A 55,858-nucleotide genomic window follows, 5' to 3' on the forward strand; every position below is an offset into this window, starting at 1 on the left:
GCGCACCTGGACGAAGTGTTGAGCGTCTGCGGCGACGCCGACGTCGCCGTGCTCGCGCCCGACGCGGTGCCGGCGCCGGGCTGGCTGTCGCGCCTGAGCGCCTGCCTGGCCGCCGACGGCGCCATCGCCTCGGCCACGCCCTGGTGCAACGCCGGCGAAGCCGCGGCCTGGCCGCGGATCGGCGAAATCGCCCCCATGCCCGACGCCGAAGACGCCGAGCGCCTGTCGCGGGCCTTGCAGCAAATGCCGGCCCTGCATCCGGAACTGCCGGCCGCTGTCGGCCACGCCGTGCTGTTGCGCGGCAGCGCCCGCCGCCGCGCCGGCGGCCTCGACGCGGCGAGCTACGGTTCCTGGTATGCGGCCCTGACCGATCTGTCCCTGCGCCTGTCCGGACTGGGCTGGCGCAACGTGTTGTGCGATACCGCCTATGTCGCGCGCGGCGGCGAAGGCCGGCCCAGCGACGGCGACATGGACGCGCTGGCCGCGCGCTGGCCGGACTGGCATGCGCGCCTGGCGAACTTCCTCATGGACGACCCTCTGCGCGAGCTGCGCCAACAACTCGCCGAACGCCTCGAGCGCGTCGGCCCACCGGAACCGCAACGTGATCTCTTCCTCTGACCCCGGCCAGGCGCGCACCCACGCTGGCCAGCGCGCGCCGGCTGTCAACGAGTCTGCTCTCAACGAGCCTGCTCTCAAGGCGATCGTGGTCACTTACCGCAGCGCGGCGACGATCGACGAATGCCTGAGCCGGCTGCGCAACAGTCTCGGCGTCCAGGCGATCCGCGTCGTCGACAACCAGTCCGACGACGGCACCCTCGACATCGTCCAGCGCCACGCCTCGGCCGACCCGCGCCTGCGCTTCATCGCCAACCCGGACAACCCCGGCTTTTCGGTCGGTTGCAACCAGGGCGCGGCCGACCTGGAGCCGTCGGCGGACGAGGACGACTGGCTGGTGTTCGTCAATCCCGACTGCATGGTCGAACGCGACACCCTGCTGCAACTGCAGGCCCTGGCGGCGTCGCTCGGCGAGGCCCTGGTCAGCGCCGACCTGATCAACGAACAGGGCGAGCGCGATGTCGCCGTGCGCCGCCGCGACCCCGATTTCGGCGCGATGCTGGCCGGCCTGCTGCGTCCGTGGGCGGCGCCGAAGATGGCGGTCGCGCCCGACGATGCGCAGCCTTTGCAGCAGGTCGAGGCGACCTCGGGCGCACTGATGCTGATGCCCAGGCAACTGTTCGCGCGCATCGGCGGCTTCGACGAAGGCTATCGCCTGCATGCCGAAGACCTCGACCTGTGCCGGCGCGTGCGCGAAGCCGGTGCGATCGTGGCGGTGGCCAATCGCGTTCGCGTCGTGCACGTGCGCGGCGTGTCGAGCCGTTCGCGGCCGTTCTTCGTCGAGTGGCACAAGCATCGCGGTCTGTGGCGCTATTTTCGCAAGTTCGAGGCCTCGCGCCGCAGCGCGCTGGTGCGTGCCGGCGTGTTCGCGGCGATCTGGGGGCGTTTCCCGATTGCGGCCTTGCGGGCGTGGTGGCGTTGAGCCGCAGCGCCGAGCCTCGTCGTCGCCTACGTTCTGCTTAGCCTTCGCGCGCGTGCTGAAGAGGAATGGGGGCGAGGGGCCGTGTCTGCGAGCCACTGGCTCGCACGGCTGCGAACGCTATGCGTCCGGGCCGGGAGCGCAATATTCACTGTCTGCGATGCAACCGCGCCCTCATCCGCACTGCGCACCTTCTTCGACAAGCGGGAGAAGGGAAGGCTGCACCCTCACAGCTCCATCAAATCGCGCCCGATCACCAAACGCCCGGCGAAATGCGGCGCGACGGCTGCGCGCCAGACTTCGTCGGTGAGCGAGGCATCGCCGCCCGGCACGAAGTGGCTCAACACCAGGGTTGTCACCCCGGCTTCGGTTGCGAGGCGGCCTACCTGTTCGGTGATGGTGTGGCTGTCGAGCAGATGCTGGCGCAGGCGCCCGGCCTGGGCTTCGCTGGCGATCAGGCGTTCCAGTGCGGGCAGGTACATGACCTCGTGCACCAGCACGTCGGCGCCGCGTGCCAGCTCGACCAGGGCCGGCGACGGCCGGGTATCGCCGGAGAAGATGATCGAGCGGTCCGGGCAGTCGAAGCGGTAGGCGAAGGCCGGCGCCATCGGCGGGTGATCGACCAGGGCCGCGGTCACTTTGACCCGCTCGTCGCGCATCACCACGCCGCCGCGGCGCAGTTCGTGCGGACGGATCAGCGGCGCCAGCGGCGGGCGGCCTTCGTCGGCGATGCGGGTGCGGATGTCTTCGGCGTTGAGCTGCAGGAAGCGCCGGGTCATGCGCGCGAGCGGCGGCGGGCCCCAGGTGCCGACCGGCCGGCGCAGGTCGGCGGCCCACGCCAGCAACAACAGATTGCCGTAGTCGGCGTTGTGGTCGGAATGGTGATGGGTGAGGAAGACCTCGCGGATCGCGCCGAGTGTTAGCCCGGCCAGGGCCATCTGGCGGGCGACGCCGTTGCCGCAGTCGACGATGTAGACCGCGTCGTCGACGACCACCGCCTGCGCTGGCGCTGCGCGTAGCGCCTTCGGGGTGGGGCCGCCGGCGGTGCCGAGCAGGATCAGGCGCGAGCGCCCCGGCGCGCCGGCAGGCGGCGCGAGCGGCTGATCGGGTGCGGTAAGGGCGGCGTGCAGGCTCGGCGCGACAAGCGCGGCGTGCAAGTTCGGCGCGACAAACGCGCCGAGACCCAAGGCGCCGGCTGCGGCAAGAAAGCGTCTGCGGGAGAGGGTGTCGATGGCGGCCATGGCGACAGCCTAATGCCTGCGGCCCGGGTCCGATCACATCGGCCGGGACGTATCTGGAGCGGCGCTCGCTAGCGGCCTGTGCCGCCAGTCGGAAAATGCGGCGCCGCGCCGCTGCGGGCTCGAACCCGGCCGTATAGTCGGTCGGGCGACCACAGGGGGTCGGTCAATCGACAGGGAGTCGGTGATGTCTATCTTCAGCAGATGGTTCGGCACTAAGCCAGACGTTTCGGAACATGCGGCGCCGATGGACCTGGTGACCTTCGCCGAGCGCTATGCCGCGGCGGTGCGCGCGGCTTGGCCCGAGGCCCGGGTCGAGATCGGGCACGGCGCGGCGACCGCCGATACCCGGGTCGACTGGAGCCTGCCGGACGGCTTCAAGGCCACCCACTTCCTCGGCAACAGTTATCTGCGTTACCTCGGCGCGCCGCAGGAGCTCGAAGCGATCTTCGCCGAGCAACTGGCGGGCGCGCGCGCGATCCAACGCGATTTCGTCAGCGCGCCCGAGGCCGCGAATGCGGTGATCCTGCCGGTGCTGAAGACGCGCGGCTGGCACGAGACCGCGCTGCAACAGGCGCGCTCGTTCGGCACCGAGTCGATGCTGCCCTTCATCGTCGAGCCCTTGGCCGGCGATCTGGTTCTGACCTATGTCGAGGACACGCCGGATTCGATGAGTTTTCTTTCGCCGTCGGAGGCCGAGCGGCGCGGTTTCGACCGCGAGACCTTGTACACCCAGGCGCTCGACAACCTGACCCGTTTCCTGCCGGAACTCGACGTGCAGGGCGGCGGCGGGCGTTATGTCGCCCGACTCGATCGCAACTACGACGCCAGCATGGTGCTGCTGTTCGATCACTGGCGCGACCGCATCGAGATCAAGGGCGATCCGGTGTTCGCGATCGCCGCGCGCGACGAGCTGATGCTGTGCGGCAGCGAGGACGACGACAGCGTCGCCTCGTTGCGCGACATCGCCGACGAGATCGCGCTGTCGTCGAGCTACAACCTGTCGCGCGCCTTGTTCATCCACCGCGACGGCGGCCTGCAAGTGTTCGCCAGCTAAGCTCGGTGGCGTAGACGCAGGTTCGGCGGCGGCTCAGCGGTAGCGGTTGATTTCGTCGCGCAGGGATTTCGCCGCCGCGGCCGAGGCGGCGGCATAGTCGTCGCCGTTGGAGGCGTAGAGGATCGCGCGCGAGCTGCTGACCATCAGGCCGGTGCCGTCTGCGGTCTTGGCGTTGCTCACCACCGCCTCGACGTCGCCGCCTTGCGCGCCGACGCCGGGCACCAGGAACGGCACCTCGCCGACGATCGCGCGTACTTCGCGCAGCTGCGACGGCCAGGTTGCGCCGACCACGAGCGCGCAATTGCCGTGGCCGTTCCATTCGCGCGCGACCTTCTCGGCGACGTGCTGGTAGAGCGGGCGGCCGGCGACCTCGAGGTCCTGCAGGTCGCCGGCGCCGGGATTGGAGGTGCGGCACAGCACGACCACGCCGCGGTCGGCGCGGTCGAGGAAGGGCTGGACCGAATCGCGGCCGAGGTAGGGGTTGGCGGTGACCGCATCGGCGCCGTAGCGGTCGAAGGCTTCGGTGACGTAGTGCTGGGCGGTGCTGCCGATGTCGCCGCGCTTGCTGTCGAGGATTACCGGGATGCCGGGATGGTTCGCGTGCGCGTAGGCGACCAGGCGGGCGAGCGCGTCTTCGGCGCCCAGCGCGGCGAAATGCGCGATCTGCGGCTTGAACGCGCAGGCGTATTCGGCGGTGGCGTCGATGATGTCGCGGTTGAAGGCGAAGACTGCATCGGCATCGCCGGCGAAACGCGCCGGAAACTTCGCCGGCTCGGGGTCGAGACCGACGCAGACGAGAGTGCCGGCCTGTTGCCAGCGTTGACGCAATGCCTGCATGAAGCTCATCGATGCCCTTCCTCGTGGTGATGCCGTGCTTGCTGCAAACGCGGCTGTTTCGTTTCTATGTCGGCGCCGGGATTAGCGTCCCGACGCCGCTGTACGCTTATCGATTCCCGATTCCCGATTCCCGATTCCCGGCCTCAAGTCACGATGATCGGCGCGCCGTGGGTGACCACGACGGTGTGTTCGAACTGCGCGGCATAACCGCGGCGGCAACGCATCGCCCAGCCGTCGTCGCCTTCGTCGACCTGGGTGCAGTGGGTGGCCAGGAAGGGTTCGATCGTGATCACCATGCCGTCGTGCAGCCGGCGGGTATCGCGCGGGTCGTAGTAGCCGGGAATGCTGCCGGGCGCCTCGTGCAGCGAACGGCCCACGCCGTGGCTGCCGAGGTTGCGGATTACCCGGAAACCGCGCCGTGCGGCGATGCCTTCGACGGTGCGGCCGATGCTGTTGATCAGGTTGCCGGCGCGCAACTGCGCGATCGCCGCGTCGCGGGCCTCGCGCGTGGCATCGAGCAGGCGCTGTTGCGCTTCGCTGGCGGTACCGACCACGAAGCTGCCGCCGGTGTCGGCGAAGTAGCCGTCGAGCTCGGCCGAAACGTCGATGTTGACCAGGTCGCCGTCGCGCAGCACGCTGCCGTCGGGAATGCCGTGGGCGGCGACCGCGTTGATGCTGATGCAGGTCGCGCCGGGGAAATCGTAGGTCAGCGCAGGCGCCGAGCGCGCGCCGGCCGCGCGCATCATCTGCGCGCCGATCGCATCGAGGTCGCGCGACACCGCGCCGGCCACCGCGGCTTCGCGCATGGTCGCCAGAATGCCCGACACCAGCGCGCCCGCGCGGCGCAGCCCTTCGAGTTCGTAAGCTTGTTCGACGGTCATGATGCGCTCCTCGGTCGGTGGGGGAGGCAGGGCGGCGGCGATCGGTCGGTGCGCATCGTTCGGATCGGGCCTCGGCCTCAGGCCAGCGCGCGGACCAGCATCGCCATCGCCGCGCTGGCGACGGTGGTGATCGAGGCGATGATCGCACTGTCCTTGAGGCTGGTGTGCAAAGCCAGCATGAAGGCGGCGACGAACGAGCCCGACAACATGACGAGGATCGCGATCGCAGCGAGACCTTCGAACTGGGTGATGCCGGTGGACAGGCCGAAACTGAGCAGGCCGAAGATCGCCAGCAGCGGCAGCGCTGCGGCCCAGATCACCGCTTTAGCCGCCTCGCCCCAACATGTTTCCAGGCCGACGGCCTTGTCGGCCGCGACCCGCACCACCGCGGTGGTGACCAGGAACCAGGTCGCGAATTTCATCGCCGCCTCGGGCGCGAAGGCGAGAAAGGCGATGAAGCACAGCAGTGGAAGCAGGACGGCGGGCATGTGCGGACCGGTGGGCGTTGTGGCGATGACGGGCGCGGCCCGGGTTCGCGTCGGGCGATAGGTGGGCAAGGTCGGGTCGTTCCTGCGAACGCCGGCCCCGACCCGATCTCGATCTGCATTGCGCGGGTTTTGCCGCGCAGGCTCGGGACGGGCGAAAACGACGGACGCCCCGTCGTCGGGATCGATGCGGCGAAGCCGCCCGCGCGCTGAGCGCGGGCGGCCCGGAGCCTTACTTCAGCGCCTTGAAGCGCAGGCGGTGCGGACGTGCGCCTTCTTCGCCGAGGCGACGCTTCTTGTCGTCCTCGTATTCGCGGTAATTGCCCTGGAAGAACTCCACGTGCGAATCGCCTTCGAAGGCGAGGATGTGGGTGGCGATGCGGTCGAGGAACCAACGGTCGTGCGAGATGACCACCGCGCAACCCGGGAACTCCAGCAAGGCGTCTTCGAGCGCGCGCAGGGTTTCCACGTCGAGGTCGTTGGACGGTTCGTCGAGCAGCAGCACGTTGCCGCCCTGCAGCAGGGTCTTGGCCAGGTGCAGACGGCCGCGTTCGCCGCCCGACAGCGCGCCGACCATCTTCTGCTGGTCCTGGCCCTTGAAGTTGAAGCGGCCGATGTAGGCGCGCGACTGGATCTCCACGCCGTTGATGTTGAGGATGTCGGCGCCGCCGGAGACTTCCTGGAAGACGTTATGGTTGCCTTCGAGCTTGTCGCGGCTCTGGTCGACGTAGGCGATCTTGGTGCTCGGGCCCTTGACGATCTCGCCGGTGTCCGGGGTTTCCTGGCCGGTGATCATTTTGAACAGGGTCGACTTGCCGGCGCCGTTGGGGCCGATGATGCCGACGATCGCGCCCGGCGGAATGATGAAGCTCAGGTCGTCGATGAGCAGGCGGTCGCCGAACGACTTGGAGACGTTCTTGAACTCGATCACCGAATTGCCCAGGCGCTCGCCCGGCGGGATGAAGATTTCGTTGGTCTCGTTGCGGCGCTGGTACTCGACCGAGTTGAGTTCTTCGAAGCGGGCCAGACGGGCCTTGCCCTTGCTGCGGCCGCCCTTGGCGTTGCTGCGCACCCACTCGAGTTCCTTGGCCAGCGCCTTCTGGCGCGCCTTCTCGGTGTTTTCTTCCTGCTTCAGGCGCTCGGACTTCTGCTCCAGCCACGCGGTGTAGTTGCCCTTCCACGGAATGCCGCGGCCGCGGTCGAGTTCGAGAATCCACTCGGCGGCGTTTTCGAGGAAGTAGCGATCGTGGGTCACCGCCACCACGGTGCCGGTGTAGCGCGCCAGGAACTGCTCCAGCCATTCGACCGATTCGGCGTCGAGGTGGTTGGTCGGTTCGTCGAGCAGCAGCATGTCGGGCTTCTGCAGCAGCAGCTGGCACAGCGCGACGCGGCGCTTCTCGCCGCCCGACAGCTTGCCGATGATCGCGTCCCACGGCGGCAGGCGCAGCGCGTCGGCGGCGACTTCCAACTGGTGTTCGAGCGTGTGCGCGTCGCCGGAGGCGAGGATCGCTTCCAGGCGCTGCTGCTCGGCGGCGAGCTTGTCGAAGTCGGCGCCTTCTTCGGCGTAGGCCTCGTAGATCTTGTCGAGCGCGGCCTGCGCGCTGAGCACGTCGCCGACGCCCACTTCGACCGCTTCGCGCACGGTCTGGGTCGGATCGAGCTGCGGTTCCTGGGCCAGGTAACCGACCTTGATGCCGGTGGCCGGGCGCGCTTCGCCGCTGAAATCGGTATCGACGCCGGCCATGATCTTCAGCACCGTCGACTTGCCCGCGCCGTTGAGGCCGAGCAGACCGATCTTGGCGCCGGGGAAGAACGACAGCGAGATGTCCTTGATGATCTGACGCTTCGGCGGCACGGTCTTGCTGACGCCGTTCATGGTGTAGATGTATTGCATGCGGGCTCCGAAGCATGGACGCGCCGAGCCGGGCCGAGGGATGGCCTGGGGCGGGGCGGGAAACCGCGATTATCCCGCAGGCGCTGGCTGCGTTCCAGCGCGAGGGCCGGCGGGATAGAGCGGGTGTAGCGGGACGGGGAGCCGCCGAGAGCCCGCTGACGAGGCCCGGAAAGGGCCGCTGGGGCTGTACGGCGGCCGGATAGGCGCCTCAGACGGCCGGCGCCTCGTTGCGGACAGGGCTGGAGAGATCGAAAGCCTTGCCGTGCCTGGGTTCAGCTTCGCCGACGGGGTTACAGCCAGACGATCAGCGCGATGACGCCGGCGACCAGGGCGTACTTGAGCGCGTAATACGTGCCTTTGCTGCGCGCCCGCAAGGCCTTGGTCTTCAGGCGCAGGGCATAGAAATACTTGAACAGGCGGTTGATGCCGCCGGTCTTGTCGCCTTCCATGTTCGGCGATGCGCCCGCGGCGATCAGGTTCTTGGCGATGAACCGGTTCAGGCCGCGCGCCCAGCCCCAGCGCATCGGCCGTTCGATGTCGCAGAACAGGATGATGCGGTTCTGCTCGGAACCGTTCTGGGCCCAGTGGATATAGGTCTCGTCGAACATGGTCCATTCGCCGTCGCGCCAGCTGTAGCGGGTGCCGTCGACGTCGATGAAACAGGCGTCGTCGTTGGGCGTGTCCAGGCCCAGGTGCAGGCGCAGCGAGCCGGCATAGGGGTCGCGGTGCGGGCGCAGCTCGCCGCCTGGCGGCAGCTCGGTGAACATCGCCGCCTTGACCCCGGGGATCTGCCGCAGCAGCTCGGTGGTGACCGGGCACAGCTCGGCCGCCGAAGGGTGGGCGTCGTCGTACCACTTCAGGTAAAAGCGCTTCCAGCCGCGGCGGAAGAACGAGTTGAAGCCGACGTCGTTGTAGCCGTCGGCGGCCTTGATCTGCTGGATCGCGCGCAGATGCAGGGCTTCGGCGCGAATGTCGCGCCAGCGCGCGCGCAGCGGTTCGAGCTCGGGGAAATGCTCGTCGGGGCTGAGGAAGGCGGTGGTCGGCACGCGCGAACAGGCGTACATCAGCACGTTGACCGGCGCCATGAAGGTCGAGTGGTCGAGCAATTGGCGGCCAAGACGGTGGCGTACGCGGCCGCGCAGGTGCACGTATACCGCGCTGGCGAGGAACAGGAAAACGAAGACCCATTTCACGATCGGGACATCCAGAAGCAAGGCAGGGGAGGCGACGAAGCGCGCAGGCTGTATTGTCCGTCGGCGCCGGGGCCGGCGGCAGCCCCGCTTTGGCGGTTGGCCGCCATACGCCCCTAGGCTAACATTTCAAGTCTTACGTCAAGCCCGCCCGCGGATCCACACGGCCCGGCCTGATGCGAGGTTCCCCCTCCCTCCCGTCCGTACTCTCCCCTCCCGAGGCCGCGTAATGTTCCCGAGCCACACCCGTATTGCCGGATTTGACGATGAACTCGCCCAGGCCATCGCCGCCGAGGTCCGTCGCCAGGAAGACCATGTCGAGCTGATCGCCTCGGAAAACTACGCCAGCCCGCGCGTCCTCGAAGCCCAGGGCAGCGTCCTGACCAACAAGTACGCCGAGGGCTATCCGGGCAAGCGCTATTACGGCGGTTGCGAATTCGTCGACATCGCCGAACAGCTGGCGATCGACCGCGTCAAGGAACTGTTCGGCGCCGACTACGCCAACGTCCAGCCGCATTCGGGCTCGCAGGCCAACCAGGCCGTGTATTTCGCCCTGCTCAACCCGGGCGACACCATCCTCGGCATGAGCCTGGCCCACGGCGGCCACCTCACCCACGGCGCCAAGGTCAACGCCAGCGGCAAGCTGTTCAACGCCGTGCAGTACGGCGTCAACGACCAGGGCCTGATCGATTACGACGAAGTCGAGCGCCTGGCGGTCGAGCACAAGCCGAAGATGGTCGTGGCCGGCTTCAGCGCCTACTCGCAGGTCGTCGACTGGGCGCGCTTCCGCGCCATCGCCGACAAGATCGGCGCCATCCTGTTCGTCGACATGGCCCACGTCGCCGGCCTGATCGCCGCGGGCGTCTACCCGAGCCCGGTGCCGCACGCCCACGTCGTCACCTCGACCACCCACAAGACCCTGCGCGGCCCGCGCGGCGGCATCATCGTCGCCAAGGACCCGTCCGAGGACCTGGTCAAGAAGCTGCAGAGCATCGTCTTCCCGGGCATCCAGGGCGGTCCGCTGATGCACGTGATCGCGGCCAAGGCGGTCGCCTTCAAGGAAGCGCTGGAGCCGGAATTCAAGGAATACCAGGCGCAGGTGGTCAAGAACGCCCAGGCCATGGCCAAGACCATCACCGCGCGCGGCTACAAGATCGTCTCCGGCGGCACCCAGAACCACCTGATGCTGGTCGACATGATCGGCAAGGGCATCACCGGCAAGGACGCGGAAGCCGCGCTCGGCCTGGCCCACATCACGGTCAACAAGAACGCCGTGCCGAACGACCCGCAGAAGCCCTTCGTGACCTCGGGCCTGCGCATCGGCACCCCGGCGGTCACCACCCGCGGCTACAAGGAAGCCGATTGCGTCGCCCTGGCCGAATGGATCTGCGACGTGCTCGACAACCCGAAGGACGAAAAGGTCATTGCCGGGGTGCGCGAGAACGTGACCAAGCAGTGCGCCCAGTTCCCGGTGTACGGCTGAAGGGCCGGGATTCGGGATTAGGGATTCGGGATTGAAAAACGCGCGCACTGGTGGGCTTGGCACTATGCTGGCCGCCAGCGCACGCGGCTTTTGATCCAACGAATCCCGACTCCCGAATCCCCTATCCCGGCCTCCCATGCATTGCCCCTTCTGCCAGCACCAGGACACCCGCGTCATCGATTCGCGGGTGTCCGACGACGGCGCGACGATCCGCCGCCGTCGCGTCTGCGAGGCTTGCGGGGAGCGTTTCAGCACGATCGAGACGATCGAACTCAAGCTGCCGGTCATCATCAAGGGCGACGGCCGCCGCGAGGCCTTCGACGCGCGCAAGCTGCGCGCCGGTTTCGACCGCGCCCTGCAGAAGCGGCCGGTCTCGGAAGAACAGATCGAATCGGCGGTGCGCGCGGTGGTCCACCAATTGCGCATGACCGCCGAGCGCGAACTCGCCTCGCGCCGGGTCGGCGAGTTCGTCATGGCCGAGCTGCGCAAGCTCGACCACGTCGGCTACGTGCGTTTCGCCTCGGTGTATCGCTCGTTCGAGGACGTCGCCGATTTCCGCGAAGAGCTCGACCGGCTCGAACGCGATATCCCGGGCGAGGGGCAACTGCCCTTGCTCGGCGAGGATGAGCCGCGTCCGGACAAGAAGAGGCGCTGAGCGCATCGGCCGACGCGGGCCACTGTTACGCGGCGAAGGGAGTTCGCGCATGATGAAGGCATACCGATCCGCACTGCCGAGGCTCGCCTTGTTGATGCTGGCCCTGCAGCCGTGCTGGGCCTTGGCGACCGATCCGACCGATCCGATCGAGGAGCGGCAGCGCGCGGCGCTGGCCGGCCACTATTACCTGGAAGGCGCCGACGACGCCGGTTCGGAGCTGGTGCTCGCACCCGACGGTCGTTTCCAATGGAGCCTCAGCTACGGCTTGATGGCCGAGTCGGCCAGCGGCCAGTGGAACGTCGGCGGCAACGGCATCGTGTTGACCGTGCAAGCGCCGCCGGGCGACCAGTCTGTGTTCTCGCTCGACGAGGTCGTCGCCTGGACGCCGGACGCGCAAAAGCGCCTGGACGAGTTCGCGGTAGAACGGCAAGACGCTTTGATCGAGGAAGCCTGCGGTTACTTGAAGACCTACCGGTCCGGTTCGGAATATGCCGAGTTGCTTGCGGCCAGCTTGCCCGAGGCCGATCCGGCCGATCGCGCAGGCCGCAGCGCCGCCGAAGCCTCGCTGGCGCCGGCGCTGGCGGCGCTCGAACAATCGCGGCTGGCGCTGGAAGCGACGGCTGCGCAGACGAAGCCGAAAGCCTGGCAAGCGCGGCCGCCGGGCAATGCGGCCTCGGCCGCGGCGGCTGCGGCGGGCGCTGAAGAAGACGGCGCAGAGCAAGACGGTGCGCTTGAAGACGGCGTGCTCGAAGACGGTCAGGTGGCGGCGGATATCGCGGTGCGCACCTATCTGCAGCGGCTGGAGCAAGTCGGCGCACTGCACGCGAAGGCGGGCCGCGCCATGCCGAAGCAGCCCGCTCCACGATTCGACCGCGAACGCTGCCTCGACCCGGCGGCCAAGGCCGATGGGCGCGGCGGCTATGCGGTCGTGATCGGCGACCCGCAGCGCGGCTATCGGGCCCAGGGGATCGGCGTCGAGTTCGTGTATTCCGACGGCCGCAGCGAGCGCACCGAAACCAGTCCGGGCGGTTGGGCGCTGGCGGTGCAGCGTCCCGGCGTGCGACTCGTCCAGGCGATCCTGCAACCCGCCGACCGTCCGCGCGAAACCCTGGCGCTGGACGAACGCAAAGGCCGCATTTTCGCGATACGCCTGGACACCGCCGCGGCGATGCCCGCCTCGTTCGAACAACTCATCCTGACCCAGGACGGCGGCGATCTGATCGCGCCCCGAATACCCGGCCGTTATGTACGGCATTGATGGCCAGGAGGGTGCGATGAACGATGAGACCGCCATGCGAGATCGCATCAGGGCCGTGGTGGTGCCGACCGGCGCCGATCGATCCACGCGACGCCGAAGCCCTGCGGTTTACGCCAGCGCGCTCGCCGCTGTCGCGTGCTTCGCGCTTCCGGCGACGTCCGCCGTCGCCGCTTGCGAGCCGGCCGACGCGGCGCTGGCGGGGGCTTATGCCGGTATCGAAGCGAAGACGGCGCCGCGCCTGCAGTTGAACCAGGACGGCAGCTTCCGCATGCGCGAGGTGCCGATGCCCGGCATGGACGTGGCCGGCTGCTGGCAACGCAGCGAGCAGACCGTCGTGCTGATGGAACGCGCGCCCGACAGCGAGAACGGACTCCGGCGCAAGCTGCCGCCGCCGTTGACCGAAACCGATCTGAACGAGGTGCGCGGCGACGGCATCGGCACCCTGCAGCAGGCCGTCGACGCCGGTCTGCTGCCGCCGGGGGCTTGGTGGGCGCATCGGCCGCGTCGGCCCGGCGAAACGGTGCGGCTGAAGGTCTACGAGCCGCGCTACGGTCTGGCGGTGGGCGATGCCAAGGCCCTGCTGCGGCTGGCCGACGGCCGGGTGGTCGAGCAAAGCGCGGTGCAGGGCGCCGATGGCGAGTTCGAGTTCGACGCCTTGCCCGCCGACGCCGTGGTGAAGGCGATCGGCGTACGCTTCCCCGAGCAGCCCGATATGCCACGTTGGCTGACGGTGGACGACCCGACCAAGCTGCTGTACCTGATCGAGTTCGACGCGCAGGCCACCGGCGCGGCCGAAGGCGGCGTCATGACGCTGACCGTGCAGGCCGACCGCAGCCTGATCTCCGATTTCCCCGACGCCACCCACTTCAAGCGCGCACCATGACCCCAGCATTCACCGCCACCGATCACCTCCACATGGCCCGCGCGCTGCGCCTGGCCGAGAAAGGCGCCTATACCACCAAGCCCAACCCCATGGTCGGTTGCGTCATCGCGCATGGCGACGAGGTGGTCGGCGAAGGTTGGCACGAGCGCGCCGGCGAGCCGCATGCGGAAGTGCATGCGCTGCGCGCGGCCGGCGAGCGCGCCCGCGGCGCGACTGCTTACGTGACCTTGGAACCCTGCGCCCATACCGGGCGCACCGGGCCGTGCAGCGAGGCCTTGATCGGCGCCGGTGTCGCCCGTGTGGTCGCGGCGATGCGCGACCCGTTCCCGCAAGTCGACGGCGCCGGTTTCGCGAAACTGCAGGCGGCCGGCATCGAAGTCGCAAGCGGTTTGATGGAAGCGCAGGCGCGTGCGCTCAATCGCGGTTTCCTGTCGCGCATCGAGCGCGGCCGGCCGTGGCTGCGGGTCAAGCTGGCGACCAGCCTGGACGGGCGCAGCGCGCTCGCCAACGGCGAATCCAAGTGGATCAGCGGCGAGGCCTCGCGCTTGGACGTGCAGCATTGGCGTGCGCGTGCCGGTGCGATCGTGACCGGCGCCGGCACCGTGCTCGCCGACGACCCCTCGCTGACCGTGCGCCTCGGCGACGACACCGCTTTCGTCGCGCCGCTGCGGGTGGTGCTCGACCCGGGCCTGGCCACGGTCGCGCGCGGCCGCGTGCGCGAAGGCGATGCGCCGACCCTGTACCTGCATGCGCCCGACGCCAAGCCGCCGCGCGGTTTCGCCGCCCAGCACGCGGCGGTGCCGATGCACGAAGGCCTGATCGATCTGGAAGCGGTGCTCAAGCTGCTCGCCGAACGCGGCGTCAACGAGATCCAGCTCGAAGCCGGCGCGACTCTGGCCGGCGCTTTCCTGGCCGGTGGTTGGGTCGACGAGGTCTTGCTGTACGTCGCTCCTGTGCTCCTCGGCGAAAGCGCGCGTCCCTTGTTCGATGGGCTCGGCATCGAGGCGATGAAGGACAAACTGCGCCTCGACCTGGTCGATGTGCGCCGCATCGGCGGGGACACCCGCGTGCTGTTGCAGCCGCGGCCACCGCAATGAAGCCGGGCGGGGCCGAACCTCATTTCCGGAGCGAGCCACGATGAGCGGCAATGCGTTCAAGGATCATTTCTCCGCGCTCGCCGGCACCTATGCGGCGGCGCGGCCCGAGTATCCCGAGGCCTTGTTCGACCTGATCGCGGCCCAGGTGCCGGCGACGGCGCGGGTCTGGGAAGCCGGTTGCGGCAGCGGCCAGGCGACGCGCGGCCTGGCCGCGCGCTTCGCCCAGGTCCACGCGACCGAGCCGAGCGCGCAACAGATCGAACAACATTGGGCGCACGACGCGTCGCTGCGCGGCAGCGGCAACGTCAGCCTGGCGATCGAACCGGCCGAGCGCACCGACCAGGCCGATGCCAGCGTGCAGCTGGTCGCGGTCGCGCAGGCGTTGCACTGGTTCGAGCGCGAACGCTTCTTCGCCGAATGCGAACGCGTGTTGGCGCCGGGCGGCGTGCTCGCGGCCTGGGGCTACTGCGACTTCCTGGCGCCGGAAGGCATGGTCGGTGCGGTCGCCGACTTCCGCGAGCAGATCGAGGAGTACTGGCCACCCGAGCGGGTCCAGATCGAACAGCGTTATGCCGGCTACGACTGGCCGTTCCCGGCCTTGCCGGCGCCGGCGCTGTGGCTGGAGGCGGAGTGGGGCTTGCGGCGCTTTCTCGGTTATTTGAACAGCATGTCGGCGACGGCGCGCTGCCGCGCGGCCACCCGCGAGGACCCGGTCGCGCGTCACGGGCCGGCGCTGTCGGCGGCCTGGGGCGCTTCGGGCGATATACGGACGCTGCAATGGCCGCTGTTCCTGCATTTGCGCCGCAAGCCGGGCTGAACGCCGGGGCGGGAGCGAGGCGGGGAGGCGTGGCGGGCTGCCGAGGCCGGCGCGGTCTGGCGGATGCCGCGGGCAGGGCCGGAAATCCGAGCGTTTCTTACGAGTATGCCTGAAGCCCATGTCGCCCAGGTCCGGTCAGGCCCGGCATGGCCGCAGCGCCATGGGCGGAACACTGCATCCGCAGCCGACCGCGGCGGACAACCGGCCCGGCGCGACCCGGGTGCTAAACTGCGCCCGCCGGTTCGCCGGCGCTTCATTACGTAACGTCTTCAGGGCGGGGCGAAACTCCCCACCGGCGGTAGGCGCGGTCACGCGCGAGCCCGCGAGCGCCTTCGGGCCGCGGTTCCGATTCGGGACCCGGTGCGCAGGGTCAGCAGATCCGGTCCGATGCCGGAGCCGACGGTCACAGTCCGGATGAAAGAAGACGGCTACGCGCGACTCCTCTCGCAAGAGCAGGGGGACCGAACCCGCGGCGGTGCCGCGGGTCGTGCGTTGGCCCATGCCTTGAGGCGTTTTTCGCTCACCATCATGCGGGAAACGTTTCATGACCCATTTCCATCGCGACACCGCAGCGGCGCTCCGCCAGGAGATCCGCTGATGTTCACCGGCATCATCGAAGGCGTCGGCTCGCTCGCCGCCAGCCAAGACCTCGGTGGCGACGTGCGCCTGCGCATCGCCACCGGCACGCTCGATTTCAGCGCGCCCAAGCTCGGCGAGAGCATCGCCGTCAACGGCGTCTGCCTGACCGTGATCTCGTTCGACGAAAACTCGTTCGAGGCCGATGCCTCCACCGAGACCTTGTCGCTGACTACTCTCGGCGCGCTCAAACACGGCGCCATCGTCAACCTCGAGCGGGCGATGCGCCCGACCGACCGCCTCGGCGGGCACATGGTCAGCGGCCACGTCGACGGCGTCGGCGCGGTGCTGAGCGTGCACGAAGACGCGCGCGCCCAGCGCTGGCGTTTCCGCGCGCCGGCATCGCTGCTGCGCTACATCGCCAAGAAGGGTTCGATCTGCGTCGACGGCGTCAGCCTGACCGTCAACGAAGTCGACGACGAAGGCTTCGAGGTCGCGCTGATCCCGCACACCGTCGAGCACACCGCGTTCGCGCAGACCGCGGTCGGCGATGCGGTCAACCTGGAAATCGACCTGGTCGCGCGTTACGTCGAGCGCCTGCTCGGCGCCCGCGTCGATACCTCTGCCGCAGGAGCCGCTGCATGAATTTCGCGACCGTCCCCGAATTGCTCGAGGAAATCCGCGCCGGCCGCATGGTCGTCATCGTCGACGACGAAGACCGCGAGAACGAAGGCGACCTGATCATGGCCGCCGAACTGGTGCGCCCGGCCGACATCAACTTCATGGTCACGCATGCGCGCGGCCTGGTCTGTCTGTCGCTGATGCGCGAGCGCTGCCTGCAACTCGGCCTCGGGCCGATGGTGCGCGACAACACCTCCTCGCACCACACCAACTTCACCGTCAGCATCGAGGCCGCCGAGGGCGTGACCACCGGCATCTCGGCCTACGACCGCGCCCACACCGTGCGCACCGCGGTGCGCCCGGACGCCAAGCCCTCCGACCTGGCCCAGCCCGGCCACATCTTCCCGCTGATGTCGCAGCCCGGCGGCGTGCTCAGCCGCGCCGGCCACACCGAGGCGGCGAGCGATCTGGCCCTGCTCGCGGGCCTGGAACCGGCCGGCGTGCTGGTCGAGGTGCTCAACGCCGACGGCAGCATGGCGCGTCGCCCGCAGTTGGAGGCGTTCGCCGCCGAGCACGGGCTCAAGATCGGTTCGATCGAAGAGTTGATTCGCTATCGCCTCGCCACCGAGCACACGGTCGAGCGCGTCGATGCGCGCACCATCGAGACCGAGCACGGGCCGTTCCGCCTGCTGAGCTATCGCGACCGCCTGACCCATGCCTTGCACTTCGCCTTGCAGCGCGGCGAGCCCGATGCGAGCGTGCCGACCCTGGTGCGCGTGCACATCCAGAACCCGCTCGCCGATGCGCTGCATTGGCGCCGGCCGGACTTCGGTCCGGCGGTCGGCGACGTGCTGGCGGCGATCGCGCGCGAGGGCAGCGGCGCGCTGGTGGTGCTGGCCGATCACGCCGAGGCCGACAGCCTGCTGGCGCGGGTGCGCGAGGCGGCACCCGAAGCCGCGCACGATGGCGCCGGCGGTGACGAGGCGGCCCACACCGTCGTGCCGGTGCCGACCCGCGGCCATGCATTGGCCGAGTGGCGCCGTAACGGCGCCGGCGGGCAGATCCTGGCCGACCTCGGCCTGGGCAAGCTGCGTGTGCTCGGCACCCCGCGCCGGCAGATCGGCCTGGCCGGCTTCGGCCTGGAAGTCGTCGAGTACGTCGACATCGCCAAGCTGGGCTGAGGGCTTCAGGCCTGGGGCCGGCGGCCGCTCACGGCGGCCGGCCCATCGCAGGCGTGGATTCCGTGCCGCGCCGGCCCGAGGCAACGGACTTCAGCGTTGCGCGCTCCGGCACCGGCGGCCCCCAGCCGTTAAACTACCCCTTTCGTCCAGCCGATTCCCCCTCATGCCCCATTACGAAGGCGACCTGCGCAGCCCCGAGGGCGCGCGCTACGCCATCATCGCCAGCCGCTGGAACCCGCGCATCACCGACACCCTGGTCGCCGGCGCCCGCAAGACCTTCGCCGAGCACGGCGTCGCCGAGGACGCCATCGACGTGGTCCGCGTCCCCGGCGCCTGGGAATTGCCGGTGGTCGCCGCCCGCTTGGCCGTCGCCGGCCGGCACGCCGCCGTGGTCGCGCTCGGCTGCGTCGTGCGCGGCGATACCCGACACTACGAACAAGTCGCCGACGGTTGTTCCGACGGCCTGATGCGCGTGTCGCTCGACTACGGCCTGCCGATCGCCAACGGCGTGCTGGCGGTCGAACGTCACGAGGATGCCGAGGCCCGCGCCGGCGGCAATCACGGCAACAAGGGCGAGGAAGCGGCGCTGGCCGCCCTCGAAATGAGCCATCTGCTGGGGCAATTGCCATGAACCGCCGTCGTCAGGATGGAATAGATCCGGTCGCGCGTTCGCGCGCCCGCCGCCGCGCCTTGCAGGCCGTGTACGCCTGGCAGCTCTCGGGTTCCCGGGTCAACGACGTGATCGGCCAGTTCGCCCACGAACAGGCCCACGAAGTCGCCGACCTCGATTATTTCGAAGACCTGGTGCGCGGCGTCGACAAGCATCAGGAGGAGTTGGACGTCGCCCTGGCGCCGTTCCTCGACCGCGATGTCGAACAGGTCGACCCGATCGAGCGCGCCGCGCTGCGCATCGCCGCTTACGAGCTGCGCCATCGTCTCGACGTGCCGTACCGCGTGGTGATCAACGAGGCGATCGAAACGGTCAAGCGCTTCGGCGCCGAGCACGGCCACACCTACGTCAACGGCGTACTCGACCATGCCGCCGCCGACTGGCGCGCGACCGAGTTCGGGGCGTCGAAGAAGCGCTGATTCCGCCCCATCCGGGCGTCGCCCAGGCGACGCCCGCGCCCGGACGAGAGCGCGATGAGACCGCGATGAGCGCAGCCGAGTTCGACCTGATCGCCCGCATCCGCGCCCGCATCGGCGCCGGCCCGGCGCCGCGCGACGATGTGGTGCTGGGCATCGGCGACGATGCCGCGCTGCTGCAACCGCCCGTCGGCCAACAACTGGTCGTCGCCACCGATACTCTCAACCGCGGCGTGCATTTCGCCGACGATGCGGCGCCGGCCGACATCGGCTGGAAGTCGCTGGCGGTGAATCTGTCCGACCTCGCCGCGATGGGCGCGAGCCCGGCCTGGTGCACCTTGTCGCTGTCCTTGCCGGCCGAACCGGGCTTCGCCACGGAGGCCTTCGTCGATGGCTTCCTCGACGGTTTCCTCGAACTCGCGGCCCGACATCGTGTCGTCCTGGTCGGTGGCGACACCACCCGCGGCCCCTTGTCGGTGTGCGTGACCGTGATCGGTTTCGTCGAGCCCGGCGCGGCCTTGCGCCGCGATGGCGCGCAGGCCGGCGATGAGGTCTGGGTCACCGGCACGCTCGGCGATGCCGCCGCGGCGCTGGCCTTGGCCGGCATCGCGCCGTATTGCGACACGGCGCTGCGGCATTGCGCCGGCGACCCCGCCACCGACAATCAGCGCCTGTACGAGCGCCTGCAGCGGCCGACGCCGCGGGTGAGCGCGGGCCGTGCCTTGCGCGGCCTGGCCCATGCCGGCATCGATATTTCCGATGGCTTGTTGGCCGATCTGGGGCATGTTTGCGACGCATCGGGACTCGGCGCGCGCATCGACGCCGGCGCACTGCCGACCTCGCCCGCGCTCGCCGCCGCTTGCGAGGGGCCGGCGCGTTGGGGCCTGCAGCTCGGCGGCGGCGACGACTACGAGCTGTGCTTCACCGCGATGGCGGCGCAACGCGCCGCGATCGTGCAGGCCTTGGCCGAGGCGAACACGCCGGCGCAGGTGATCGGCGTCATCGAAGCCGAACCGGGCCTGCGCGTGCGCACGCCCGACGGCTCGGCCTGGCAGCCGAACCGACGCGGCTACCAGCATTTCGATGCCTGATCGGCCCGCGATGCGCCGTGCAGGCGCGATCGAAGCTCGGTTCTCGCGAAACTCAGGCCTCCGGCAGCAGCTTGCCCGGGTTGAGGATGCCGTCGGGATCGAACACCTGCTTCAACTGACGCATCAGCGCCAACGTGGCCGCATCGACGGCCTGCGGCATGAACTCGCGTTTGGCCAGGCCGATGCCGTGCTCGCCGGACAAGGTGCCGCCGAGCGCTAGGGCGAGCGCGAACACCCGCGACATCGCCGCATGGGCGCGTTCGCTTTGCGCATCGTCGGCCGGGTCGTAGAGCAGGTTGACGTGCAGATTGCCGTTGCCGGCATGGCCGAAGCAGACGATCGGCAGATCGAACTCGCGTGCCAGCGCCTGCACGCCGTCGACCAACTCGGGGATGCGCGACACCGGCACGACCACGTCTTCGTTGATCTTGCCCGGCGCCAACGTGCGCAGCGACGGCGACAGCGCCTTGCGCGCGGCCCAGAGTTTTTCGCGCGCGGCTTCGTCGCTGGCGTCGTCGAGCGAGATCAGGCCCTCGCCCTGCGCGGTGCGTTTCAAGGCCGCGATGGAATGCGGCAGGGTCTGCGCGTCGCCGTCGGCCTCGATCATCAGCAAGGCGCCGGCCTGTGCGGGCAGATCGGCGCCGCCGACGTCGCGCGCCAGCTGCACCGCACGCGCGTCCATGAATTCGAGCATCGACGGAGTGACCGGTTGCGCCATCAGCCGCGCCACCGCTTGCGCCGCCGCCGAGACGTCGCGATAGATCGCACGCAAGGCCGCGCGCGCCGGCGCCGCGGGTGTCAGACGCAGGCTCGCCTCGACGATCAAGGCCAGGGTGCCTTCGCTGCCGACCAGCAGGCGATGCAGGTCGTAGCCGGTGGAGCCCTTGGTGGTCGCAGTGCCGCAGACGATCAGTTCGCCGGCGCCGGTCACCGCGGTCACTGCGAGCACGTTGTCGCGGCTGGCGCCGTACTTCACCGCGCGCGGGCCGCCGGCGTTGCAGGCCAGGTTGCCGCCGACCGTGCTGAAGGCGGCGCTGGTCGGGTCCGGCGGCCAGAACAGGCCGTGCGACTTCAGCGCGGTCTGCAGGTCGCCGTTGAGCACGCCGGGCTCGACGATCGCGCAACGGTCGCCCGGGCGGATCTCGAGGATGCGGTTCATGCGTTCGAACGAAACCACCACGCCGCCGGCGACCGGCACCGAGGCCCCGGTGGTGTTGGTGCCGCGCCCGCGTGCGATCACCGGCACGCGATGGCGCCGGCAGGCGCGCACCAGCGCGAGCACCTGTTCGCGCGTGCGCGGCAGCGCCACCGCATCGGGCATCGCGTGGCGGCGCGAGTTGTCGTAGGCGTAAGCGAGGCGTTCGCCGGGATCGGTCAACCAGGCTTCGCCGAGCAGGCCCGACAACTCGCGTTGCAGTTCGTCGGGCAGGGCGGTCATTGCGCGCGTTCCGAACGCGGCAGCCACTGCCGCATCGTCGCGCCGAGCAGGCCGACCGCGAGCGCGGGCAGGGCGATCCAGCGCGCTTCCGACCACAGCACTTCCAGGCCGCGCGCGCTGAAGAAGCGCGCGCCGATCGGCGAGACCTCGATCGGCCGCCACGGCGCGAAGATGCGCTGGTCCGACCACGGCCAGTACAGGGCGACGCCGAGGCCGCCGTCGGTCAGCGCATCCAACAACGGATGCGAGACGGTGCAGACGAACAACCACGCGGCCGCGGTCCACGGCGGCGCACGCAACCAACGCGCGGCGAGCGCACCGAACGCGGCGATCAGCATGGCGAACGCGAACGAATGACTGGCGCCGCGATGGCCGAAGTCGTCGGCATAGGCGATACCGAGCTTGAATGCGACCACGTCGGCGTCCGGCAACATCGCCGCGAGCGCGCCGGCGACCAGCAGGCGGCGGTCGATCACCCGCGACCCGAGCGCCCAACCCAGGGCGAGCGGTACCACGGCATGGGTCATCACGGTCGGCATCGGGCAGTCGTCTCAGAGATCGTCGGCGCGGAAGGCGTCGCGCAACCAGTTCAGGCGCGGCGCGGCGGGATCGCCGTCGGCCTCGACCACGTCGAAGCGGCAGGCGCCGTCGGCGAGGCGGGGATGGGCGGCGAGGAAACTCTGCGCCGCGAGCACCAGCTTGCGGCGCTTGCGTGCGTCGACCGAGGCCGCGCCGCCGCCGTAGCGGTCGTCGCGGCGGTAACGCACTTCGACGAACACCAGCACGGCGCCGTCGAGCATCACCAGGTCGAGTTCGCCGAAACGGTAGTTGGCGTTCGCCGCGACTTCGCGCAGGCCGGCGGCGAGCAGATGCGCACGCGCGGCGGCTTCGACCGCGGCGCCGCGCGCGCGCCGGTCCGACGCCGGCGGCGTCGGGCCTGGGTCGCGATCAGCGGCGCGAGGCATCCGCCAGCGGCACCGCGACGCCGCTGCTGAAGGTCGACCACGCCGGCGTGCGCAGCACGGTGCCGAAGCCATCGATGCGCAGCACGCCGGTGGCGCCGGAAACAAAAGCGTCCGAACGGGTGGCGAGGCGTTCGAGGTAGGCCGACAGCAACCAGGCGTCGTAACCGAAAGCGAACAGGCGTGCGCCGGGACCGCGCGCGGTCGGCAGGGTCGCGGCGGCGCCGACGGCGGGCGGCAGGCCGCGCACGCCGCCGCTGGTCCAGGACTCGGAAGGGAAGGCGATGCCGTCGAGGACGCGGTCCTGATCCGGCTTGCCGGTGCCCGACAGCAACTGCGAGGTCGCCACGCGCGGCTTGTCGGCCAGGCCGACCAGGGCGAGCTTCGGAATCAGGGTGCGTGCGGCGCTGCCCTTGGTCGCCAGGAACACGGCGTCGACGCCGCCTTCCTTGGCCACGAACGGCGCCAGGTCGGCGGTGCCTTCGCCGACGGTATCGGTGACCTGGGCGCCGCGTGCGGCCAGGCGTTCCTTAAGGGCGGCGATCGCGCGGCGCTGGCCTTCGTCGCCGCCGCCGATGGCGAGCACGCGCACGACTTTGCGTTCGAGCAGGTAGTCGGCCGCGGCGATGCCTTCGTCCTCGGGCGTCAGCGAGAAGCTGACGTTGCCGCTGGGCGGAGCGACGTTGCCGCGGTTGAGCGCGAGCACCGGCACCGGCAGGGCGGTCTTGCCGAACAGGGCGCTGACTTCGTCGCGGCCGAGCGGGCCGATCACGAAGTCGTGGCCCGCAGCGGCGGCCTTGTCGTAGGCGGCCAGAGTGCCGCCGGCGGTGCCGGAGGTGTCGTAGAAGACGATTTCGGGGCGACGACGGCTTTCGCCGTAATAGCCGGCGAGCAGGCCGTCGCGCACCGGCGCCGAAGCGGTCGCGAGCGCACCGGTCAGCGGCAGCAACACCGCGAGCTTGACCGGCGGGCGGTAACCGTCGCTTTCGGCCGGCGGACGCTGCCCGGCGCCGCTGAAGCTCCAGTTCGAGGTCTGGTCGAACGGGCGCGGCAACGGCAGGCCGCGCTGCATCAGCAGGCGACCGAGGTAGTTGTAGAGCGGATCGCCGACCGGCACGGCATCGGCTTCGCGCGCCAGGGCGGCGTTGTCGAGTTGCGATAGCAGGCGTTCGATCTGTTGTTCGTTCTCGGTTCGCGCCGCGCCGCTGAGGCTGGCGTTATTGCGGGCGAGGTGGGCCGCCTGGGCGATCAGCGGATTGGCCGCGTTGATCGCCGCGACCGGACGGGTTTCGACCGTGGCGCAGCCGCCGAGCAGGGCGGTTGCGGCCAGGAGGCTGAACATCCATGTCATCGCGGGCCGGTTTTTCTTTTGATTCATCGGCTTGCATCCGCCGTCCAGCGGCGTTCCTGTGGGACCGGTTAGGATTCTACCCGCCCTTACCGTAACCGTACGATGCAGACCTCCGGCACCCTTCATATTGTGGCAACCCCGATCGGCAACCTCGGCGATCTGTCGCCGCGTGCGCTCGACACCTTGCGCACGGTCGCGGCGATCTGCGCCGAGGACACGCGCCACACCCGTCAGTTGTTGGCGCATTTCGGCCTGGAACGGCCGTTATTGGCGCTGCATCAGCACAACGAGGAACAGCAGGCGGCGCAGTTGGTGGCGCGCTTGCAGGCCGGCGATTCGCTGGCCCTGGTGTCCGATGCAGGCACCCCACTGGTCAGCGATCCAGGCTTCCGCTTGGTGCGCGCGGCGCGCGCGGCCGGCATCCGCGTCTCGCCGGTGCCCGGCGCCTGCGCCGCCATCGCCGCGCTCAGCGTCGCCGGCCTGGCCTCGGATCGGTTCAGTTTCGAGGGGTTCCTGCCGGCCAAGGGTGCGGCCCGGCGCGAACGCCTGACCCGGCTCGCCGCCGAACCGCAGACTTTGTTGTTCTACGAATCCTCGCATCGCATCGAGGAAACGCTCGACGACATGGTCAATGTGTTCGGCTTCGAGCGGCCGGCGGTGCTGGCGCGCGAGCTGACCAAGTTGTTCGAGACCGTGCTCGACGGCTCGCTCGGCGAACTGGCCGCGCGGGTCAAGGCCGACCCGAACCAGCGCAAGGGCGAGTTCGTGGTGATGGTCGAGGGCGCCGGCGACGATGCCGACGCCAAGGTGGTCGAAGGTTTGCGCCTGTACGCCAAACTGAAAGAGCACCTGCCGCCGTCGACCGCGGCGAAGCTGGCGGCGGAACTCAGCGGGGCGCCGCGCAAGGCCTTGTACGGCAGCGGCGACTAAGGCGCCGCTGTGTCTGGCGACGCCGCGCGCTGACGTTCGAGCGCGGCGACCAGCGCGGCCATCAGCTCGGCGCCGGCCAGCACCTGGAAGTTCCAGATGTCTTCCGAGACGAAGATCGGCTGGCCGTTGAGCTGCAGGACGCGTTCGCCGCCGTCGATGCCGCAGCTGCGCTCCAGTTCGGTCTCGGTTTCACGAATCGAGCGATAGGCCGGCCAGAAGGCCGAGCGCAGTTCGCTTTCGCTCCACGAGGGCAGGCGCTCGGCCAAGTCCTGAGCGCCGACCAGCCCATGTCGGCGCAGCATGCCCAATGGGTACAGCGGGTAATGATCTTCGGGGTCGTCGTTTGGCATGAGCTTGGCCGATCCTTGCCGTGGATGAGATCGTTTCCGTCGATTCAGGCGCGCGCCGGCGATTCGGCTCGGCGCGTGCGACAATGCCGGCGCGGAGTCGGCCAGGCAGTCGCGTCATCGGATCGCAAGATCCGGTGCCGAGGAAAGTCCGGGCTCCACAGGGCACGGTGCCAGGTAACGCCTGGGCGGCGCAAGCCGACGGAAAGTGCAACAGAGAGTAGACCGCCGAACGGCCCGCAAGGGTGCGTGGTAAGGGTGAAACGGTGCGGTAAGAGCGCACCGCGAGTCTGGCAACAGACCGGCACGGCAAACCCCACCGGGAGCAAAACCAAATAGGGAGACTATGTCGCGGCCCGCGATGTCTCCGGGTAGGTTGCTTGAGCGTAACGGCGACGTTGCGCCTAGAGGAATGACTGTCCACGACAGAACCCGGCTTATCGGCCGGCTTCGCGCTTCTTGGCTACGCCAAGAAGCCCCAAAATTTGCGTTGCAAATTTCGGGCCCCGCTATGTGCGTCCAAATCCCCGCCCCTTCGGGGCGGCGTTCTTCGGGCTGCGCCCTGTGAACCCCAAAGTTTGCTGCGCAAACTTCGGGCCCCGCTATGTGCACCCAAATCCCCGCCCCGTTGGGGCGCCCCCTTTACTAAAGGGGGCTCTCGACATCGGGGCTTTGAATGGGGCTGGTTGCTTTGTGCGGCTATTGCAGCCGCAACGATCACTGCGGCTAGGTTCCCTCTCCCGCTGGCGGGAGAGGGCTGGGGTGGGGGCGGGCGCTCTTGGGGTGTCCCTGGCGCTTCCGAGTTCCGGCCCCTTCAGCGTCCGATGCGGGCGGGTGGGGCGCTCGAGCGCGGTCGGGATTTGGTTTGGGCGCCACGCCGATCCGCGGCGCTGGCCGGGTGCCGGATCGCGGCAGTCATCGGCGATCCATTCGCTTGCGCATGTTCCGATAGTTGCCGCCGATCGTGCGGGCAAATCCGACCTTCTGCGCTGATCGACACAGGTTGCTGCTTCGCAACAGGACTTTAACAACTGTGACGGCCATCGCGTGAGGGTCACTTTGTGACGTGCTGAGTCTCAAAATGTGAGACGAAACAAAGGTTAGTGGATAAGTCTTGAATAAGACTCTGAAGTCCGCCGCAAGCCATTGATGTGCTTGGTGAAATTTGCCCCGGAAAGTTGTTGACAACCTTGTGCACCCTGCTAATGTGGACATCCGAGGGAAAACCTGGGTTTTTGTGGGTTTTCGAGGCCAGCCGTCCAGCCGGACGAATGAACGAGGTGACCCGTCCGGTAGAGACGGGAACCGCAAAGGTGCGCAATGTTCCAGGGCGAAACCGCCATCACGATCGATGACAAGGGACGGCTGGCGGTACCTACCGCCTACCGCGACGTCGTCGCGCGTGAATGCGACAACCGCCTGGTCATCACCTACAACCCGTTCGAGTCGGGCTCTCTCTATCTGTATCCGCTGTCGATCTGGGAACGCGTCCGCGACCAGGTCAACAAGCTGCCCAAGGCCAAGAAGGTCAATCGCAACATGCAGCTCAAGCTGGTCGGCGCGGCCGCGTTCGTCGAACTCGACGGCAACGGCCGTATCACCCTGCCAGGCAGCCATCGCGCCGCGGTCGGCATCGAGAAGAAAGCCGTCTTGCTGGGCATGGGCGACAAATTCGAGTTATGGAGCGAGCAGGCGCATCACGCGCAGATCCGTCAGACGATCACCGACGACGATCTGAGCGACGAGCTGCTCGACCTGCAGCTATGACGGGCGGTGGCATGGAACGCACGCACGCGCGATCCGGCCACCTTCCCGTGATGTACCGGCAGGCGCTGGATGGCCTGCGGGTGCTCGGGAACGGTGCCTATCTCGACGGCACGTTCGGACGCGGCGGGCATGCCCGCGGCGTACTTGAACTTTTGCAACCGCGAGGCCGGCTGCTGGTGATGGACAAGGACCCGGAAGCGATCGCCGTGGCCGAACGCGAGTTCGGTGGCGATCCGCGCGTGTCGATCTATCGCGGCAGCTTCGCCGACCTGGCCCACTGGGACGAAACCGCCGCCGGCCTCGACGGCGTGCTGCTGGACCTGGGCGTGTCTTCGCCGCAGCTCGACGTCGCCGAGCGCGGCTTCAGCTTCGGCAAGGACGGCCCGCTCGACATGCGCATGGACCCGGACAGCGGCCAGAGCGCGGCGCAGTGGCTGGCCTCGGCGTCGGAGAAAGAGATCGCCGACGTGCTGTGGACCTACGGCGAAGAGCGTCAGAGCCGCAAGATCGCCCGCACCATCGTCGCCCGCCGCGGCGAGCAGCCCTTGCTGCGCACCGCCCAGTTGGCCGACCTGATCGCCTCGGTGATGCCGCGCGGCGACAACAAGATCCATCCGGCGACCCGCAGCTTCCAGGCGATCCGCATCTTCATCAACCGCGAACTGGCCGATCTCGAAGCCGGCCTCGACGCCGCGCTGGCCCGCCTCAAGCCCGGCGGCCGCCTCGCGGTGATCAGCTTCCATTCGCTTGAGGATCGCATCGTCAAGCAGTTCATCGCCCGCCATTCGAAGGCGCCGCCGGCCAACCGGCGCATGCCGATCGAACTGGCGTTCACCCCGACCCTGTTGGCGATCGGCGGTGCCCAGAAGGCCTTCGACGAAGAAACCGCGAGCAACCCGCGCGCACGCAGCGCGGTGCTGCGGGTGGCCGAGAAGCTGGGAGTGGGGATTCGAGATTCGGGATTCGATGAAGCCCAGGCAGGCTCGGACTCGCTCGAACAAATCCCCAATCCCCAATCCCGATTCCCGGCGCCTCCGTCAGGAGGCGCAGCATGATGCGCCTGCTGCTCGCCCTGCTGATCGTCGCCAACGTGGTCTCGGCCTTGCTGGTGGTGTTCGCGCGCCACGAGCATCGCCAGTTGTTCGTGCAACTCAACAAGCTCCAGCGCGAGCGCGACGAACTCAACATCGAGTTCGGCCGCCTGCAACTGGAACAGGCGACCTGGGCGGAGAGCAACCGCATCGACCAGGTCGCGCGCGAGCGCATCGGGATGAAATTCCCGGAAGGCGCCGAAACCGTGGTGATCCGGCCATGAACGGTCGCAAGCCGCAGCGCCCCACCCGCAGCGGGCCGCTCGATCGCGTGCTCGGCGACCGCGGCCGCGGCGGCGGTTTCGATCGTCTGGTCGAAGGCATCGGCGAACGCTTCGCACGCGCCCGAGAAGACCGCGGCTCGCGCGGCAACAAGCCGCGCGGTCGCGTCGCCCAGTTCAACCTGCGCAACCGCCTGATCCTGGTCGGCGGCTCGCTCGGCCTGTGCGCGGTCGCCCTGGTCGGGCGCGCACTGGACCTGCAAGTCATCAGCAACGACTTCTATCGCCAGCAGGGCGACGCGCGTTCGCTGCGCGAGATTCCGATCCCGACCTCGCGCGGCATGATCACCGACCGCAACGGCGAGCCGCTGGCGGTGTCGACGCCGGTCGAGTCGATCTGGGGCAACCCCAAGGAGCTCGCCAAGAACCCCGAGCGCCTGCCGGAACTGGCCAAGGCGCTGGGCGTGTCGCGCGACGAGTTGACCCGCAAGCTGGCCCAGCGCGCCGGCAAGGAATTCATGTACCTCAAGCGCCGGATCAATCCGGACGAGGCGCGCAAGATCCTCGCGCACAAGGTGCCGGGCGTGTTCTCGCAGCGCGAGTTCCGCCGCTTCTACCCGCAGGGCGAGGCGATGGCGCACGTGTTGGGCTTCACCAACATCGACGACCGCGGCCAGGAAGGCCTGGAGCTGGCGTTCGACCACGAGCTGCGCGGCAAGCCCGGCACCAAGCGGGTGATCCGCGACGGCGCCGGCCGCATCGTCGAGAACGTCGATCTGGTGCAGTCGGCCGAGCCGGGCAAGGACCTGACCCTGACCCTCGACCGCCGCATCCAGTACCTGACCTACCGCGAGCTGCGTCGCGCCCTGGTCGATACCGGCGCGAGCAGCGCCTCGGCGGTGGTGCTCGACATCGAGACCGGCGAAGTGCTGGCGATGGCGAATCTGCCGACTTACAACCCGAACCTGCTCAGCGCCGGCAACCGCGACACCCACCGCAACCGCGCGGTCACCGACGTGGTCGAGCCGGGTTCGACGATGAAGCCGATCACGGTCGCCGCCGCGCTCAACGCCGGTGCGGTCAAGCCCACGACGCTGGTCAACACCACGCCGGGCTGGATGCCGAATGGCCGCTATCGCATCACCGACACCCACAACAACGGCGTGCTGACCGTCACCGGTGTGATCACCAAGAGCTCCAACGTCGGCGCGGCCAAGCTCGCCCTGCCGTTGCCGAACGACTATTACTACAACTTCATTCGCGGCTTCGGTTACGGGCAGAAGCCCAACAGCGGCTTCCCGGGCGAGTCCTCGGGCCTGCTCGCACCGCCGTCGCGCTGGAGCGGCACCACCAAGGCGACCATGTCCTACGGCTATGGCCTGTCGGCCACGCCGATGCAGATCGCCATGGCCTATGCGGCGATGGCCAACGGTGGGCGCCTGATCCAGCCGACCTTCGTCAAGGGCCAACGCAACGAAGCGCGGCAGGTGCTGGAGCCGGCGGTGGCCGGCGAGATCATGCGCATGATGCAGACCGTGACCGAGCCGGGCGGCACCGCCAAGCAAGCGGCGATTCTCGGTTATCACGTCGCCGGCAAGACCGGCACCACCCGCAAGTTCAGCGCCACCGGCGGTTATTCGCGCAAGTACGTGTCCTTGTTCGCCGGCGTGGTGCCGGTGGAGAAGCCGCGCTTCTCGATGGTGGTGGTGGTCAGCGAGCCCGACCCGACCAAGCGCGGTTACTACGGCGGTTCGGTGTCGGGCCCGGTGTTCCGCAACGTCATGGACGGCGCCCTGCGCCTGATGGACGTCGCGCCCGACGACATCGAAACCTGGCTGGCGGTGCAGGCCGCGGCCGAAGCCAAGCGCCTCAAGCAGAACGGCGGCAAGCCGAGCGGCCCGGTGGTTCCGGTGGCGACGCAGGCCGTCGCTTCGCCACCGCCGATCGCAGCGAGTGCGTTGGTCCATGGGGGCGCGCGATGAGCCGCTTGATGCCCTTGGCCGAACTGTTGCCCGACATCGCCGGCATCCCCGGCGATCTGCGTATCACCGGCCTGGTGATGGACAGTCGCGCGGTGCGTCCCGGCAATGCCTTCGTCGCGATCGCCGGCTTCGGCGCGCACGGCCTGGGTTTCGTCGAGCAGGCGCGCGCCAACGGCGCCAGCGCGATCCTGTTCGAGCCGCCCGCGCCCGACGAGCTGCCGGCCCCGGCCGATGCGATCGCCGTGCCCGGACTGCGTGCGCGCCTGGGGGAGATGGGCGACCGCTTCCACGGGCGCGCCACCGAAGCGATGACCGTGGTCGGCGTGACCGGCACCAACGGCAAGACCTCGACCGTGCAGTTGATCGCGCAGGCCTGGGCTCTGCGCGGCATCCGCTGCGGCACCGTCGGTACCCTCGGCGCCGGCCTGTACGGCGAGATCGTCCCGACCGGTTTCACCACTCCGCTGGTGCTGCAGTTGCACGAACTGCTCGCCGACATGCACGAGGCCGGCGCCAGCGCGATCGCGATGGAAGTCAGCTCGCACGCGCTCGACCAGGGCCGCGTCGCCGGCGTGCATTTCGACGTCGGCGTATTCACCAATCTGACCCGCGATCATCTCGACTATCACGGCGACATGGCGAGCTACGGCGCAGCCAAGGCGCGCTTGTTCGCCTGGCCCGGACTCAAGGCCGCGGCGATCAATCTCGACGACGAGTTCGGCCGCGAGCTGATCGCCAAGTTGCCCAAGTCGGTGCGCGCGGTGGGCCTGAGCTCGCGCGATCGCGACAACGCCGTCGTCCGCGCCGAAACCCTGAGCTTCGACAACCGCGGCATCGGCTTCGACCTGGTCGTCGACGGCCAGACCCACGCGGTGGTGTCGCCGCTGCTGGGCCGGTTCAACGTCGACAACCTGCTGGCGGTGGCCGGCACCTTGTACGCGCTGGGCGACAAGCCGGCGCAGATCGCCGAAACCCTGTCGCAGTTGCAGCCCATCCACGGCCGCATGAACCGCCTCGGCGGCGACGGCGTCGCGCCGTTGGTGGTGATCGACTACGCGCATACGCCCGACGCGTTGGAACAGGCGCTGGCCTCGCTGCGCTCGCATGCTGGCGCGCGCCTGATCTGCGTGTTCGGCTGCGGCGGCGAGCGCGATCGCGGCAAGCGCCCGCAGATGGCGGCGATCGCCGAATACGGCGCCGACCTGGTCATCGTCACCGACGACAATCCGCGCGGCGAAGACGGCGACGTCATCGTCGCCGACATCATGGCCGGTTTGCGCGATCCGCAGCGCGCCGTGGTCCTGCGCGACCGTCGCGCGGCGATCGACCACGCCATCGCCCAGGCCGATGCCGACGACATCGTGTTGATCGCCGGCAAGGGTCACGAGCCTTATCAGGAGATCCAGGGCGTGCGCCATGCCTTCGACGACACCGAAGTAGCCCGAGCGGCGCTGGAGGCTCGCGCGCCGCACATGGATGCGCAAGTGCCGCGGGCCCGGGATGGGCAGGAGCGACCATGAAGAGCCTGCGGCTGTCCGAGATCGCGCGCATGACCGGCGGCCGCCTGCACGGCGCCGATGCGGCCATCGAACTGGTCGTCACCGATACCCGCGCGCTGCCCGAGACGGGCGCGGCGCTGTTCGTCGCGCTCAAGGGCGAGCGTTTCGACGGCCACGACCATGTCGCCAAGCTGGCCGGCAGCGCCGTCGTCGGTGCTCTGGTCGCGCGCGAGATCGATGCCCCGATCGCCCAGGTGGTGGTCGCCGACAGCGAGCGCGCGCTCGCCGACCTCGCCGCCGCGGTACAGGCGCAGCGCAGCGGCAACATCGTCGTCGCCATCACCGGCAGCAACGGCAAGACCAGCGTCAAGACCCTGACCGCGGCGATCCTCGAACGCGCCGGCCGCACCTATGCGACGCCGGGCAACCGCAACAACGAGATCGGCCTGCCGCTGGCGGTGCTCGACGCACCGGAAGACGCGCAGTTCGCGATCTACGAGATGGGCGCCGGCAAGCCCGGCGACATCGCCTATCTGGTGCGGGTGGCGCGCCCGCAGGTGGCCCTGGTCAACAACATCGCGCCGGCGCATCTGGAACGCATGGGCAGCCTGCTCGGCATCGCCGACACCAAGGCGGCGATCTACGACGCCCTGCCGGAGGACGGCGTGGCGGTGATCAACGCCGACGACGCTTTCGCCCCGTACTTCGGCGAGCGTGCGGCCGGGCGCCGGGCGATCCGCTTCGGCCTGGACGCCAGCGCCGAGGTCACCGCGCTCGACGTCCGCCTCGGCACCGAAGGCTCGACCTTCGTGCTCGTCGCGCCGCAGGGGCGGGCCGAGATCGCGCTGCAGTTGGTCGGCCGGCACAACGTGCGCAACGCGCTCGCCGCGGCCTCGCTGGCGCTCGCCGCCGGCGCCGGCTTCGACGCTGTCGTCGCCGGCCTGAACGCTGCGCGCCCGGTCGAGGGGCGCCTGATCACCCATCGCCTCGACAACGGCGCGGTGCTGATCGACGACAGCTACAACGCCAACCCCGGCTCGACCGCGGCGGCGATCGACGCGCTGGCCGAGATCGGCGGCGAGAACTGGCTGGTGCTCGGCGACATGCGCGAGATCGGCCACGACGAGATCGCGATGCATGTCGAGATCGGCCGCCGCGCCAAGGCCTCCGGCATCCGCCGCCTGTACGCGCTCGGCGCGCTCAGCAGCGCAGCGGCGAAGGCTTTCGGCGAAGGCGGCAGCGTGCACGAGAGCCACGCCGCGCTCGCGCAGACGCTGGCCGCCGATTTGCGCGACGGCGTGCGGGTGTTGGTCAAAGGTTCGCACAGCAGTGCGATGGATCGGATCGTGACGGCGTTGCTGTCCGCGCAGAAGCCCGAACAGGGGAAGGGGACGTCGCATGTTGCTTGAATTGACTCGCTGGCTCGAACAACTGCAGAGCCTGTTCGGCTTGTTCGGTTATCTCACCTTCCGCGGCATCCTCAGCGCGCTGACCGCGCTGGCGCTGTCGTTGTGGTGGGGGCCGGCGGTGATCCGCAAGCTCGCCCAGTACAAGGGCGGCCAGCCGATCCGCCAGGACGGCCCGCAGACGCATTTCTCCAAGGCCGGTACGCCGACCATGGGCGGCGCGCTGATCCTGGTCACGGTGCTGGCCTCGGTGCTGCTGTGGGGCGACCTGCGCAACCGTTATGTCTGGCTGGTGCTGGCGGTGATGCTGGCGTTCGGCGCGATCGGCTGGTACGACGACTGGATCAAGATCGTCCACCGCGACCCCAACGGTTTGAAGTCGCGCTGGAAGTACCTGCTGCAATCGATCTTCGGCCTGGCCGCGGGCATGTTCCTGTACTTCACCGCCGATCCGGCCACCGCTGCCAGTACGACCTTCTACGTACCGCTGATCAAGGCCATCGCGATTCCGCTCGGTGCCGGCCTGATCGTGGTCGCCTATTTCTGGATCGTCGGTTTCTCCAACGCGGTCAACCTGACCGACGGCCTCGACGGCCTGGCGATCATGCCGACCGTGCTGGTCGCCTGCGCGCTGGGCGTGTTCGCCTATGCCTCCGGCCACGCCGAGTTCTCCAAGTACCTGCAGATTCCGCAGGTGCCCGGGGCCGGCGAGCTGGTGATCATCTGTGCGGCTATCGCCGGCGCCGGGCTCGGCTTCCTGTGGTTCAACACCTATCCGGCCATGGTGTTCATGGGCGACATCGGCGCGCTCGCGCTCGGCGCGGTGCTCGGCACCATCGCCGTGATCGTCCGTCAGGAACTGGTGCTGGTGATCATGGGCGGCGTGTTCGTCATCGAAACCCTGTCGGTGATGATCCAGGTCGCTTCGTTCAAGCTCACCGGCAAGCGCGTGTTCCGCATGGCGCCGATCCATCACCACTTCGAACTCAAGGGCTGGCCCGAGCCGCGCGTGATCGTGCGCTTCTGGATCATCTCGGTGGTGTTGGTGTTGGTCGGTCTGGCAACGCTCAAGGTCCGTTGATGGAAAACTCCGCACGCCAGGCAACGCGACTCGACGCCATCCACGGGCGCTACGACCCGTGGTTGCTCGCCGTGTCCGCGGCGCTGGCCTGCGCGGGCGTGATCATGGTCGGCTCGGCGTCGCTCGGCGTCGCCGCGACCCATGCCGTCGATCCGTTCTACTTCCTGACCCGCCACCTGATCTTCCTGTCGGTCGGCCTGGGTCTGGGCTTCTGGCTGATGCGTACCGAGCTCAAGACCATCGAGCAGCACAACCAGTGGCTGCTGCTGGTCTGCGTGGTGTTGCTGTTGCTGGTATTCGTGCCGGTGATCGGCAAGCAGGTCAACGGCGCCAAGCGCTGGATCAACCTCGGCCCGGCCAGCTTCCAGGCAGTCGAGGCGGTCAAGCTGCTCTACATCGTCTGGCTGGCGAGCTATCTCAAGCGTTTCAGCGAAGACATCTCGGCGACCTGGGGCGCGATGCTCAAGCCGATCGGCGTGGCCGTGGTGCTGGTCGCACTGTTGCTGATGCAGCCCGACTTCGGTTCGTCCTCGCTGCTGCTGGCGATCACCGCCGGCATGCTGGTGCTCGGCGGCGTCAACATGCCGCGCATGTTCGGGCCGGTGCTGATCGGCCTGCCGGTGCTGGCGATCATCGCCATCGCCGAGCCCTACCGCGTTACCCGCCTGACCTCGTTCTTGAACCCCTGGGTCGACCCGTTCGGCACCGGCTATCAGCTGACCAACGCCCTGATGGCGGTCGGCCGCGGCGAGTGGACCGGGGTCGGCCTCGGCGCGTCGGTGCAAAAGCTGTCCTACCTGCCCGAAGCGCACACCGACTTCATCATGGCGGTGATCGGCGAGGAATTCGGTTTCGCCGGCGTCTGCACAGTGGTCGGTCTGTACGTGCTGCTGGCCGGGCGCGCGCTGTGGATCGGCCTGAAGTGCGTCGAGATGCGCCGCCATTTCTCCGGCTACGTCGCCTTCGGCATCGCCCTGTGGATGGGGCTGCAAAGCTTCGTTTCGATCGGCGTCAACCTGGGGCTGCTGCCGACCAAGGGCCTGACCCTGCCGATGATTTCCTACGGCGGCTCCAGCGTGCTGATGAGCTGCGCCGCTCTGGGTGTGCTGTTGCGCGTGTCCTACGAACTCGACCGCGCCCAGCGCCAGGTCGCGCGCCTGCGCGGCGAAGCCGGCCAAGGGCAGGGCGCGGCGTCGCCGGCAGCGGCTGCGTCGAATACCGGCCCGGCAGCGTCGTCCAATACGCGCAACGACAACGCGCGCGGCACCAGCCGCCTGCGCCAGCGCGTCGAGCCTTCGCTCGGGAGGTCCGCATGAGCGAGCTTCGTACGAGCGAACGCCCGGTGATGATTCTTGCCGGCGGCACCGGCGGGCATATCTTCCCGGGGCTTGCGGTGGCCAAGGCTTTGCGGGGCCGCAATGTTCCGGTGTGCTGGCTCGGCGCCGACGGCGGCATGGAAACGCGCCTGGTGCCGCAGCACGACGTCGCTATCGACACCATCGCGATCAGCGCCGTGCGCGGCAAGGGCCTGGCCACATTGCTGCGCGCACCGTTCCGCCTGCTGTCCTCGGTGCGCGCGGCGCAGCGCGTGCTGCGCCAGCGCCAGCCGCGCGCCGTGGTGAGTTTCGGCGGTTACGCGGCCGGCCCCGGCGGCCTGGCCGCGCGTCTGGCCGGCGTGCCGTTGATCGTGCACGAACAGAACCGCGCGCCGGGCATGACCAATCGCGTGCTGTCGCGTTTCGCGCGCCATGTGCTGACCGGCTTCCCGGATACCTTCCCGGGCGGCCGCGAAGAAGTGGTCGGCAACCCGGTGCGCGCCGAGATCGCGGCCATCGAGGTGCCGGCGCAACGTTTCGCCGAACGCAGCGGTCCGTTGCGCCTGCTCGTGCTCGGCGGCAGCCAGGGTGCGCGCGCGCTCAATACTGGTGTGCCGGCGGCGATCGCCGGCCTGCGCGGTCGCGTGCCGTGCCAGGTGCGGCACCAGTGCGGCGAGAAGCTGCGCGAGGAGGCCGAGCGCGCCTATGCCGCGGCCGGCGTGGTCGCATCGGTCGAACCTTTCATCGCCGACATGGCCGCGGCTTACGCCTGGGCCGACCTGGTGGTCTGCCGCGCCGGTGCGCTGACCCTGGCCGAGCTGTGCGCGGCCGGCGTCGGCAGCGTGCTGGTGCCGTTCCCGCAAGCGGTCGACGACCACCAGACCAAAAACGCGCGTTTCCTGGTCGATCGCGGCGCGGCGCAGTTGCTGCCGCAGGCCGGCGACCTCGCCGAACGCTTGTCGGCGACCATCGAAATCCTGGCCGAGCGCGGCGTGCTGTTGCAGATGGCCAACGCCGCGCGCGCCCTGGCCAAACCCGACGCCGCCGAACGCGTCGCCGATGCGGTGCTGGGGGTGGGGCGATGAGCCGCTTACGCGCCGCGATTCGGGATTCGAGATTCGGGATTCGCACCCGCGGGCCGAAGCATCGCCCGGTTGTCGTCCATCCCAATCCCGAATCCCTAATCCCGAATCACGGAGTTACCGCATGAGCACCGCACTTCGCCGCCGCCTGCAACACACCGGCGATCTGGCCAAGGCCTTTCCGCGCGTGCATTTCGTCGGCATCGGCGGCACCGGCATGAGCGGGATAGCGGAAGTCATGTGCACGCTCGGCTATCAGGTGTCCGGCTCGGACATGGCCGACAACGCGGTGACCCGCCGGCTCGAGGCGATGGGCGTCAGCGTCCATCGCGGCCACGCCGCGGCCAACGTGCTGGGCACCGATTGCGTGGTGGTGTCGAGCGCGATCAAGCGCGACAACCCAGAACTGATGGAAGCGCGCGCCCAGCGCATTCCGGTGGTGCCGCGCGCAGAAATGCTGGCCGAGCTGATGCGCTTCCGCCGCGGCATCGCCGTGGCCGGTACCCACGGCAAGACCACCACCACCTCGCTGACCGCCAGCGTGCTGGCCGAAGGCGGGATCGACCCGACCTTCGTGATCGGCGGCAAGCTGCTCGCCGCCGGCGCCAACGCCGGGCTCGGCGGGGGACAGTGGCTGGTCGCCGAAGCCGACGAAAGCGACGGCAGTTTCCTGCGCCTGAACCCGCAGATCGCCATCGTCACCAACATCGATGCCGACCACCTGGAAAACTACGGCGGCGATTTCGCCAAGGTCCAGGCCGCGTTCGAGGAATTCCTGCACCGCCTGCCGTTCTACGGTCTGGCCGTGTTGTGCATCGACGACGCCAACGTCGCCCGGCTCGCTGCCGAGACGCCGCGTCACGTGATGACCTACGGTTTCGACGAAACCGCCGACGTGCGCGCCGAGGACGTCACTCAACGCGGCGGCGCGATGTATTTCACCCTGTGCCTGCCGGACGCCTCGCGCACCGCGGTGACCCTGGCGTTGCCGGGCCGTCACAACGTGCTCAACTCGCTCGCCGCCGCTTCGGTGGCCTGGCAGCTCGGTGTTCAGCCCGACGCGATCGCGCGCGCGCTGGAGAAATTCGAAGGCATCGGCCGCCGCTTCAACCTGCTCGCCGAACTGCGCACCGACAAGGGCGCTGTGGTGCAATTGGTCGACGACTACGGCCATCACCCGAAAGAGCTCGAAGCGGTGTTCGCCGCGGCGCGCGGCGGCTGGCCGGACAAGCGCCTGGTGGTGGCCTTCCAGCCGCACCGTTACAGCCGCACCCGCGACCTGTTCGACGACTTCGCCGCGGTGCTGTCCTCGGTGGATGCGCTGGTGCTGACCGAGGTCTATCCGGCCGGCGAAGCGCCGATCGCCGGCGCCGACGCCAAGTCGCTGGCGCGCGCGATCCGCGCGCGCGGCCGTATCGATCCGGTCGTGGTCAGCGGTGCCGGCGATCTCGCCGGCGTGCTGCCCGACGTACTCAACGACGGCGATCTGTTGTTGCTGATGGGCGCCGGCGACATCGGCGCGGCCGCGCAGCAGCTCGCCAGCCATGGTTTCCAGGGAGAATCGAAGTGAGCGTGGTGAGTCTGCAGTTCGCGCCGCTGCGCGTCACCGACCCGGCCGTGTTCGGCCGCGTTGCCGTGCTCATGGGCGGCACCAGCGCCGAGCGCGAAGTGTCGCTGGATTCCGGGCGCGGCGTGCTGGAAGCGCTGCGTTCGCGCGGGGTCGACGCGTTCGCGGTCGACGGCATCCCGGCGTTGATGGACACCATCCGCGCCGGCGGCGTCGACCGCGTCTTCAACATCCTCCACGGCAACAAGGGCGGCGGCGAAGACGGCGTGCTGCAGGGAGTGCTGGAAGCGCTCGGCGTGCCGTACACCGGTTCGGACGTACTCGGCTCGGCGCTGGCGATGGACAAGATCCGCACCAAGCAGGTGTGGATGTCGACCGGCCTGCCGACGCCGCGCTACAAGCGCATCGCCAAGGGCGACGATGTCCACGCGGCGGCGCGCGAGATCGGTCTGCCGGTGATCATCAAGCCCTCCAGCGAAGGCTCCAGTGTCGGCGTGTCGCGCGTGCTCAAGGACGCCGACATCGACGAGGCGGTGGCCTTGGCTGCGCGCTATCCGGGCGAGATGCTGATGGAGCAGATGGTGATCGGCGACGAGCTGACCGTGGCCGTGCTGGTCAACGGCGAGGGCTATACCGCGCTGCCGTCGATCCGCATCGTGCCCAAGGGCGAGTGGTACGACTACCACGCCAAGTACATCGCCGACGACACTCAGTACCTGTGCCCGGGCCTGGACGGCGCCGACGAAGCCGAGATCCGCCGGCTCGCCATGGAAGCCTTCGTCGCCGCGGGTTGCAAGGGCTGGGGCCGGGTCGACGTGATGCGCGACCGCAACAGCGGCCAGCTTTACCTGATCGAGGTCAACACCGCGCCGGGCATGACCAGCCACTCGCTGGTGCCGAAGGCCGCGCGCCAGGTCGGCATCGAGTACGACGAGCTGTGCTGGCGCGTGCTCGAGGCGACCGTGGTCGCGTCGCCCGCCGTAGGAGGTGACGCGGCGTGAACGCCATGCTCCGCCTCGTCGGTTGGTTACTTGCGCTGGCCTTGGTCGCGCTGCCGGTCGTAGCCGTGCTCAACGGCTGGGTCGGCGCGAACCAGTGGCCGCTCAAGCGCCTGCGCGTGACCGGCGAGTTCGAGCGGGTGGATGCGGCGTCGTTGCGCAAGACCTTGTTGCCGTATGCGCAGCGCGGTTTCTTCGCGGTGGATCTGGCGGCCGCGCAGGATTCGGTGGCCAAGCTGCCGTGGGTCGAGCATGCCGAAGTGCGCAAGCGCTGGCCCGACGTGCTGGAAGTCAGCGTGATCGAACACAAGCCGTTCGCGCGCTGGGGCAAGGACCAGTTGCTGTCGGAGCAGGGACGCTTGTTCCCGGTCGACGGCATCCAGGTGCCGGACGGTCTGCCGCAGTTCGGCGGGCCCGATGCGCGGGTCGCCGACGTGGTGGCGCTCTACAACGAATCGCGCGAGCTGTTCGCCCCGGTCGGCATGGACGTAAGGCAGGTCGAGGTGGACCAGCGCGGCAGTTGGACGCTCGGTCTGGGCAACGGCGCGCAGATCGTGGTCGGGCGCAGCGAAGCGCGCGCCCGCCTGGGCCGCTTCGTCAGGTTGTTGCCGCAGTTGTTGGCCCAGCGCGTGCAAGTGCTCGCGCGCGCCGATCTTCGTTACACCAATGGTTTTTCGCTGTCCTGGGCGCCCGTGCAGGCACCCGAGGCGGCACCGAAACAGCAGCAAGGACAGTCATGAACCGCAAAGGCGACAAGTCGCTGATCGTAGGCCTCGACATCGGCACCTCCAAGGTGGTGGCGCTGGTGGGCGAGTACACGCCTTCCGACGGCCGGCCGGGCACTCCGATCGAAGTCATCGGCATCGGCTCGCACGAATCGCGCGGTCTCAAGCGCGGCGTCGTGGTCGACATCGAATCGACGGTGCAATCGATCCAGCGCGCGATCGAGGAAGCCGAGCTGATGGCCGGCTGCGAGATCCGCTCGGTCTACGCCTCGATCTCCGGTAACCACATCCAGTGCCGCAACTCGCAGGGCATCGCGCCGATCCGTGACGGCGAGGTCACTTACGGCGATCTCGACCGCGTGCTGGAAGCGGCCAAGGCGGTGGCGATCCCGGCCGACCAGAAGATCCTGCATGCGATCCCGCGCGACTACGTGCTCGACGATTCGCAGGAAGGCATCCGCAACCCGGTCGGCATGACCGGCGTGCGCCTGGAGGTGCACGCGCACCTGGTCGTGTGCGCGCAGTCGGCCGCGGCCAACATCAGCAAGTGCGTGCAGCGCTGCGGCCTGCAGGTCGACGACCTGATCCTCGGCGTGCTCGCCTCGAGCAACGCCGTGCTGACCAGCGACGAGCGCGAGCTCGGCGTGGTCCTGGTCGACATCGGCGCCGGCACCACCGACATCGCGGTGTTCGTGCAGGGCGCGATCGCCCACAGCGCGAGCCTGCCGATCGCCGGCGACAAGGTCACCGAAGACATCGCCCATATGCTGCGCACGCCGACCCCGGAAGCCGAGCAGATCAAGGTCCGCTACGCCTGCGCGTTGGCGCAGATGGCGACGGCCGAGGAATCGATCCAGGTGCCGAGCGTCGGCGACCGTCCGCCGCGGCGCATGCCGCGTCACTCGCTGGCGCAGGCGGTGCAGGCGCGCTACGAGGAAATCTTCGAAATGATCCAGGCCGAACTGCGCCGCTCGGGGTTCGAGCACCACGTGCGCGCCGGCATGGTCCTGACCGGCGGCGCCTCGAAGATGGAAGGCGTGGTCGAGCTGGCCGAGGAAATGCTGCAGATGCCGGTGCGCGTGGGCATTCCGCAGCACGTCACCGGCCTGGGCGAAGTGGTCGGCAACCCGGTCCACGCGACCGGCGTCGGTCTGCTGCTGATGGGCAGCCAGATCGAGAACCCGCGCCGTCCGGTGATCTCCACCGGTCGCGCCGGCAGCTTCTTCAACAAGATCAAGAACTGGTATCGCGGAGAGTTCTGAAGGCGGCGATTCGAGAGTCGGGAATTGGGATTCGGGAATCGTAAGAGCAACAGCAACAGCAACAGCACAAGCACGAGCAACAGCACTGGCAGGTTGTGGCAACGGCAGTAGCGGTAAACGAGTAGCGAAACGTCGGAGAGGACGGCATCGAGACCAAGGCTTCGCTTTTTGCGAATCCCGATTCCCGAATCCCAATTCCCGGCAGAAAAAAACCAAAAACGTCGGAGAGGACGGCATCGAGACCAGGGCTTCGCTTTTACGAATCCCGAATCCAGATTCCCGAATCCCGGCACTAATAAGAGGACGAGGACATGGCACATTTCGAACTGGTTGAAAAAATGGCCCCGAACGCGGTCATCAAGGTCGTTGGCGTGGGCGGCGGCGGCGGTAACGCCGTGGCGCACATGGTCAGCGGCAACGTCGACGGCGTGGAGTTCATCACCGCCAACACCGACGCGCAGGCGATCAAGAACTGCGGCGCCAAGCTGCAGCTGCAGCTCGGCAGTAATGTCACCAAGGGCCTGGGCGCAGGCGCGAATCCGGAAGTCGGCCGTCAAGCCGCGCTGGAAGATCGCGAACGCATCATGGACGCGCTGACCGGCGCCGACATGGTCTTCATCACCGCCGGCATGGGCGGCGGCACCGGCACCGGCGCGGCGCCGGTCGTGGCCCAGCTCGCCAAGGAGATGGGCATCCTGACCGTCGCGGTCGTCACCAAGCCGTTCCCGTTCGAAGGCCGCCGCCGCATGCAGGTCGCGCTGAAGGGCATCGAAGAGCTGTCGCACCACTGCGATTCGCTGATCACCATCCCGAACGAGAAGCTGATCACCGTGCTCGGCCGCAACGCGACCATGATCCAGGCCTTCCGTGCCGCCAACGACGTGCTGCTCGGCGCCGTGCAGGGCATCGCCGACCTGATCGTGCGTCCGGGCCTGATCAACGTCGACTTCGCCGACGTGCGCACGGTCATGAGCGAGATGGGTCTGGCGATGATGGGCACCGGCGCCGCACGCGGCGACGACCGCGCCCAGGCCGCGGCCGAATCGGCGATCCAGAACCCGCTGCTCGACGACGTCAACCTGGCCGGCGCCAACGGCATCCTGGTCAACATCACCGCCGGTCCGGACTTCACCATGGCCGAGTTCGATGAGGTCGGCCGCACCATCGAGAACTTCGCTTCCGAAGACGCGACCGTGGTCATCGGCACCGTGCTCGACCCGGACATGCAGGACGAGGTCAAGGTCACCGTGGTCGCCACCGGCCTCAACCGCGTCGCCGCCAAGCAGTCGGTGCGCGGTCACGGCCACGACCGCGAATCGCAGCGCGCGCCGATCCAACTGGTGCGCAATGCGACCACCGGCCAGCCGGAGTTCTCGGCGATGGACGACGTCGGCCATGCGCCGATGCCGAGCTTCGGCGGCAGCCTGCGCGGCAGCTCGCGCCAGGAACCGACCGGCCCGGCCGTGGCGGACTTCGGCAGCGACAACAGCTACCTGGACATCCCGGCGTTCCTGCGCCGCCAGGCCGACTGAGTGCGATAGCCCGCCAGGGTAGGGACGCCGTGGCGGGACACACCGCAGTAGCGACATCGCGGTAAGGAACACCCTCGGGCCGGACTCGTCCCCGGCCTCAGGCATCTTGCCCCCGCGCCCCGGCGCAGGGGGCTTTTGGGCCGGTCGGCCCTCCCCCTCGGGGCGGTCGACCGGTCAGTTTGACGAACGCTGTTGACAACGGCGGGACAGTGTGTCCTTTCCGTTCAGGTTCAGGGTTGCGCGTGCTAATCTTGCGCGGCTTCGTTTCACCCCCATCCAGTGGTCGGTCCCCTTCGCGTCCGCAGGCTTTGCGGACCGATGCCGACACCAACACTCCATGTCCGCGGAAAGTCCCCCTACGACCATGCTGCGTCAGCGCACCCTCAAGAATGTGATCCGCGCCACCGGCGTGGGCCTGCACAGCGGCGAGAAGGTTTTTCTCACCCTGCGCCCGGCGCCGACCGATACCGGCATCGTGTTCCGCCGCGTCGATCTCGACCCGGTGGTGGAACTGCCTGCGCGTGCCGACCTGGTCACCGAGACCACCCTGTGCACGGGCCTGACCTACGGCGCCGGCAAGGTCATGACGGTCGAACACTTGCTGTCGGCGATGGCCGGGCTCGGCATCGACAATTGCTATGTCGAACTGTCGGCACCGGAAGTGCCGATCATGGACGGCTCGGCCGGTCCGTTCGTGTTCCTGCTGCAGTCGGCGGGCATCGCCGAGCAGGACGCGCCCAAGCGCTTCATCCGCATCAAACATCCGGTCGAGGTGCGCGACGGCGACAAGGTCGCCCGTTTCGAGCCCTTCGACGGTTTCCGCCTGGGTTTCACCGTGGTCTTCGACCATCCGGCGATTCCGGCGGCGCAATCGCGCGCGCAGGTCGAGTTCTCGACCGAGAACTACATCCGCGAAGTCAGCCGCGCCCGCACCTTCGGCTTCATGCGCGACCTGGAATACATGCGCGAGCGCAACCTCGGCCTCGGCGGCTCGATGGACAACGCGATCGTGCTGGACGAATTCCGCGTGCTCAACGACGACGGCCTGCGATACGCCGACGAATTCGTCCGCCACAAGATCCTCGACGCCGTCGGCGATCTCTACCTCGCCGGCCACGCCATCATCGGCGCCTACGAGGGCTACAAGTCCGGCCACGCGCTCAACAACAAGCTCGTGCGCGCCCTGCTGGCCGAACGTTCGGCCTGGGAGCAAGTGACCTACACCGGCTCGGAGCCGACTCCGGTGGCCTACGGCGAGCCTATTCCGGCTTGATTCTGCCTGATTGGGAACCTCGATCCGGCCTGTTCGGACCGAGTGCGGAGGCCGGTAAACGGCGCCCGAAACTGAATGCGCGACCGACGCCCGGCCCGGAAAATCAAGAACGTTAACGCGGTCACACTCGTGAACGGCGCGTGACGCCTTAACTAATTTCTAACGAAACCTTTCTGAAATGCTTCCGGCTCTTTAACAAAGCCGAGGGGTAGGGCCAGTAGGATTCTCCGACCCCGGCTCTCGGACCCCCGCCGGTTTGCGTCGACGACGCGGACCGCCCCGAGTGTCAGCCGGCGTCGCTGGGCCCTGACGGATCAGGTTTCTTCAGCGATGCCAGCGCGGCTTGCAGCGCTTCTTGCGTCGCAGCCGACATGGGTTTGGCCTTCCTCACCGGCGCTGCCGCCGGCATGGGAATCGTCGTCTTGACGACGAATTCGGCCGCTTCCAGCCCGACGGATCGGGCTGCGTCGAGCAGTTCCGGAGCTGCGAGCCTCAATTTGGCGCGCCACACCGGAGCATCGACGACATACACGAGCCTGCCGCGTTCGAAATTGGCCAACCGCGCGTGCGCGGCGAGCGAAGGCGGCAGGTAGGGGCGTAACCGACGGTCCAGTTCGTCGAGCCACAGGGCTCGGCGGATCGGGTTGCCAGCGGGGTCTTCGAGCAGTGCATCCAAGGCGATGCGCGGCTTAGAGGGGCCGCGCGACGGCGGCTTGGGCTTGGAATAAGACATCGGACACATGACCTATAAAACCATCGTAGACAACACACGAGCCAGGCTGGGCGAGTTCTTCCAGCAGGCCGGACGGATCGGCTCCCGCCGTCCGGCGCTCGCCATCGCATTGCTGCTCGGCACCGGCGTCAGCATCGGTGCCGGTGCGGGCATCGCCGACAACCGCATGCTACGCGCGCAGTTGACCCAGCAGCAGGCCCAGATCACCGCGACGCGCCGCGACGCGCAGCGCGAGATCAACGCCCTCGCCGCACGCATGGGCGAATTGCAGGCCGAAGCCAACCGTCTCAACGCGCTCGGCGAGCGCCTGACCCGGATCGGCCAGTTGCAGGACGGCGAGTTCGATTTCGAAAAGCCGGTCGGCGTCGGTGGCGCCGGTCCGGTGCGCGACATGGCCAAGCCCGAGCTCGATGCCGGCATGGACCTGCTCGATCGCCAGTTCAAGGCCTCCGGCGAACAGCTCTCGGTGCTCGAGTCGCTGCTGTTCAACCGCCAGGTCGACATGAATGCGGTGCCCTCGCGTGCGCCGATCGCCAACAGCTATATCACCTCCGGCTTCGGCGGCCGTGCCGACCCGTTCAACGGCGGCGCCGCGTTCCACAAGGGCATCGATTTCGAGGCCGACGTCGGCGACCCGGTGCTGGCCGTGGCCGATGGCGTGGTCAGCTACTCCGGCGTGCGTTCGGGCTACGGCAACGTGATCGAGATCGACCACGGCAACGGCTACGTGACGCGTTATGCGCACAACTCCAGCTTGTTGCTCAAGGTCGGCGAACTCGTCCGCGCCGGCCAGGAGATCGCCAAGGCCGGCTCCAGCGGCCGTTCCACCGGCGCGCACGTGCATTTCGAAGTCTGGGAAGGCGGCCGGGTGGTGAACCCGCTCAAGTTCCTCAACCAGCAATCCCCGCTGAGGGGGTGAACCAAGCCCGCTCGCGAGCCACTGGCTCGCGGGCTTGGTGAACGCCCGCCGCGCTGCGGCGGGCCAACCGAGCGGGTGAGGCCTCGGTCCTGGTCGATCTCCGCCGGCTCGCATACCGACCTGATTGGGCTCTACAGCCATCCAAGTCGAAGGGCTTCCCGCGCCGAGCGGTCAATAGCCAGGCTGCCTAGTTCGTCCAAAGCCGCCGAGCACCGGACTTACCCGAGCCCGGGAATCCCGCCAAACTGTGGAATCGAGCAAAGTCCCACATTCGATCGGCGCACATCCCCCTTGATACCGTTCAGGTCGCCCCCCACGCTAGAATGCGTGTGGCCAAAGACCAGGCTCGATTCGATCGGGGGCGCACGGCGCCTCCGATTGCGTTTTCGGGATGCCGAAATGCAAGAACAGGCTGGTCGTCTGGATTCCTGGGGAACTTGCCGGCGGCGGCGCGCTCTTAAACCGGCCCGCCTGTGCCACCCCGTTCGCTTTACACGGACCCGTTCATGCTCAACAGCTTGCTTACCCGCGTTTTCGGCAGCCGCAACGATCGTCTGCTGCGTCAACTGCAACGATCCGTCGTCAGGATCAATGCGCTCGAGCCGGAGATGCAGAAGCTCTCCGACGCACAGCTGCAGGCCAAGACGCCGGAGTTCCAGAAGCGCATCGCCGACGGCGAGTCGCTCGACAAGCTGCTGCCGGAGGCGTTCGCGGTCTGCCGCGAGGCGTCCAGGCGCGTGCTCGGCATGCGTCACTACGACGTCCAGCTGATCGGCGGCATGGTCCTGCACCTGGGCAAGATCGCCGAGATGCGCACCGGCGAAGGCAAGACCCTGGTCGGCACGCTGCCGGTCTACCTCAACGCGCTCGAAGGCCAGGGCGTGCACGTGGTCACGGTCAACGACTACCTCGCACGCCGCGACTCGGCGTGGATGGGCAAGCTCTACAACTGGCTCGGCCTGAGCGTCGGCGTGGTCTATCCGGGCATGCAGCACAGCGACAAGCATGCCGCCTACGCCAGCGACATCACCTACGGCACCAACAACGAATTCGGCTTCGACTACCTGCGCGACAACATGGCGCTGTCGAAGGAAGACCGTTATCAGCGCGGCCTGCATTACGCGATCGTCGACGAAGTCGACTCGATCCTGATCGACGAGGCGCGCACGCCGCTGATCATCTCCGGCCCGGCCGACGAATCGCCGGAGCTGTACATCAAGGTCAACCGCATCGTGCCGTCGCTGATCCGCCAGGAGAAGGAAGACGGCGAGGGCGATTACTGGGTCGACGAGAAGGGCAAGCAGGTGCACCTGTCCGAAGCCGGCCAGGAACACGCCGAAGACCTGCTGCGCAAGGCCGGCATCCTGCAGGAAGACGAGGACTCGCTGTACGCCGGCCACAACATCAGCGTGGTCCATCACCTCAATGCCGCGCTGCGCGCGCATGCCATCTACCAGCGCGACGTGGACTACATCGTCCGCGACGGCGAGGTGGTGATCGTCGACGAGTTCACCGGCCGTACCTTGCAGGGCCGACGCTGGTCGGACGGCCTGCACCAGGCGGTCGAGGCGAAGGAAGGCGTGCCGGTCCAGCGCGAGAACCAGACGCTGGCCTCGATCACCTTCCAGAACCTGTTCCGCATGTACAAGAAGCTGGCCGGCATGACCGGTACGGCGGACACCGAGGCCTACGAATTCCAGAGCATCTACGGCCTGGAAGTGATCGTGATCCCGACCAACCGGCCGATGCAGCGCAAGGATCACTCCGACCAGGTCTTCCTCAATCGCGCCGGCAAGTACCGTGCGGTGCTCGGCGAGATCAAGGCGGCGCACGAGCGCGGCCAGCCGGTCCTGGTCGGTACGACCTCGATCGAAGTCTCCGAGATGCTGAGCCAACAGCTCACCGAGGCCGGCGTGGCGCACGAAGTGCTCAACGCCAAGCAGCACGAACGCGAAGCGAACATCATCGCCCAGGCCGGCCGTCCGGGCGCGATCACCATCGCCACCAACATGGCCGGCCGCGGTACCGACATCGTGCTCGGCGGTTCGCTGGAGGCCGAGTTGGCCGACCTGGCCGCGCAAAACGGCGGCGAGCCGGTCGACGAAGTCACCCACCAGCGCCTCAAGGCGGCTTGGCAGGAGCGCCACGACCAGGTCAAGGCCTCCGGCGGCCTGCACATCGTCGGCACCGAACGCCACGAATCGCGCCGTATCGACAATCAGCTGCGCGGCCGCGCCGGTCGCCAGGGCGACCCGGGCTCCTCGCGCTTCTACCTGTCGCTCGAAGACAACCTGATGCGCATCTTCGCCGCCGACTGGGTTCAGCGCGTGATGGCGCGCATGGGCCTGAAGGAAGACGACATCATCGAAAGCCCGCTGGTGACCAAGCAGATCGCCAACGCGCAGCGCAAGGTCGAGGCCCACAACTTCGACATCCGCAAGAACCTGCTCGACTTCGACGACGTCAACAACGACCAGCGCAAGGTCATCTACGGCCAGCGCGACGAGTTGCTGGAAGCCGAGAGCGTGCAGGACAACGTGGTGGGCATCCGCGGCGACGTGGTCGCCGACATGGTCCAGCGCTACGTGCCGGCCAATTCGGTCGACGAGCAATGGGACCTGCCGGGCCTGGAAGCGACGATCGCGCAGGAGTTCAATGTGCAGGTGCCGCTGGTCGAGACCGCGCGCACGGCCGAGGAGCTCGATGCCGAGACGGTCGCCCAGAACGTGCAGGACGCAGTCGAGGCGCATTTCGCGACCCGCGAGAGCCAGGTCGGCGCCGAGACCATGCGCATGCTCGAGAAGCACATCATGCTCAACGTGCTCGACCAGAACTGGAAGGAGCATCTGGCGCGCATGGACTATCTGCGCCAGGGCATCCATCTGCGCGGTTACGCGCAGAAGCAGCCCAAGCAGGAATACAAGAAGGAAGCCTTCGAGCTGTTCTCGGAGATGCTCGACAAGGTCAAGCGCGAGGTGGTGACGATCCTGGCCCGCGTGCGCATCCAGAGCGAGCAGGAAGTCGCCGAGATGGAAGCGCTCGAACGCGCCCAGGCCGAAGCGCAGGCGCGGCAGATGCAGTTCCAGCACGCTTCCGCCGGCGGCTTCGGCGCCGACGAGGAAGCCGCGCAGGTGTCCGAGGAAGCCTTCGCCAACGCCGGCCGCAACGATCCTTGCCCCTGCGGCAGCGGCAAGAAGTTCAAGCACTGCCATGGGCAGTTGGGCTGAGGGCGGCGGGAATCGGGAATCGGGAATCGGGAATCGCAAGGCAGAATCCGAACCCGTTCCCGGCGACGCGGCCGCTGCAGCAGCGCTGGCCGCTTCCGAATCCCGAATCCCGAATCCCCGCTCCCGGCTGGTAGAAGTCGTCGCCGGGGTGATCCGCGACGCGCGCGGGCGAGTCCTGCTCGCGCGCCGGACCGAAGGCCGGGATCTGGCCGGCCTGTGGGAATTCCCGGGCGGCAAGCGCGAGCCCGGCGAGACGCCCGAGGCGGCGCTCGCACGCGAGCTGCACGAAGAGCTGGGCATCGAGGCCGAAGTCGGCGCAGCGGTGATCCGCGTGCCGCAGGCCTACCCGGACAAGCGCCTGGTCCTGGACGTGCGCGAGATCCGCCAATGGCGCGGCAGCGCGCGCGGCCGCGAAGGCCAGGCCCTGGTCTGGGTGCCGCCGCATAAACTGGCCAGCTATGCGATGCCGCCGGCGGATCGCCCGGTGGTCGCCGCATTGCAGCAATCCGAACACTATCTGGTCACGCCCGAACCGGGCGAGAGCGACGAAGCCTGGCTCGATACGCTGTCGCGCTCGCTGCAGGCCGGAGTGCGCCGCGTGCAGCTGCGCCTGCGCACCGTCGCGGCCGAACGCAGCCAACGGCTGGCTGCGGCCGCCGTGGCGCGCTGCCGGGCCGTGCAGGCCGAAGTGCTGATCAACGGCGACGTCGCCCTGGCGAACGCATTGGGCGTCGGCCTGCATCTGCGTGCCGTGCAACTGCGTGAGCTGGCCGAACGGCCGGTCCCGGCCCGGATGCCCCTGGGGGCCTCCTGCCACGATGCCGACGAGCTGAGGGCGGCCCAGGCCTTGGGCTGCGACTTCGCCGTGGTCGGCTCGATCAAGCCGACGCCGAGCCACCCCGGCGTGCTGGGCATCGGCTGGGAGGCGTTCTCGGTCTTGCGCGAGTCGGTTTCGCTGCCGATCTATGCGATCGGCGGCCTGGTCCCGGACGAAGTGGCCGAAGCGCGTCGCTACGGCGCGCAGGGCATCGCCGCCATTCGGGGCCTTTGGGTCGCGAGTTAGTTCCCGGCCGCCGGTCCGGATCGATCCGGATCGTCCGCACCGCAGCGGGTTCAACCGGCCGCGCGGCTCGAAGCCAAGGCGCGATAACGCCGGTCCAGGGCCGCGACCTGGGCCGGCAAGGCCTCGATGGGGCCATCGTTGACGATGACGTCGTCGGCGATCGCGAGCCGCTCGCCGCGGCTGGCCTGCGCCGCGATCATGCGCGCGGCGAGTTCGCCGTCGATACGGTCGCGCTGCATCACCCGCGCTTGCTGGATATCGACCGGCACGTCGACCACCAGCACGCGGTCCAACCACGGGTAGGCGTCGCGTCCGCCGCCTTCGGCCAGCAGGGGAATCGCCGCGATGGCGTAGGCGCCGGGCGCGTCCGCACACTGGTCGCGCAGCATCGAGCGCACGCGCGGGTGGACGATGGCTTCGAGCCGGCGCCGTGCGCCGTCGTCGCCGAATACGAGTTTGCGCATGGCGGCGCGGTCGAGCGCGCCTTGAGCATCCAGGACGGCCGCGCCGAACTCGGCAACCACTTCAGCCAGCCCGGCGCTGCCGCTTGCGACCGCCGCGCGCGCGGCCAGATCCGCATCGGCCACGACGATGCCCAGTGCTTCGAAATGCCGGGTGACTTCGCTTTTCCCCGAAGCCACGCCGCCGGTGACGCCGACGCAGAACGCCGCCATGGCTCAGGCGAGGCCGGAGAACTGCAGATAGGCCTGGAGCAGGGAATCGCCCCAGAAGAAGGTGAGCCAGCCGGCGATGGCCAGGTACGGGCCGAACGGGATCGGAATGCCCATGTCGCGGCCCTTGACCGCCAGCCAGATCGAACCGATCACGGCGCCGACGAAGGACGACAACAGGATCGTCGGCAAGACGCCCTTGAGGCCGACCCAGGCGCCGATCGCGGCGAGCAGCTTGAAGTCGCCATAGCCCATGCCTTCGCGCGGGTCTTTGACCCGTTTGACCACGACCTGATACTGCTTGTAGACCCAATTGACCAGCCACAGGCTCATATAGCCGGCAATCGCGCCGAGCACCGCTGGCTTGGTCTGGAAATACAGGTTGTCGCTGCTGGCGACGATGCCCAGCCACATCAGCGGCAGGGTCAATTGGTCGGGCAGCAGTTGGGTCTTGAAGTCGATGCCCGACATCGCGATCAGAAAGCCGGTGAAGACCATCGCGCCAAAGCCCTGCCAGCCGAAGCCGAAGCGCCACACACAGGCCACCATCAGCAGCATGGTCAGCAGCTCGACCGCCGGGTACTGGATCGAGATCGGGGTTTTGCAGCTGCGGCAGCGCCCGCGCAGGACCAGGTAGCTGAACACCGGGATGTTCTCGTACCAGGACAGCTGATGCTTGCAGTGCGGGCAGTGCGAGCGCTCGACCACGATCCCGGGCGGCGGCGGGTCGTAGACCTCCGGCAGCTCCAGGATTTCGCGCGCGTCCTTCTTCCACTGCCACATCAGCCGCTTGGGCAGGCGCAGGATGACGACGTTGAGGAAGCTGCCGAGCAGCAGCCCGAAACCGGCCGCGAGGGGATACCCGAGGCCGGGGTTCTGATCTAGGAATGCCATGCGGAAAGGATACTTCCCCGATCAGATCGTCGCAGCAAGTTTGAAGATCGGCAGGTACATCGCGACCACCATGCCGCCGACGATGACGCCCAGGATGATCATGATCAGCGGTTCCAGCAGGCTCGACAGCGCATCGACGGCGTTGTTGACCTCCTGCTCGTAGAACTCGGCGACCTTGACCAACATGGTGTCGAGGGCGCCGGCCTCTTCGCCGATGGCGGTCATCTGCACCACCATGTGCGGGAACAGGTTGACCTGCTTCATCGCCATGTTGACCTGGTAGCCGACCGAGACGTCGTCGCGGATCCGGTACACGGCTTTTTCGTAGACCACGTTGCCGGTCGCGCCCGCGACCGTGTCGAGGGCTTCGACCAGCGGCACGCCGGCGCGGAAGGTGACGGCGAGGGTGCGGGCGAAGCGGGCGATCGCGGCGTTGTGCAGGATCTGCCCGACCACCGGGATCTTGAGCATGGCCCGGTCGAGGAAGTGGGCGAACGCCGGCGAGCGGTTCTTGGCCATGATGAAGGCGACGACGGCGCCGATCGTGAGCAGCAGGATCGCCCACCACCACTTGATCATGAAATCGCTGGCGCCGATGACCATCAAGGTGAACGCCGGCAGGTCGGCGCCGAAGCTCTTGAAGGTGGCCTGGAACTGCGGCACCACGAAGATCAGCAGGATCGCGCTGACCAGGATCGCGACGGCGACGACGGTCGCGGGGTAGAACAGGGCCTTCTTGATCTTGCCCTTGAGGGTCTCGATGTTTTCCTTGTAGCTCGCGATCGTGTCGAGCACGGTCTCGAGCACGCCGGCCGATTCGCCGGCCTTGACCAGGTTGCGGTACAGCTCGTCGAACTGGACCGGATGCTTGGACAGCGACTCGTGCAGCGACGAGCCGCTCTCGATATCCGCGCGTACGGTATTGAGCAGCTTCTTCATGCGCGGGTTCTTGTGCCCTTCGCCGATGATCTCCAGCGAGGTCACGATCGGCACGCCCGATTTCATCATGGTGGCGATCTGGCGGCTGAAGATCGCGATCTCGCCCGGGGTGATGCGCTTGCCGGCGGCGCCGAACAAGGGCTTGCCCTTCGGCTTGACCACGGTCGGGGTGATGCCCTGGCGGCGCAGCTCGGCGCGCAACATGTTGGCGTTCTTCGCCTGCTGCTCGCCCTTCATGGTGATGCCGCGTTTATCGGTGCCTTGCCAGACGAACATTTCCAGCGGGTTGGCGCGGCGAACCACGGGGGCTTGTTTGGTAGCGGTGCGGGTGGCGGATCGGGTCGCGGACATGATTTAGTCCTTGGTTACGCGGTTGATTTCGGCCAGGCCGGTGACGCCGTTCATCACCTTGATCAGTGCGGAGCGGCGCAAGTCGTTCACGCCGGACTTGATGGCGGCGGCCGCGATCTGCATCGCGTTGCCGCCCTCCAGCACGATGGCTTGGATTTCGTCGGTCATGGGCATGACCTGGTAGATGCCGGTACGTCCCTTGTAGCCTTCGGTGCAGTCCGGGCATCCCGCCGGCTCGTACAGCTTGAATCCGGACGCGATCTCTTCCGCGCTGAAGCCTTCGGCGAGCAGGGCGTGTTCGGGCAGATGCACCTCGCGCTTGCAGTCGTGCAGACGGCGGGCGAGGCGCTGGGCGATGACCAGGGTCACCGACGAGGTGATGTTGTAAGGCGCGACGCCCATGTTCATGAGGCGGGCGATGGTCTGCGGTGCGTCGTTGGTGTGCAGGGTCGACAGCACCATGTGGCCGGTCTGGGCGGCCTTGATCGCGATCTCGGCGGTCTCCAGGTCGCGGATTTCGCCGACCATGATCACGTCCGGATCCTGGCGCAGGAAGCTGCGCAGCGCGGCGGCGAAAGTCATGCCGCGCTTGACGTTCATCTGCACCTGGTTGATGCCGGGCACGCGGATTTCGACCGGGTCTTCGACCGTGGAGATGTTGCGCTGTTCGTCGTTGAGGATGTTCAACGCCGTGTACAACGAGACTGTCTTGCCCGAGCCGGTCGGGCCGGTCACGAGCACCATGCCGTAGGGCTTGGCCACGGCATTGATGAAGAGTTCTTTCTGGTAATCCTCGTAGCCGAGCTTCTCGATGCCCAGCTTGGCGGCACTGCCGTCGAGGATACGCAACACGATCTTCTCGCCGAACAGGGTCGGCAGGGTGCTCATGCGGAAGTCGATCTGCTTGGTCTTGGACAGATTGAGCTTGATGCGACCGTCCTGCGGCACGCGCTTCTCGGCGATGTCGAGCTGCGCCATGACCTTCAGGCGCGCGGCGATGCGCGAGTGCAGCTTGTTCGGGACCTTGGCGACCTGCTTGAGCAGGCCATCGATGCGCAGGCGCACCCGATAGTCGGTCTCGTAGGGCTCGAAGTGGATGTCCGAAGCGCCGCGGCGGATCGCATCGACCAGGACCTTGTTGATGAACTTGACGACCGGGGTGTCGTCGCCCTTGGCGTCGATGCCGCTGTCGCTGGTGGTGCTGAGGTCGTCGTCTTTGCCGATCTCCAGGGTGTCCAGGCCGTCGCTGTCGCCGACTGCGTTGGCGAGGGCGTCGGAATTCTCCAGCCACCGGTCCAGGGTGCGTCGGATCAGTTCCTCATCGACCAGGATGGCCTCGACCGCGGCATTGGTCTGGAACTTGATCTCGTCGAGGGCGGCGGTATTGGTCGGATCGGCCAAGCCGATGAAGAGTTTGTTGCCGCGTTTGAACAACGGCAGCGCGCTGTGTTTGCGGATCAGCTCTTCGCTGATCGCCCGGACCGCGGACTGGCTGGGGTCCAGCGAGCTAGGGTCGAACAACGGCACGCCGAACTCGATCGAGTTGGCGGCAGCCAATTGAGCGGAGGTGGCTAGACGGTGTTCGGCCAGGTAGGTAGCCAGTGGCTTGCGCTCGGCGGTGGCCGCGGCCATGGCTTCGCGTGCCTTGACCTCGTCCAAGGCTCCATCCAAAACCAAACGCCGGGCAATGCCGGTGATACCCACCAAGTTGGCGGTCGCGACGCTGGACATTTCAGCCCTCAGTTTTCCCCACCCTGACTTTACCTCAATCTCAGACCGTGGCGAGCTGACCGCTGTCGCTTTTCTGGAGTCGGACGGTTCTGGCCCCGGTGCGGAGAGGCTATCCTGCACCCTTGGGGAGGTGGCATGCACGTATCTGTAGTTATACCCGCCAAGAACGAGGCGGAAGGGCTTCGCGGCACCCTGCCGGCTCTACGCCAGGCCCTGCCCGGAGCCGAGATCATCGTGGTGGACGACGGTTCGACCGACGACACCGCCGCGGTCGCCACGGGTTTGGGCGCCAAAGTACTGTCCTCGCCCTATTCGATGGGTAACGGGGCCGCGATCAAGCGGGGCGCCAGAGCAGCCAGCGGCGAGATCATCGTGTTCATGGACGCCGACGGCCAGCACGACCCGGCCCATATCCGGCTGTTGCTGGAGCGACTCGAGGCCGGCTACGACATGGTCGTCGGCGCTCGCAGCTCTGCGGGGCAGGCCAGCGTCGGTCGCGGGGCCGCCAATGCCTTGTACAACCGCCTGGCCAGTTGGATGACCGGGCATAAGATTCAGGATCTGACTTCGGGGTTCCGGGCCGTGCGCGCGGCCAAGTTCCGCGAGTTCCTGCATCTGCTGCCGAACGGTTTCAGCTATCCGACCACGAGCACGATGGCGTTCTTCCGCAGCGCCTATCCGGTGACCTATGTACCGGTGGAGGTCGCGCGCCGGGTCGGTACGCAAAGTCATATCCGGCCATTGCGCGACGGCATTCGTTTCTTGTTGATCATCTTCAAGATCGCGACCTTGTACTCGCCGCTCAAGCTGTTCGCGCCGGCGTCGCTCGGATTCGCGGCACTGGGCCTGGGGCACTATTCCTGGACCTACGTAACCCAAGGGCGCTTCACCAATATGAGCGTCCTGCTTTTGAGCGCGGCGGTCATCGTTTTTCTGATCGGCCTGGTATCCGAACAGATCACTTCGCTGACCTATACCCGCGCCGACGGATCATGACCGGTCTGCGCGGACTGCTGGCTCCGCTCGCGCGCACGCCCTTGCATCCGCAATGGCTGCTCGGGGGGCGCAAGGCGCCGGCCGGACTTGGGACGGTGCGAGGGAGAGTGCTGGATATCGGAGCCGGCGACCGCTGGATCCAAGAGCATCTGGCCGAGCAGGCGCACTATGTCGCGGTGGATCATCCCGGGACGGGGCGATCGCTGTATGGCGCTCGGCCGGATGTGTTCGCAGATGGCGCACGCTTGCCGTTCGCAGACGGGAGCTTCGACGCGGTGGTCTGCCTGGAAGTGCTCGAACACGCCCGCGATCCCCAGGGCGTGTTGGCCGAACTCGGCCGGGTGCTGCGTCCCGGCGGTGTCGCTTGGCTGTCGATGCCCTTCCTTTACCCGATCCATGATGCGCCTCACGACTACCAACGATTTACCGAGTACGGACTGCGCCGAGGTGTGGAAGCGGCGGGTCTTGATCTGCAATCGGTCGAGCGCGCACAGCACGCTCTGCGAAGCGTTGGGCTGCTCGGCTGCCTGGCTATCTCCGGAGCGGCCTACCAAGCGCCGCGTTGGCAATGGCCGTTATTGTTGCCGCTGACCGCCATCGCCGTGCTGAGCATCAATCTGATGGCCTGGCTCGGCAGTTT

Annotated in this window: 50 protein-coding genes, 1 other RNA gene, 1 pseudogene and 1 riboswitch (2 of these 53 only partly in view); of the genes and pseudogenes, 36 read left to right on the forward strand and 16 right to left on the reverse strand. The window is 68.2% G+C overall.

Going from position 1 to position 55,858, the window contains the following annotated elements; all coding sequences use genetic code 11:
* Together ACKN61_RS05455 and ACKN61_RS05460 are read left to right on the forward strand one after the other, a co-directional pair.
* Positions 1-618, forward strand: the 3' portion of a protein-coding gene (locus ACKN61_RS05455) for a glycosyltransferase family 2 protein (protein ID WP_408952644.1). 222 nt of this gene lie to the left of the window's left edge; only the last 618 of its 840 coding nucleotides appear in the window; its start codon lies beyond the left edge, outside the window; it ends in the stop codon at positions 616-618.
* An 82-nt stretch (positions 619-700) separates the two neighbouring features.
* The gene (locus ACKN61_RS05460) at positions 701-1,537 is read left to right on the forward strand and encodes a glycosyltransferase (RefSeq protein ID WP_408953765.1); all 837 of its coding nucleotides are present in this window, start codon (positions 701-703) and stop codon (positions 1,535-1,537) included.
* A gap of 224 nt (positions 1,538-1,761) precedes the next feature.
* Here the strand turns inward: ACKN61_RS05460 and ACKN61_RS05465 are convergent, their stop codons facing one another.
* On the reverse strand, positions 1,762-2,691 hold the full coding sequence (locus ACKN61_RS05465; protein ID WP_408952645.1) for an MBL fold metallo-hydrolase: 930 nt from the start codon (positions 2,689-2,691) through the stop codon (positions 1,762-1,764).
* Positions 2,692-2,959: 268 nt separating this feature from the next.
* Here ACKN61_RS05465 and ACKN61_RS05470 point away from each other — a divergent pair, with 268 nt between their 5' ends.
* A complete protein-coding gene (locus tag ACKN61_RS05470; RefSeq protein ID WP_408952646.1) occupies positions 2,960-3,829 on the forward strand; it encodes a hypothetical protein in 870 nt (289 codons plus the stop codon).
* Positions 3,830-3,862: 33 nt separating this feature from the next.
* Here ACKN61_RS05470 and pyrF read toward each other — a convergent pair whose 3' ends face one another.
* From pyrF to lpxO, 5 genes are all read right to left on the reverse strand, one after another.
* A complete protein-coding gene (gene pyrF, locus ACKN61_RS05475) occupies positions 3,863-4,675 on the reverse strand; it encodes an orotidine-5'-phosphate decarboxylase (RefSeq protein ID WP_408952647.1) in 813 nt (270 codons plus the stop codon).
* 134 nt (positions 4,676-4,809) lie between these two features.
* On the reverse strand, positions 4,810-5,547 hold the full coding sequence (gene map / locus ACKN61_RS05480) for a type I methionyl aminopeptidase (RefSeq protein WP_057916911.1): 738 nt from the start codon (positions 5,545-5,547) through the stop codon (positions 4,810-4,812).
* Positions 5,548-5,624: 77 nt separating this feature from the next.
* Complete coding sequence (locus tag ACKN61_RS05485; RefSeq protein WP_408952648.1) at positions 5,625-6,035, reverse strand: hypothetical protein; 411 nt, start codon at positions 6,033-6,035, stop codon at positions 5,625-5,627.
* A gap of 229 nt (positions 6,036-6,264) precedes the next feature.
* A complete protein-coding gene (ettA, locus tag ACKN61_RS05490) occupies positions 6,265-7,926 on the reverse strand; it encodes an energy-dependent translational throttle protein EttA (RefSeq protein ID WP_057916913.1) in 1,662 nt (553 codons plus the stop codon).
* Between the two features lie 290 nt (positions 7,927-8,216).
* Positions 8,217-9,122, reverse strand: a complete 906-nt coding sequence (gene lpxO / locus ACKN61_RS05495; protein ID WP_408953766.1) for a lipid A hydroxylase LpxO — start codon at positions 9,120-9,122, stop codon at positions 8,217-8,219.
* A 223-nt stretch (positions 9,123-9,345) separates the two neighbouring features.
* Here lpxO and glyA point away from each other — a divergent pair, with 223 nt between their 5' ends.
* The 11 genes from glyA to thiL all read left to right on the forward strand — a co-directional run bounded on the left by glyA (position 9,346) and on the right by thiL (position 19,864).
* On the forward strand, positions 9,346-10,599 hold the full coding sequence (gene glyA, locus ACKN61_RS05500; protein WP_031371573.1) for a serine hydroxymethyltransferase: 1,254 nt from the start codon (positions 9,346-9,348) through the stop codon (positions 10,597-10,599).
* Positions 10,600-10,735: 136 nt separating this feature from the next.
* Entirely contained in the window at positions 10,736-11,254 is a 519-nt protein-coding gene (gene nrdR / locus ACKN61_RS05505; RefSeq protein WP_031371574.1) for a transcriptional regulator NrdR, read from the forward strand.
* Positions 11,255-11,303: 49 nt separating this feature from the next.
* Positions 11,304-12,512 carry a hypothetical protein gene (locus ACKN61_RS05510; RefSeq protein WP_408952649.1) on the forward strand — a complete coding sequence of 403 codons (1,209 nt, stop codon included), beginning with the start codon at positions 11,304-11,306 and terminating at the stop codon, positions 12,510-12,512.
* A 16-nt stretch (positions 12,513-12,528) separates the two neighbouring features.
* A complete protein-coding gene (locus ACKN61_RS05515) occupies positions 12,529-13,395 on the forward strand; it encodes a hypothetical protein (protein ID WP_408952650.1) in 867 nt (288 codons plus the stop codon).
* The gene (gene ribD / locus ACKN61_RS05520) at positions 13,392-14,492 is read left to right on the forward strand and encodes a bifunctional diaminohydroxyphosphoribosylaminopyrimidine deaminase/5-amino-6-(5-phosphoribosylamino)uracil reductase RibD (RefSeq protein WP_408952651.1); all 1,101 of its coding nucleotides are present in this window, start codon (positions 13,392-13,394) and stop codon (positions 14,490-14,492) included. Before ACKN61_RS05515 ends, ribD begins: the two co-directional genes overlap by 4 nt.
* 40 nt (positions 14,493-14,532) lie before the next feature.
* Positions 14,533-15,309: a class I SAM-dependent methyltransferase gene (locus ACKN61_RS05525; RefSeq protein WP_408952652.1), complete on the forward strand. Its 777-nt coding sequence runs from the start codon at positions 14,533-14,535 to the stop codon at positions 15,307-15,309.
* Positions 15,310-15,570: 261 nt separating this feature from the next.
* Positions 15,571-15,739: riboswitch (FMN riboswitch) on the forward strand.
* A 167-nt stretch (positions 15,740-15,906) separates the two neighbouring features.
* The gene (locus ACKN61_RS05530) at positions 15,907-16,530 is read left to right on the forward strand and encodes a riboflavin synthase (protein WP_408952653.1); all 624 of its coding nucleotides are present in this window, start codon (positions 15,907-15,909) and stop codon (positions 16,528-16,530) included.
* A complete protein-coding gene (gene ribB / locus ACKN61_RS05535) occupies positions 16,527-17,687 on the forward strand; it encodes a 3,4-dihydroxy-2-butanone-4-phosphate synthase (protein ID WP_408952654.1) in 1,161 nt (386 codons plus the stop codon). The genes ACKN61_RS05530 and ribB overlap by 4 nt, the downstream gene beginning before the upstream one ends.
* A gap of 163 nt (positions 17,688-17,850) precedes the next feature.
* On the forward strand, positions 17,851-18,318 hold the full coding sequence (gene ribH, locus ACKN61_RS05540; protein WP_031371581.1) for a 6,7-dimethyl-8-ribityllumazine synthase: 468 nt from the start codon (positions 17,851-17,853) through the stop codon (positions 18,316-18,318).
* Positions 18,315-18,776: a transcription antitermination factor NusB gene (gene nusB / locus ACKN61_RS05545; RefSeq protein WP_031371582.1), complete on the forward strand. Its 462-nt coding sequence runs from the start codon at positions 18,315-18,317 to the stop codon at positions 18,774-18,776. The genes ribH and nusB overlap by 4 nt, the downstream gene beginning before the upstream one ends.
* Positions 18,777-18,841: 65 nt before the next feature.
* Complete coding sequence (gene thiL, locus ACKN61_RS05550; RefSeq protein ID WP_408952655.1) at positions 18,842-19,864, forward strand: thiamine-phosphate kinase; 1,023 nt, start codon at positions 18,842-18,844, stop codon at positions 19,862-19,864.
* Positions 19,865-19,916: 52 nt separating this feature from the next.
* Here thiL and ACKN61_RS05555 read toward each other — a convergent pair whose 3' ends face one another.
* From ACKN61_RS05555 to ACKN61_RS05570, 4 genes are read right to left on the reverse strand one after another with little or no spacing between them, the layout of a single operon-like run.
* Entirely contained in the window at positions 19,917-21,302 is a 1,386-nt protein-coding gene (locus tag ACKN61_RS05555) for an FAD-binding oxidoreductase (protein ID WP_408952656.1), read from the reverse strand.
* Entirely contained in the window at positions 21,299-21,841 is a 543-nt protein-coding gene (locus tag ACKN61_RS05560) for a metal-dependent hydrolase (RefSeq protein ID WP_408952657.1), read from the reverse strand. Before ACKN61_RS05560 ends, ACKN61_RS05555 begins: the two co-directional genes overlap by 4 nt.
* A 12-nt stretch (positions 21,842-21,853) precedes the next feature.
* Entirely contained in the window at positions 21,854-22,267 is a 414-nt protein-coding gene (locus ACKN61_RS05565; RefSeq protein WP_408952658.1) for a YraN family protein, read from the reverse strand.
* Complete coding sequence (locus ACKN61_RS05570; RefSeq protein ID WP_408952659.1) at positions 22,251-23,606, reverse strand: penicillin-binding protein activator; 1,356 nt, start codon at positions 23,604-23,606, stop codon at positions 22,251-22,253. Before ACKN61_RS05570 ends, ACKN61_RS05565 begins: the two co-directional genes overlap by 17 nt.
* Positions 23,607-23,717: 111 nt before the next feature.
* Here ACKN61_RS05570 and rsmI point away from each other — a divergent pair, with 111 nt between their 5' ends.
* A complete protein-coding gene (gene rsmI / locus ACKN61_RS05575) occupies positions 23,718-24,545 on the forward strand; it encodes a 16S rRNA (cytidine(1402)-2'-O)-methyltransferase (protein ID WP_408952660.1) in 828 nt (275 codons plus the stop codon).
* Here rsmI and ACKN61_RS05580 read toward each other — a convergent pair.
* Complete coding sequence (locus ACKN61_RS05580) at positions 24,542-24,895, reverse strand: hypothetical protein (RefSeq protein WP_408952661.1); 354 nt, start codon at positions 24,893-24,895, stop codon at positions 24,542-24,544. The two genes, rsmI and ACKN61_RS05580, sit on opposite strands and share 4 nt — an antisense overlap.
* A 93-nt stretch (positions 24,896-24,988) precedes the next feature.
* On the opposite strand from ACKN61_RS05580, the gene rnpB reads away from it, so the two are divergent.
* The 16 genes and pseudogenes from rnpB to lpxC all read left to right on the forward strand — a co-directional run bounded on the left by rnpB (position 24,989) and on the right by lpxC (position 43,694).
* An RNA gene (gene rnpB / locus ACKN61_RS05585) (RNase P RNA component class A) lies at positions 24,989-25,348 on the forward strand.
* Between the two features lie 864 nt (positions 25,349-26,212).
* Positions 26,213-26,659 (forward strand): division/cell wall cluster transcriptional repressor MraZ, encoded by a 447-nt coding sequence (mraZ, locus tag ACKN61_RS05590; RefSeq protein WP_031371591.1) that lies wholly within the window; start codon positions 26,213-26,215, stop codon positions 26,657-26,659.
* Between the two features lie 11 nt (positions 26,660-26,670).
* A complete protein-coding gene (gene rsmH / locus ACKN61_RS05595; protein WP_408952662.1) occupies positions 26,671-27,714 on the forward strand; it encodes a 16S rRNA (cytosine(1402)-N(4))-methyltransferase RsmH in 1,044 nt (347 codons plus the stop codon).
* A complete protein-coding gene (gene ftsL, locus ACKN61_RS05600) occupies positions 27,711-27,974 on the forward strand; it encodes a cell division protein FtsL (RefSeq protein WP_031371593.1) in 264 nt (87 codons plus the stop codon). Before rsmH ends, ftsL begins: the two co-directional genes overlap by 4 nt.
* Complete coding sequence (locus ACKN61_RS05605; RefSeq protein WP_408952663.1) at positions 27,971-29,953, forward strand: peptidoglycan D,D-transpeptidase FtsI family protein; 1,983 nt, start codon at positions 27,971-27,973, stop codon at positions 29,951-29,953. The genes ftsL and ACKN61_RS05605 overlap by 4 nt, the downstream gene beginning before the upstream one ends.
* Positions 29,950-31,473 (forward strand): UDP-N-acetylmuramoyl-L-alanyl-D-glutamate--2,6-diaminopimelate ligase, encoded by a 1,524-nt coding sequence (locus ACKN61_RS05610; RefSeq protein WP_408952664.1) that lies wholly within the window; start codon positions 29,950-29,952, stop codon positions 31,471-31,473. Before ACKN61_RS05605 ends, ACKN61_RS05610 begins: the two co-directional genes overlap by 4 nt.
* The gene (murF, locus tag ACKN61_RS05615; RefSeq protein WP_408952665.1) at positions 31,470-32,861 is read left to right on the forward strand and encodes a UDP-N-acetylmuramoyl-tripeptide--D-alanyl-D-alanine ligase; all 1,392 of its coding nucleotides are present in this window, start codon (positions 31,470-31,472) and stop codon (positions 32,859-32,861) included. Before ACKN61_RS05610 ends, murF begins: the two co-directional genes overlap by 4 nt.
* Complete coding sequence (gene mraY, locus ACKN61_RS05620; protein ID WP_408952666.1) at positions 32,851-33,939, forward strand: phospho-N-acetylmuramoyl-pentapeptide-transferase; 1,089 nt, start codon at positions 32,851-32,853, stop codon at positions 33,937-33,939. Before murF ends, mraY begins: the two co-directional genes overlap by 11 nt.
* A complete protein-coding gene (ftsW, locus tag ACKN61_RS05625) occupies positions 33,939-35,255 on the forward strand; it encodes a putative lipid II flippase FtsW (protein ID WP_408952667.1) in 1,317 nt (438 codons plus the stop codon). The genes mraY and ftsW overlap by 1 nt, the downstream gene beginning before the upstream one ends.
* A complete protein-coding gene (murG, locus tag ACKN61_RS05630; RefSeq protein WP_408952668.1) occupies positions 35,252-36,340 on the forward strand; it encodes an undecaprenyldiphospho-muramoylpentapeptide beta-N-acetylglucosaminyltransferase in 1,089 nt (362 codons plus the stop codon). Before ftsW ends, murG begins: the two co-directional genes overlap by 4 nt.
* 121 nt (positions 36,341-36,461) lie before the next feature.
* On the forward strand, positions 36,462-37,907 hold the full coding sequence (gene murC / locus ACKN61_RS05635) for a UDP-N-acetylmuramate--L-alanine ligase (RefSeq protein WP_408952669.1): 1,446 nt from the start codon (positions 36,462-36,464) through the stop codon (positions 37,905-37,907).
* A gap of 5 nt (positions 37,908-37,912) precedes the next feature.
* Positions 37,913-38,905 (forward strand): D-alanine--D-alanine ligase, encoded by a 993-nt coding sequence (locus ACKN61_RS05640; RefSeq protein WP_408953767.1) that lies wholly within the window; start codon positions 37,913-37,915, stop codon positions 38,903-38,905.
* Positions 38,902-39,630 (forward strand): annotated as a pseudogene (locus tag ACKN61_RS05645) (cell division protein FtsQ/DivIB); the annotation flags it as partial. The gene ACKN61_RS05640 and the pseudogene ACKN61_RS05645, both read left to right, overlap by 4 nt.
* 8 nt (positions 39,631-39,638) lie before the next feature.
* Entirely contained in the window at positions 39,639-40,889 is a 1,251-nt protein-coding gene (gene ftsA, locus ACKN61_RS05650; protein ID WP_031371603.1) for a cell division protein FtsA, read from the forward strand.
* Positions 40,890-41,200: 311 nt separating this feature from the next.
* Positions 41,201-42,421 (forward strand): cell division protein FtsZ, encoded by a 1,221-nt coding sequence (gene ftsZ / locus ACKN61_RS05655; RefSeq protein ID WP_031371604.1) that lies wholly within the window; start codon positions 41,201-41,203, stop codon positions 42,419-42,421.
* Between the two features lie 364 nt (positions 42,422-42,785).
* A complete protein-coding gene (lpxC, locus tag ACKN61_RS05660) occupies positions 42,786-43,694 on the forward strand; it encodes a UDP-3-O-acyl-N-acetylglucosamine deacetylase (RefSeq protein WP_031371605.1) in 909 nt (302 codons plus the stop codon).
* A 286-nt stretch (positions 43,695-43,980) separates the two neighbouring features.
* On the opposite strand, the gene ACKN61_RS05665 is transcribed toward lpxC, so the two are convergent.
* Positions 43,981-44,427, reverse strand: a complete 447-nt coding sequence (locus ACKN61_RS05665; protein WP_031371606.1) for a DUF721 domain-containing protein — start codon at positions 44,425-44,427, stop codon at positions 43,981-43,983.
* Between the two features lie 7 nt (positions 44,428-44,434).
* Here ACKN61_RS05665 and ACKN61_RS05670 point away from each other — a divergent pair, with 7 nt between their 5' ends.
* The 3 genes from ACKN61_RS05670 to ACKN61_RS05680 all read left to right on the forward strand — a co-directional run bounded on the left by ACKN61_RS05670 (position 44,435) and on the right by ACKN61_RS05680 (position 49,636).
* Positions 44,435-45,346, forward strand: coding sequence for a M23 family metallopeptidase (locus tag ACKN61_RS05670; RefSeq protein ID WP_031371607.1), 912 nt, complete (start codon positions 44,435-44,437; stop codon positions 45,344-45,346).
* Positions 45,347-45,852: 506 nt separating this feature from the next.
* Positions 45,853-48,573 carry a preprotein translocase subunit SecA gene (secA, locus tag ACKN61_RS05675; RefSeq protein WP_408952670.1) on the forward strand — a complete coding sequence of 907 codons (2,721 nt, stop codon included), beginning with the start codon at positions 45,853-45,855 and terminating at the stop codon, positions 48,571-48,573.
* A 106-nt stretch (positions 48,574-48,679) separates the two neighbouring features.
* Positions 48,680-49,636, forward strand: a complete 957-nt coding sequence (locus ACKN61_RS05680) for a Nudix family hydrolase (protein WP_408953768.1) — start codon at positions 48,680-48,682, stop codon at positions 49,634-49,636.
* Positions 49,637-49,686: 50 nt separating this feature from the next.
* Here the strand turns inward: ACKN61_RS05680 and coaE are convergent, their stop codons facing one another.
* Genes coaE through pilB form a run of 4 tightly spaced genes read right to left on the reverse strand, consistent with a single transcriptional unit; the run spans position 49,687 to position 54,222 of the window.
* On the reverse strand, positions 49,687-50,310 hold the full coding sequence (gene coaE / locus ACKN61_RS05685; protein WP_408952671.1) for a dephospho-CoA kinase: 624 nt from the start codon (positions 50,308-50,310) through the stop codon (positions 49,687-49,689).
* A 3-nt stretch (positions 50,311-50,313) separates the two neighbouring features.
* Positions 50,314-51,201, reverse strand: a complete 888-nt coding sequence (locus ACKN61_RS05690) for a prepilin peptidase (protein WP_408952672.1) — start codon at positions 51,199-51,201, stop codon at positions 50,314-50,316.
* Positions 51,202-51,222: 21 nt separating this feature from the next.
* Complete coding sequence (locus tag ACKN61_RS05695) at positions 51,223-52,491, reverse strand: type II secretion system F family protein (RefSeq protein WP_408952673.1); 1,269 nt, start codon at positions 52,489-52,491, stop codon at positions 51,223-51,225.
* 3 nt (positions 52,492-52,494) lie between these two features.
* The gene (pilB, locus tag ACKN61_RS05700; RefSeq protein ID WP_408952674.1) at positions 52,495-54,222 is read right to left on the reverse strand and encodes a type IV-A pilus assembly ATPase PilB; all 1,728 of its coding nucleotides are present in this window, start codon (positions 54,220-54,222) and stop codon (positions 52,495-52,497) included.
* Between the two features lie 135 nt (positions 54,223-54,357).
* Between pilB and ACKN61_RS05705 the strand changes: the two genes are divergently transcribed.
* Both ACKN61_RS05705 and ACKN61_RS05710 read left to right on the forward strand, forming a co-directional pair.
* Complete coding sequence (locus tag ACKN61_RS05705; protein ID WP_408952675.1) at positions 54,358-55,218, forward strand: glycosyltransferase family 2 protein; 861 nt, start codon at positions 54,358-54,360, stop codon at positions 55,216-55,218.
* A protein-coding gene (locus ACKN61_RS05710) for a class I SAM-dependent methyltransferase (protein ID WP_408952676.1) crosses the window boundary here: on the forward strand, positions 55,215-55,858 show its 5' portion. It continues 61 nt past the right edge of the window; the window shows 644 of its 705 coding nt (coding positions 1-644); it begins with the start codon at positions 55,215-55,217; its stop codon lies beyond the right edge, outside the window. Before ACKN61_RS05705 ends, ACKN61_RS05710 begins: the two co-directional genes overlap by 4 nt.

The sequence above is a fragment of the Lysobacter sp. Hz25 genome (assembly GCF_046097045.1).
GTDB lineage: Bacteria > Pseudomonadota > Gammaproteobacteria > Xanthomonadales > Xanthomonadaceae > Lysobacter > Lysobacter antibioticus_B.

Bases quoted from the DNA above. Each gene is read 5' to 3' on its own strand.
- ribB (WP_408952654.1), top strand. From the start codon at position 16,527: ATGAATTTCGCGACCGTCCCCGAATTGCTCGAGGAAATCCGCGCCGGC.
- ACKN61_RS05525 (WP_408952652.1), top strand. From the start codon at position 14,533: ATGAGCGGCAATGCGTTCAAGGATCATTTCTCCGCGCTCGCCGGCACC.
- ACKN61_RS05665 (WP_031371606.1), bottom strand. From the start codon at position 44,427: ATGTCTTATTCCAAGCCCAAGCCGCCGTCGCGCGGCCCCTCTAAGCCG.
- pilB (WP_408952674.1), bottom strand. From the start codon at position 54,222: ATGTCCAGCGTCGCGACCGCCAACTTGGTGGGTATCACCGGCATTGCC.
- murC (WP_408952669.1), top strand. From the start codon at position 36,462: ATGAGCACCGCACTTCGCCGCCGCCTGCAACACACCGGCGATCTGGCC.
- rsmH (WP_408952662.1), top strand. From the start codon at position 26,671: ATGGAACGCACGCACGCGCGATCCGGCCACCTTCCCGTGATGTACCGG.
- ACKN61_RS05555 (WP_408952656.1), bottom strand. From the start codon at position 21,302: ATGACCGCCCTGCCCGACGAACTGCAACGCGAGTTGTCGGGCCTGCTC.
- coaE (WP_408952671.1), bottom strand. From the start codon at position 50,310: ATGGCGGCGTTCTGCGTCGGCGTCACCGGCGGCGTGGCTTCGGGGAAA.
- ACKN61_RS05565 (WP_408952658.1), bottom strand. From the start codon at position 22,267: ATGCCTCGCGCCGCTGATCGCGACCCAGGCCCGACGCCGCCGGCGTCG.
- ACKN61_RS05690 (WP_408952672.1), bottom strand. From the start codon at position 51,201: ATGGCATTCCTAGATCAGAACCCCGGCCTCGGGTATCCCCTCGCGGCC.
- ftsZ (WP_031371604.1), top strand. From the start codon at position 41,201: ATGGCACATTTCGAACTGGTTGAAAAAATGGCCCCGAACGCGGTCATC.
- ribH (WP_031371581.1), top strand. From the start codon at position 17,851: ATGCCCCATTACGAAGGCGACCTGCGCAGCCCCGAGGGCGCGCGCTAC.
- ftsL (WP_031371593.1), top strand. From the start codon at position 27,711: ATGATGCGCCTGCTGCTCGCCCTGCTGATCGTCGCCAACGTGGTCTCG.
- glyA (WP_031371573.1), top strand. From the start codon at position 9,346: ATGTTCCCGAGCCACACCCGTATTGCCGGATTTGACGATGAACTCGCC.
- mraY (WP_408952666.1), top strand. From the start codon at position 32,851: ATGTTGCTTGAATTGACTCGCTGGCTCGAACAACTGCAGAGCCTGTTC.
- ACKN61_RS05605 (WP_408952663.1), top strand. From the start codon at position 27,971: ATGAACGGTCGCAAGCCGCAGCGCCCCACCCGCAGCGGGCCGCTCGAT.
- ACKN61_RS05580 (WP_408952661.1), bottom strand. From the start codon at position 24,895: ATGCCAAACGACGACCCCGAAGATCATTACCCGCTGTACCCATTGGGC.
- ettA (WP_057916913.1), bottom strand. From the start codon at position 7,926: ATGCAATACATCTACACCATGAACGGCGTCAGCAAGACCGTGCCGCCG.
- ACKN61_RS05570 (WP_408952659.1), bottom strand. From the start codon at position 23,606: ATGTTCAGCCTCCTGGCCGCAACCGCCCTGCTCGGCGGCTGCGCCACG.
- ACKN61_RS05670 (WP_031371607.1), top strand. From the start codon at position 44,435: ATGACCTATAAAACCATCGTAGACAACACACGAGCCAGGCTGGGCGAG.
- secA (WP_408952670.1), top strand. From the start codon at position 45,853: ATGCTCAACAGCTTGCTTACCCGCGTTTTCGGCAGCCGCAACGATCGT.
- pyrF (WP_408952647.1), bottom strand. From the start codon at position 4,675: ATGAGCTTCATGCAGGCATTGCGTCAACGCTGGCAACAGGCCGGCACT.
- nusB (WP_031371582.1), top strand. From the start codon at position 18,315: ATGAACCGCCGTCGTCAGGATGGAATAGATCCGGTCGCGCGTTCGCGC.
- thiL (WP_408952655.1), top strand. From the start codon at position 18,842: ATGAGCGCAGCCGAGTTCGACCTGATCGCCCGCATCCGCGCCCGCATC.
- ribD (WP_408952651.1), top strand. From the start codon at position 13,392: ATGACCCCAGCATTCACCGCCACCGATCACCTCCACATGGCCCGCGCG.
- ACKN61_RS05695 (WP_408952673.1), bottom strand. From the start codon at position 52,491: ATGTCCGCGACCCGATCCGCCACCCGCACCGCTACCAAACAAGCCCCC.
- mraZ (WP_031371591.1), top strand. From the start codon at position 26,213: ATGTTCCAGGGCGAAACCGCCATCACGATCGATGACAAGGGACGGCTG.
- rsmI (WP_408952660.1), top strand. From the start codon at position 23,718: ATGCAGACCTCCGGCACCCTTCATATTGTGGCAACCCCGATCGGCAAC.
- nrdR (WP_031371574.1), top strand. From the start codon at position 10,736: ATGCATTGCCCCTTCTGCCAGCACCAGGACACCCGCGTCATCGATTCG.
- ftsA (WP_031371603.1), top strand. From the start codon at position 39,639: ATGAACCGCAAAGGCGACAAGTCGCTGATCGTAGGCCTCGACATCGGC.
- ACKN61_RS05515 (WP_408952650.1), top strand. From the start codon at position 12,529: ATGAACGATGAGACCGCCATGCGAGATCGCATCAGGGCCGTGGTGGTG.
- lpxC (WP_031371605.1), top strand. From the start codon at position 42,786: ATGCTGCGTCAGCGCACCCTCAAGAATGTGATCCGCGCCACCGGCGTG.
- map (WP_057916911.1), bottom strand. From the start codon at position 5,547: ATGACCGTCGAACAAGCTTACGAACTCGAAGGGCTGCGCCGCGCGGGC.
- murF (WP_408952665.1), top strand. From the start codon at position 31,470: ATGAAGAGCCTGCGGCTGTCCGAGATCGCGCGCATGACCGGCGGCCGC.
- ACKN61_RS05560 (WP_408952657.1), bottom strand. From the start codon at position 21,841: ATGCCGACCGTGATGACCCATGCCGTGGTACCGCTCGCCCTGGGTTGG.
- ACKN61_RS05705 (WP_408952675.1), top strand. From the start codon at position 54,358: ATGCACGTATCTGTAGTTATACCCGCCAAGAACGAGGCGGAAGGGCTT.
- ACKN61_RS05530 (WP_408952653.1), top strand. From the start codon at position 15,907: ATGTTCACCGGCATCATCGAAGGCGTCGGCTCGCTCGCCGCCAGCCAA.
- ACKN61_RS05470 (WP_408952646.1), top strand. From the start codon at position 2,960: ATGTCTATCTTCAGCAGATGGTTCGGCACTAAGCCAGACGTTTCGGAA.
- ftsW (WP_408952667.1), top strand. From the start codon at position 33,939: ATGGAAAACTCCGCACGCCAGGCAACGCGACTCGACGCCATCCACGGG.
- ACKN61_RS05485 (WP_408952648.1), bottom strand. From the start codon at position 6,035: ATGCCCGCCGTCCTGCTTCCACTGCTGTGCTTCATCGCCTTTCTCGCC.
- murG (WP_408952668.1), top strand. From the start codon at position 35,252: ATGAGCGAGCTTCGTACGAGCGAACGCCCGGTGATGATTCTTGCCGGC.
- ACKN61_RS05610 (WP_408952664.1), top strand. From the start codon at position 29,950: ATGAGCCGCTTGATGCCCTTGGCCGAACTGTTGCCCGACATCGCCGGC.
- ACKN61_RS05510 (WP_408952649.1), top strand. From the start codon at position 11,304: ATGATGAAGGCATACCGATCCGCACTGCCGAGGCTCGCCTTGTTGATG.